Genomic DNA, 54,774 nt, shown 5'->3' with positions numbered 1-54,774 from the left:
GCGACGCTGTCGACCGAGAAAAACCGCAGAAAACCGCGTCGGAACCGGGGGAATCGACCGACTTACAGGAGGCCGGTCTTCTGGAGCTTCATCAGGTCCTCGGTGTCGAGCGTCTCGCCCTCCTTGAACTTCTGATAGATCTCTTCGGCCTCTTCCTTCTCTTCCTCGCGCTTCTCGGCGCGCTCGTCCTGCCGCTCTTCCTCCTCCTTCTTGTCGAGCTCGCGCAGGCGCTTCTGGACGCGGACGAAGTCCTCGTGGTGGCGGTCGGCCGCCTCCTGGGCCTCGACGAACAGCTCGTGCATCTCGTCGGCCTCGTCGCGGATGTCGTCGGCCTCGCGGTAGGCCTCGATCATCTGGTTGTGGTGCTCCTGGGCCTTGTCCGCGAGCTCCGTCACCTTCTGGTGGTGCTGGGACGCCTCGGAGCGGACCTCCTCGGCCTCCTCGACGAGCTCGTCGAGCTCGCTCGTGTCGTCGACCTTCTCCTTCTTCTCGGCGAGCTTCTCGCGTTTGTCGTCGATCTTCTCGATCAGCTCGCGCTCGTCCTCCGCGTCGAGCACTTCGGTCTGCTGGCGGAACTCGAGGTCCTCGATCTCCTCTTCGAGCTCCTCGATGGACTTCCCGGAGCCGAGCTCGAGGTCCTGTTTGAGCTCCTCGACCTCGTCGAACAGCTCGTTGGCCTCGGCGTTGAGCTCGTTGCGCTTGTCCTTGTGTTCCTGGACCTGCTCGTTGAGCTCGTCGCGCTGCTCGCGGTGTTCCTGGGCCTCGTCGACCTTCTCGCGCGTCTTCGCGTTGAGGTCGTCGCGCTTGGAGGCGCGCTCGGACGCCATCTGGTTCAGCTCGTTGCGTCGGTCTCGCAGCTGGCCGGCGCGTTTGATGAGCTGACCCTTGGAGCCGTTCTCCAAGTCGTCCTCAGAAAGGTCCACGTTGTCCGCCTCGTCCATCGGTTCCACGTCGTACTGCTCGATGACTTCTTCTTTCGTTACCATTTGTTATCTCTCCATCACCGCTCCGGCGATAGCGGACGCTCGCTGTGGTGCGTCGGGCCGTCTGCAAGAACTCCCGTTCATTTCAGCGTGCGATTCCACCAGCGCCAGAGGCGTTCTGGTACCCGCAACTACCCCCGGGCGATACATAAATACTTCGGTGATTTTCGTGTACACCGGTGTCACGGAGCGTGTAACGGCCGATTTCCGTGGTTACGGTTCACACGGTCGTCGGCCGCGGCCCGCCTCTCTCGCCGTCCGTCGTCACGATCCGTCCTCCTCGTCGACCGCGTACGAGAGGACGACGCCGTCGTCGAGCCGCTCCGTCCCCGTGAGCGTCAGGTCGGGGAACTCCTCGGTGAACCCCGCGCCGTCCGCCAGCGTGGGCGCGTCGCGGCCGCCGATCACGAGCGAGCCGACGTAGACGTGGAGCTCGTCGACGACGCCGGCCTCGAAGCAGGAGAAGATCACCTCGCCGCCGCCCTCCACCATCAGGCGGTCGACGCCGCGGTCGGCGAGCCGATCGAGCCCCTCGGCGACGTCGACGCGCTCCTCGCCGGCCACGATCACCTCCGCCCCGGCGTCGGTGAGCGTCTCCCGCCGCTCCCGGTCGGTCGCGGCCGACACGAGCAGGTACGTCGTCGCCGCGTCGTCGAGGATCCGCGCGTCGGTCGGCGTGCGCCCGGTGGAGTCGACAACGACGCGGGCGGGGTCGCCCGACCGCCCGTTCCGCAGGCGCTCGACGCGGCGGTCCTCCTCGTCGAGCGTGAGGTGCGGGTCGTCCGCGAGGACCGTCCCGACGCCCACGAGCACCGCGTCAGCGGCCGCCCGGACGCGGTCGACCCGGTCGAAGTCCTCTGATCCGGAGATCCGGAGCTGCTCCCGGCGGCGGGTGGCGAGCTTCCCGTCGACGCTCTGGGCCGCGTTGACGACCACGTGCATACGCGAGGGTCGTCCGGACGCGGAATGGTCGTTTCGGTCGGGGAGGTCTGCGCGACCTTCGACCGCGGCGGTCGCCCCGACCCAAAGCGTATCCGGCGCGAGGCCGAACCGGACCCAATGAGAACCTCGACGATCGTGGTCCTGATCGGCGTCGCCCTGTTCCTCCTCCCGATCCCGGGCACGTTCATCCTCGGCGCGCTGGTCGTGCTCGCCGGGCTCGCCGCCCGCCTGTTCGGGCTCTGACCCGACACGGTTTCCCGGGAGCCGACCGTCCGACCGGCCGTGTCCGACCCAACCGCGCACCACGTCGGCGTCACCGTCGCCGACCTCGACCGCGCCGTCGAGTTCTACGCCGAGACGTTCGACCTCGACGTCGTCGCCGAGTTCTCGGTCGGCGGCGACGCCTTCGCCGAGGCGGTCGCCGTCGAGGGCGCCGCGGCGGAGTTCGCTCATCTCGACGCCGACGGCGTCCGCCTCGAACTCGTCGCGTACGATCCGGACGGCGGCCCGGCCGCCGAGCCCGAGCTGAACCGGCCCGGCGCGACCCACTTCGGGCTCACCGTCGACGACGTCGAAGCGTTCTACGCCGACCTCAGGGACGACGTCGAGACGCTGAGTCCGCCTCGGACGACCGAGAGCGGGACGACCGTCCTGTTCGTTCGCGACCCGGAGGGGAACCTGATCGAGGTGCTCGACGCCTGAGGACAGTTCCGGACCGCGCGGACCGTGCGCCGGCCTATCCCGTCATCGACTCGCGCAGCACGAGCAGCGACGTCGGGACGCTCACGGCGACGAGTCCGTAGACGCCGCCGAGGATCGGTTCGACGCCGAACTCGGGACCGAGCAGGTAGCCGGCGCCGAAGCCGATCGGATCGAACACCAGCGCGAGGACGACGATCTGTGCTTGGAACGACAGCGCCTCGAACCAGCGGGGAAGGAGGGCCATTGCGGTCCCGCGTTCAACGGTCAGTCAAATAAAACTTCGAGAAACCGCGCCGCGGTCTGCCGCGGTTCGGGCTACTTCACCTTCGTACCCGGTTCGGCGTCCTCGTAGGTGGTGAGGAGGTCGGCCTCCTCGCCGGCCGCGAGGACCATGCCGTTCGACTCGACGCCGAACAGCTCCGCCGTCTCCATGTTCGCGAGCACGATAACCTTCGTGTCGGGCAGGTCGTCGACGTCGTGGAGCTGCTTGAGCCCCGCGACGATCGTCCGGATCTCCGCGCCCAGATCGACCGTGAGCTTCACGAGGTCGTCGGCGCCCTCGATTCCCTCGGCCGCTTCGATCCGCCCCACGCGGATGTCCAGTTCCTGGAACTCGTCGAAGCTGATGCGGTCGTCGCTGAGGGGTTCGATATCGGTCACGTCGGTGTCGTCGGTGTCGGTTTCGTTGTCGTCGCTCTCTTCGTCCGTCTCGTCGCCCTCACTCCCGTCGCCGTCGTCGCTCTCCGACTCGGCGACGCGCGCTTCGAGCTTCTCGTTCAAGGACTCGACGCGCTCGTCTTCGACCTGCTCGAACAGCTCGGTCGGCTCGCTCAGGTCGCCGGCGGGCCCCTCGCGTGCGGCCTCGACCGTCGCGTCGTGGACGGTGCCGGGCTCGCCGAGCTGGTCCCAGAGGCGCTCGCTCTTCTCGGGGGCCAGCGGCTCGAAGAGGACCGCGATCGCCTTCGCGAGCGCGACGCAGTCGTAGATGACCTGCTCCGCTTCCGCGGGCTCCTCGTCGACGAGCTTCCACGGCTCGTTGCGCTGGATGTACTCGTTGCCGAACCGCGCGAGGTCGGTGACGGCGTCGCCGAGCGCGCGGACGGAGTAGTCGTTGACCGCGGCGGCGAACTCCTCGACCGCCTCGTCGATCCGCGCCGCCACCTCGTCGCTCGGGGCGTCGGCGTCGGGGCCGTCCTCGTAGTTGCGGTGGGCGAACAGCAGGGAGCGGTAGAGGAAGTTGCCGACGGTCCCCACCAGCTCGGTGTTGACGCGCTCGGCGAACTTCTCCCACGAGAAGTCCACGTCCTGCTGGAACCCGCCGTTGGTCGCGAGGTAGTAGCGCAGCGGGTCCGGGTGGAACCCCTCGTCGAGGTACTCGTCGGCCCAGACCGCGCGGTCGCGGCTCGTGGAGAACCCCTTGCCGTCGAGGGTGACGAAGCCGGACGCCAATACCGCGCGCGGCTCCGCGTGGTCGGTCGCCTCCAGCATCGCGGGCCAGAAGATCGTGTGGTGCTGGATGATGTCGCGGCCGATCACGTGGACGATCTCGCCGCCCTCCGGATGCTCGTCGCTGACGCCCTCCTTCCACGCCGTCTCCCAGTCGAACGCGTCGGCGCCGACGCGCTCGGAGTACTGCTTCGTCGAGGAGATGTACTCGATCGGGGCGTCGACCCAGACGTAGAGGACCAAATCCTCCGGGTTCTCTCCGGGGTAGTCGACCCCCCAGTCCATGTCGCGGGTGATACACCAGTCCTGAAGCCCCTGTTCGATCCACTCGCGGGGCTGGTTGCGGGCGTTCGAGGTGCCTTCGAGGCGGTCGAGGAAGTCGGAGAGGTAGTCGGCGAACTCGGAGACCGCGAAGAACTTGTGGGTGCGCTCGCGGTACTCCGCGGGGTTGCCGGTGATCGTCGACTCGGGGTCCTCCACTTCTCCGGGTTCGAGGTGGCGCTGGCACCCCTCGTCGCACTCGTCGCCGCGGGCGTGCGCGCCGCAGTACGGGCAGGTCCCCTCGACGTACCGGTCGGGGAGGTACTGGTCGTCGACGGGGTCGTACGCCACCATGATCTCCTTCTCGTAGAGGTGGCCCGCCTCGTCGAGGTCGCGGACGAGCTCCCGGGTGATCTCGGTGTTCGTCTCGTCGTGGGTGTGGCCGTAGTTGTCGAAGTCGACGTTGAACTTCGGGAACGTCTCGGCGTACTGCTCGTGCCAGTCGAGCGCGAACTCCTCGGGCGAGACGCCAGCCTGCTCGGCGTTGACCGCGACCGGCGTCCCGTGCATGTCGGAGCCGGAGACGAACGCGGTCTCCTGGCCGAGTCGTTCGAGTGCGCGGCTGTACACGTCGCCGCCGACGTAGGTGCGGAGGTGGCCGATGTGGAGGTCGCCGTTGGCGTACGGCAGTCCACAGGTCACCACCGCGGGCGCGTCGGTGGGGAAGTCGTCGTGGCTCATGTGATGTGTGTCGTGTGTCGGTCGATCGGGTCTAAAGCCCGCTGGTTCGGGGCCGACGCGGATCGCGCGGGTCGCGAGGGGGTTTGCGCGGTCCGCGAGGGGGTTTGCGCGGTCCGCGAGGCTGTCGACGGCCCGGGCGCTGCGGAGAGGCGACGGGATTCGCCGCCGCGGCGGCGTCGACCGCGTTACCGGTCGGCGACGACGCGACGGGTCCGCCCGTCGCTAGGAGGAGCGCATCCGCATCCCGGGCCGTCGGATCCGAGTCACACCCCTCGATTCGTGCGGTCCGGTCTAAAAAGCGTCGGCGGCGGTCGGTCCGCGGCGGGCCGCGGGCGGCCCGCACCGGCTCACAACAGTTCGCGGACGATCCGCGCGGCCTCGGCCGCGGTCGGCGCGAGGACGTAGACGATCGGTTCGACGCCGACCGCGCCGGTCTGGTAGGCCACGAGCGTCTCCGAACCGGCCGGGCGGTCGGCCGCCGCGACCGCGTCGGCGACGGCCTCGCGGGTCGGTCGCTCCGCGTCGAACTCGACGGTCGGGTGATCGGCCGCGAGCGCCTCGACGGTCCCCGGGTCGTACCGGAGATTGACCGCGCCGCGGACGTCCGCGCCCGCCTCGCGCGCCGCGAGCAGCACCGTCGCGACGTGTTCGCTCACGCCGAACTCCGGCTCGCCGGGCACCATCGCCCGGCCCTTCACGTCGACGAGCCGGCCGGGGACCGCCGCGACGTCGTCGACGGTGGCCGCGTCGGCGAGACACTCGGCGACGTTCGCGCCGACGTTCGGGATGAGCCCGGCGAACCCGGAGGCGTTCGTCAGGGTCCGGAGCCCGCGCCGGACCGAGGTGAGGACGCGCTCGCGCTCGCGGAGGCCGCTGTCCGGGTCGTGGACCGAGAACTCCACGTCGGCGTCGGCGAGCGCGGGCATGGCCGCCTCGTGGAGGTCCGCGAGGAGGTCTCCCTCCTCCAGCTGGCGGATCAGCACCTCGATCTCGACGAGCGCCGCCACGGGCGTGAGGTCGCCGCTCGCGAGCCCCTCGCCCACGCGCTCGACGAGGTCGCGCACGCGCTCGTCGCCGACGATCCGCTCGTGTCTCGCCACGTCGCCGGCGGCGTACTTCGAGACCGCGGACTGCGAGATGCCGAGCGCGTCGGCGACCTCCGACTGCGTGAACCCGCGGTCGCGGAGGTCCTCGGCGAGCATCGAGCGGACGGTCGGCAGGAACTCGTCGACGACGACCTCCTCGATGAACCTCATCGCTCTCCGCCCTCCGAGCCCGCCGCCCGGTCGCCATCCTCGCCCGCGAACTCGGGGTCGTCGCCGATCCGCGACGCCTGCGGCCCGTCCTGTCCCTGGTACTTCGAGCCGCGTTCGGCGCCGTACGGGCGCTCTGCGGGCCGCTTCAGCTCCGTGAAGGTGAGCTGCGAGACGCGCATGCCCGGCGACAGCGCCACGGGGGCGGTGCCGAGGTTCGACAATTCGAGGGTGATCTGGCCCTCGTAGCCGGGGTCGCACAGACCGGCTGTTGCATGGACCACGATCGCGAGCCGCCCGAGCGAGGAGCGCCCCTCGACGTGCGCGACGAGGTCGTCGGGGATCGCGACGCGCTCGGCGGTCGTCCCGAGCACGAAGTCGCCGGGGTGGAGGATGAACTCGTCGCCCTCGTCGACGGTCGTCTCGGTGACGTACTCGCCCACCTCGCCCGCGTCGGTGGGGTGGATACAGGGGATGTTGGTGCGCTGGAACTCCAGGAACCGCTCGCCGAGCCGCAGGTCCACGCTCGCGGGCTGGACCTGCTGGTCGACGTCGTCGAGCGGCTCGATCGCGAGGTCGCCCTCGGCGAGCCGGTCGAGGATGTCGGCGTCGGACAGGATCATACCGAGACGGGGAGCGCCGGCGGCTTAAAAACTCCCGAATCCGCGGTCGCGGCGAGCGCGGCGGGACGTTCCGGTGCGCGTCAGACCGCCGCGAGCAGCAGCGCGACGGCGGCGAAGACCGTCGCCACGCCCGCCGCGGCCCCGCGGTCGAGGTCGTGTTCGGCCTCCAGTCCGCCGACGACCACCACCCACTGGACCGCGATCCCGACCGCGGACGCGACGAGCAGCGGTCCCGTCGCGCCCGTGAGGGCGGCGACGATCTCGTTCGAGAGCGCCTCGAACGTCTCCCCCGAGATCGCCGCGTTCGAGAGCGCGTACCAGATCGCGGCGAGCCCGGCGGCGAGCCGGAGCAGCTCGACGCCGATCGCCCACCCCGCGATCACGAAGGAGTCGCCGACGGAGCCGGAGCCGCCCGCGACGCGCGCGCCGACGTGGAGCGCGACCGCGAACAGCGCCCACCAGAGCGGGACCCCCAGCAGCCCGTAGTGGAGGTAGCCGGTCGCGGCGTCGCGTAGTTCCTCCCCCGCGTCGACCTCGACGCGCTCCGGCTCGTCGCACTCCTCGGCGAAGACCGAATCCGAGTCGTCGCCGAACGCCTCGCAGGTCGACTCCGGGGGGCGGTCCGGGTTGTCGACGGTGATCTGCTGGTCGACGGTCGCGTCGAACACGGCCCCGAGCGCGAGGATCCCGACGCTGGTGCCGATCGTGACGACCACGACGAGCGCGACCGCGACCCCGCCGGCGCGGGGGGAGTCGAAGGCGTCGCGGACGCGGTCGATGAGGCTACCGGGCAGGCTCGCGAGAGCGGAGAGCGGGGAGGGCATCGCCGGGGAATCGGCGGCGACGGACAAGTGCTTTTCCGGTCGCGGTTCGGGCGGGGGAGCGGCGTTTCAGCCGAGCCGCGTCACTCCCGGTCGAACTCCGGCTCCCGTTCCGCGTCGGTCTCCGGCTCCGCGCCGTCTCCTTCCGCCTCGCTCGCGGCGGTCTCATCCGCGTCGGCGTCGCTCGCGGCCGCCTTCCGCGCGCGGTCGGCCGCCAGCTCGCGGTCGATGTCGTCCTCGACGTACCCGGTCGACTCCACGGTGACGACGTTGCCGCCGCCGGGGTCGACCACCATCACCTCCTCGCCCTCGTCGATCTCGCCGTCCATCGAGCGCGCGGAGTAGTGGGGGTTGAACCCGCCGCCGGAGAGCTTCACCTCGCCGCCCGTGGGGGTCACCCGCTCCGTGACCGTCCCCGTCTTCCCCTTCAGCGAGTCGCTGTCGCTGGTCTGCTGCTGCCCTTTTCCGCCGTAGAGGTCGAACTCGTGGTAGCCGTAGAACGCGGCGGCGCCGAAGGCGAGCGTCAGGAGCGCCATGAGCAGCGTGAGGAGGGCGCCGGCGACGCCGAGCGAACTCAACACGAGCCCGCCGAGCCCCGCGCCGATGAGCGCGATGCCGACGACGATGAAGTTCGCTCCCGGGGCGAGCGCCTCCGCCATCGAGAGCAGCAGCCCCGCGGTCAAAAGCAGGAGCGGGAGGGTGTCCGGCGAGAGGAGCCCGGACTGTGCGAGCGCGTTCATGTTCGGTCCTACGGCCGCGGCCTGATAAGTGGTGCGCGCGCCCGCGGCGTCGGTCGGGTCGGCCGCCGTCGGTGCGGGTTCGCGCCCGAGCGGCGACGGTCGCGTTCAGAACCCGACCAGCAGGACGCCGACCGTGAGCGCGACGCCGAGGACGACGAAGACCGCGTGTTCGAGGGTGACGTCGCCCGGCTCTATCGGCTCGTCCGCCGGCGTGGCGGTGTCCTCGGTGACCCCGTCCGGGCCGACGTCGTCGACCGCGAAGCGCCACTCGCGCCCGTCGTCCGCGCTCTCGTCGCCGGCGTCGTTGGCCCGGCTCCGCTCGCCGAACTCCGCCGACTCCGAGGCGTCGGGGGGGTGCCCGGTGCCGGCCCACTGGCCCGGTTTGTTGGTCCTCGTTGGGACGAAGCAGCTCCGTAATAAAATGATGGGGGGGGCCGGCGGGCGGGTGGGGAAGGGCGGTCTGGTCGGGTGAGACGGTCGGGTCGGGTGAGACGGTCGGGTCGGGTGAGACGGTCGGGTCGGGTGGGATGGTCGGAGCGGTCGGTGCGTTCGGGTCGGGCGACCTACCGATCTCGGGCCGCCCGGAGCACGTCGCCGTCGTAGACGACGCCGCGCTCGCCGTCGACGGTCACCGTGGTGCCGTCCGCGACGGACTCGGGCAGGCCGGCGCCCGAGACCATCGGGACGCCGAGCTCGCGGGCGACGACGGCGGGGTAGCCGGTCATCCCCTCGCGGGCGTCGATGATGCCGGCGATCCGGTCGAGGTCGCCGGAGAACTCGCCGTCGAAGTCGGCGCCGAGCGCGACGACGCAGCCGTCCGGCAGCGCGTCGAGGTCGCCGTCTTCGGTCCGGTGAACGGGGGCGGCGACGCGGCCGGCGACGACCGCCTTCCCGGTCACGACCGTCTCGGCGGCGACGTGGACCTTCAGGGTGTTCGTCGTGTTCGTCCCCTCGAACTCGGTGAGCATGCCGGAGAGGACCACGAGGGTGTCGCCGGACCTGGCGCCGCCGCGGTCGAGCGCGGCGTCGACCGCGTTGTCGAGGATCCCCTCCATGTCGTCGGCGTACTCGGTCAGGACGGGGCGGACGCCCCACGAGAGCGCGAGCTGGCGGCGGGCACGGTCGTTCGGCGTCGTCGCGACGACCGGGACGCCCGGCCGGAACATGGCCGTCTTGCGCGCGGTGAAGCCGGACTCGGAGACGGCGACGACGGTCGACGCGCCGATGTCGCGCGCGAGGTAGCGCGCCGAGCGCGCCAGCGCCTCCGTGCGCGAGCCCTCCTCCGCGGTCGGGACGCGCTGCTCGCGCGTCTCCGCGTACTCGTCGCTGGCCTCGATCTGCCGGACGATCCGGTCCATCGTCTCCACGACGTTGACGGGATCCTCGCCGACGGCGGTCTCGCCCGACAGCATCACGGCGTCGGTGCCGTCGAGGACGGCGTTGGCCACGTCGGACGCCTCCGCGCGGGTCGGTCGCCGCGAGGAGACCATCGAGTCGAGCATCTCCGTCGCGGTGATGACGGGGACGCCCTCGTTGACGCAGGTCCGGATGATGCGCTTCTGGATCACGGGCACGTCCTCTAAGGGACACTCGACGCCGAGGTCGCCGCGGGCGACCATCACGCCGTCGGCGGCGTCGACGATCCCCTCCAGGTTCTCGACCGCCCCGGCGCGCTCGATCTTCGCGACGATCGGGATGTCGGCGCCGCCGCGGGCCTCCAGCTCGTCGGCGATCTTGTACACGTCGTCGGCGTCGCGCACGAAGGAGGCGGCGACGAAGTCCGCGTTCGTCCGGGCCGCGAGGTCGAGCTCCGCCTCGTCCTCGGGCGTGATCAGGTCGACGTCGATGGCGACGCCGGGGAGGTTCACGCCCTTCCGCGAGCCGAGCTTCCCGCCGGAGACGACCGTCGCGACCACGGACTCGCCGTCGACGCGCTCGACGCGGCACTCGATCCGGCCGTCGTCCAGCAGGATCGTGTCGCCCGGTTCGGCGGCCCCGATCGAGTGGGTGAGGCCGACGCGATCGGGGGTCGCGTCGTCGCCTTCGAGGAAGGTGACCTCGGAGTCGGTCGCGAGCGAGATCGGTTCGTCGATCTCGGCGGTGCGGACCTCCGGGCCCTTCAGGTCGACCATCACCGCGAGCGGGTCGTCGATCTCCTCGTCGACCTCGCGAGCGCGCTCGATCACCGTCTCCCGGTGGTCGGTCGTTCCGTGGCTGGCGTTGAGTCGGACGACGGACATCCCCGCGTCGGCGAGGCCGCGGATCGTGTCCCGGTCGTCCGAGGCGGGACCGATCGTACAGACGATCTTGGCGTTTCGCATACCGCCGGGTTCGACGTAGCGGCGGAAAAAGGCACCCGGTTGAGTCGCTCCCGAGTGAACGTTCGTGAGGAACGGTCGCACAGCCGATTCCGGACTCGGACTGCGGCGACCATTTATAAATAAACACGCGGTTGGCGCGTGCCTGCGAGCGGCCGGCAGGCCGCGAGCAGCACGCGCGAGGGAGTCGGGCGCTCCGAGGGCGACCGGAGGGAGCCCGAAGGATGCGCCCGACGAGGCTGGGGAGGCATGAGGTGCGGTCGCTGTGCGGTCGGGGTGGGACTCAAAGGGGCAGCCGCGCGGACGCCGTAGGCGACGTAAGCACCGCAGGGAGCGAGTGAAACGAGCGACCGAGGAGCGCAGCGAGCGTACGGCGTCCGCGCGGCTGGGGCTTTGGAAGTGTTCACCGTCGATCCGTTGGCAGCCATTTATAAATGAGATAATGAGACGTTGGAGGGGACCGTCCTCGAAGCGTCAGCGGCGGGGTATCAGTCGTCTGCGGGGGCGGGCGCGCTGCCGGTCGACAGCGACACCTCGGGCGCGTCGACGCCGAGTTCGTCGAGCGCGGTCTGGGCCGCGCGCTTCCCCGACACCAACATCGCGCCGAACGTCGGCCCCATGCGCGGGAGGCCGTGGGCGGTGGCGACCGCCATCCCGGAGGCGATCAGGCCGTCGTGGACGACGCCGGTGTGCTCGACGACGGCGTCCTCGCTCTCGCCGACCCACATCGAGTCGTGGCCGGGCGAGTCGTGGCCGGGGGCGCCGTACTCGCCGTCGCCCGTCTGGTCCATGCCGGTGTTGTGCTCCTTGGCGTGCTCGATGCCGGGCGCGGAGAGGACGCCGCGCTCGTCGAGCTTGCTGATCGCGACCGCGTCGTGGCCGGTCGCGTCGATGACGAGGTCGGACTCGACCGCGATCGGGTCGACGCAGGTGATCTCGCGCGGGAGCGCGTGGACCGGCGTCCAGTTCATCACGATGCCGCCGACCTCGTGGTCGTCGCGGACGACGAGGTCGGTGAACTCCGTCATGTTCTGGACGCGCGCGCCGGCGTCGCACGCGGCCTTGATCAGCCCGGAGCAGGCCTCGGGCCCGGCCGCGGTGTAGAGGCCGTCCACGTCCGCGACCGGCTCGTAGTCGACGTCGAGGTCGTCGAGGATCTCCTGTGCGGGATCTCTGACGGTCACCGTGTTCATCAGGAAGCCGCCGAGCCAGAACCCGCCGCCGAGGTAGTTGTTCTTCTCGACGATCATCACCTTCACGCCGCGCTCGGCCAGCTCCTTCGCGGCCATCAGCCCGGAGGGGCCGCCGCCGAGGACGATGACCTCGGAGTCCGTGAAGTCGAGGAATCCGTCCGTCCACTCGTTTCCGATCGCTCTCGTCACGTCCGTCTCGCTCACGTCCGCGAAGCCGTTGAATCCCTTCATACAACTTGGTAGTATTACTTGGTAGTGAAAGAGGTTGCGGTCGGTACGTCGCTGTGTGTATGATTCCTACCGACAACATCGACACGAACACCTCTAAAGCCCCAGTCGCTCGGTTGTCCGAACTCGACTACGGATCAACAGCGAACACTGGCAAAGCCCCAGCCAGGAGGCAGGCGCACGCTCGTTGCGCTCCTCGCTCAGTCGCTGTCGCTCCTTCGCTGCGGTGCTTACTTCGCCTGCGCCTGCCTCCTGACTGCCCCTTTGAGTCCCACCCCGCACCGCCCCGCACAGCAGCCTCACGCCTCCCCAGCCTCGTCAGTCGCCGTCGCTTCGCTCCGGCGACTGACTCCCTCGCGCGGTGCTGGCTTCGCGGCCTCCGCTTCGCTCCGGCCGCTCGCAGGCACGCGCCACCGCCTTCGGCTCGTACTCCGTCGTCGCCGCCCGCCCCCAACTCGCAGCCTTTTTACCTACGCTGCCGGTAGGAGTGGCTACTATGGCTGAGGACAAGGCTCGAAGCACCGGCAGCGCGGGCCGATTCGGCGCCCGCTACGGCCGGGTCTCCCGCAAGCGGGTCCAGGACATCGAAGCGGAGATGCGCAACGCGACCGTCGACGGCGACGACGTCACGCGCAAAGGCACCGGCATCTGGGTCAACGAGGAGACCGGCGAGACGTTCACGGGCGGCGCGTACCGCCCCGAGACGCCCGGCGGTCGCACCGTCCGCCGCTCCATCCGCGCCGCGCTCGCCGACGAGGAATAGGACGATGAGCTACAAGTGCTCCCGCTGTAAGCGCGACGTCACCCTCGACGAGTACGGCGGCGTGCGCTGCCCGTACTGCGGCCACCGCGTCCTCCTGAAGGAGCGCGGCGGCGACATCAAGGAAGTCGACGTCGAGTAAGCGACCCCCCTCCATTTCGGACCGTGACGGCGACGCGCGCACACGAGACGGTCCTCTCTTTCAGTTACCCCACCGAGCGGCGCGCCCGCGTCGTGGCCGACGCGCTCGGTCCCGAGGTCGGCGAGATCGACGACGCCCGATCGAGCGCGACGGTCGACCGCGAGGGCGAGTCGGTCCGCGTCCGCGTGCTCGCCGACGACCTCGTGGCGCTGCGCGCCGGCGTCAACAGCTGGTCGCGGCTGGTCGCGGTCGCCGAGGACGTCGGCGCGGGGCGCGATTGAGGCTCACCGAATACGCCGATACCGCGACTCTTCGGGCCGCTGCGAGCCCATCTCTCCCTCGTCGGAGAAGTAAGGGGTTTTTCTGTCCGGGCCGCCTCGGTCCGCCCATGCAAGGGAACATGCCGCCCGAGGCACAGGAGAAGATCGAGGAACTGCAGGAGCTTCAGGAGACCGCACAGCAGGTCGCCGAGCAGAAGGAGCAGGCGCAGTCCGCGCTCAACGAGTCGAAGACCGCCCTCGACGCCCTCGAAGACGTCGACGAGGACGCGGGGATGTACCGCGAGATCGGCGAGGTCCTCGTCGAGACGGACTACGAGTCCGCCTACGACGACCTCGAGGAGAAGGTCGACTCGCTCGAGGTCCGCGTCGAGCAGCTCGAGAAGCAGGAGGAGCGCGTCGAAGAGCAGTTCGACGACCTCCAGAGCGAGCTCCAGCAGATGCTCCAGGGCGGCGCGGGCGGCGGCGGCGGCCCGATGGGACCGGGCGGTCCGGGCGCCGGCGGCGCGTAAGGCCGTGCCCGACGACGCCGACGCCGACTCGGAGCCGAGCGACGACGAAGTCGTTCGCACCGCCGCCGAGGCGGCCGAGGGGATCGTGTTCAAACACTACGACCAGTCGACGGTCACGGATCTGGACGTCACCGTCACGTTCGAGGAGGGCGTCCTCGACGTGGACGTCTACCTCAACGCGCCCGAGGACGCGGAGCCCGACCGCGAGGCGGTCGCGCAGGAGGCCGTCGAGACCGCGGGTGAGGCCGTCGACGAGCTGTTCGCGGAGTAGGCGGCGCGCCTGACTGTCAGGCGGCACGTCCGTACGTCCGTCAGGTGGGCGGCACACCCGTTTTCCGGAGTCGATGTCGGACGCGAGGAGCTACTCCTGCCGCTGGGCGCGGCTGCTACCCCTCGTAGTAAACTATTAATAATGCTATTGAGTACCGTTACCACATGTCATCTCGTACCGGCGGTACCACGGCGTTCGACCGGCTCCGGGCGCGCTTCGACGGCCGACCGCACGTCTGCGAGGAGTGCGGGTTCGTCAACGAGGAGAGCGAGTGGACGGCCGCGACGACGGGCGCGACCGTCGAGTACCGCCACGAGTGCCCGGGCTGTGGCGAGGCGACGGTCCGGCGGTACCGGCTCTGAGACGGGGACGCGAGACCGACACCGATGTACGACGCAATCTTATGTCCGACCGACGGGAGCGCCGGGAGCGCCGCCGCGATCGAGCAGGCCTGCGGGCTCGCCGCGCTGACGGGCGCCCGGATCCACGGGCTGTTCGTCGTCGACGAGGGCGTCGCCGGCGCCGACGAGTGGGATATGGTCGTCGAACGCGAGGAGGAGCGCGGCGAGCGCGCGCTTGACGCGGTCGCGGAGGCGGCCGCGGAGCGGGGCGTCGAAGCCGAACTCCACCTCCGTCGCGGTCGCCCGCACGAGGAGATCCTCGACGCCGCGGCCGACTACGGGGCCGACCTGATCGCGATGGGGACCCACGGCCGCACCGGGATCGGGCGCTTCATCACGGCGGGGTCGGTCGCCGAGCGGGTCGTCCGATATAGCGAACTCCCGGTTTTGACGGCGCACATCAGCGAATAGTTCTCGGCTGCCTGCCGACGTTCCTACGCCGACTCGCAGATCGCGACGAAGTTCTCGAAGACCTCCTCGCCGCGCTCGGTGTGGGCGACCTCGGGGTGCCACTGGACGCCGTACAGCCCCGCGTCCGGGTCGGCCATCGCCTCGATGCCGCAGACGTCGGAGGTGGCGGTGCGGGCGAACCTGTCGGGCAGCTCGGTCACCTCGTCGGCGTGCGAGGCCCAGACGCGCGTCTCGGGCGCGAGCGACCCGACGAGCGGGTCCTCGTCGTCGGTGATCTCGACGTCGACGTCGGCGTAGCCGCCGTAATCGCCCGCGCCGACCGACCCGTCGAGCTCCGCGGCGATCAGCTGCATTCCCAGACAGATCCCGAGGACGGGGACGTCCAGTTCGAGGTAGTCCGGGGCGTTGCCGACGCGGTCCATGTCCGGGCCGCCCGAGAGGACGACTCCGTCCGCGTCGACCTCGTCGGTCGGCGTGTCCGCGGAGACGATTTCGGTGTCGACGCCAAGGTCGCGGAGCGCCCGCCGTTCGAGGTGGGTGAACTGGCCGTGGAGGTCGATGACGACGATCCGGGTCATGCCTTCGGTTGCGGGCTGTCGCACAAAAACGGCTCGGAACGGAACACAGTAATGTGGTGGTTTCGACCGCTGAACTCACTCAGTAGTACACAACCGTGGATCGATCAGAGGTCGAGTGGGCCGCGCTTCGTGAACTCGCGGAGCAGCACGGTCGCGTACGAGCCGCTCGGGAGCGCGAACGCGAAGCGCGGGTCGCCGTCCGCGAACGTCACGTCGAGGTCCGTGCGCAGGAGGATCGCCCGCCGGGTCCCCTTGGAGTCGAACTCGCCGGGGAGCGCGAAGTCGCCCGGCTCGATCCCGGCGTCGGCGAGGATCTCCCGCTCGATCTCCCCCGGCTCGCCGTCGCCGAGCTCCGTCTCGGTGCCGACGAGCGGCGCGGTGACGAACGCCCGCCCGCGCTCGCAGTGGCGGGCGACGAGGGAGACCCGGTCCTCGTCGACCCGCTGGAGCCGGTCGGTGTCCGGCGCGTACAGCGCCTCGGGCGCGTCGCCGTCGGCGAAACAGACCACGTCGCCGGCGACGGGGCGGTCGAACGGGAGCCCGCGGCGCAGTCGCTCGCTCGCGATCCGGTTGAACAGGGACGACTGCGCGGCGTTGACGAACAGCCGCTGGAGGTTCGAGGGCACCGCCTCCAGCGCGTGCCACCAGTCCTCGTCGTCGGGCGGCGCGTCGGGGGCGACGCCGCGGTCGGCGAGCCGGTGGACCATCGAGCGCTCGAACCGGAGCTTGCCGGGGATCGCGTCGAGACAGGCGGCCCAGTCGCCGTCGCCCGTGCCGTCGGCGGCGGGACCGTCGCCGGCGTCGCCGGACTCGCTCCCCCCGCTCACGCCGAACGCCGCGTCGACGCGGTCGCGCGCGGCCCGGGTGTCGTCCGGCTCCGTCTCGGCCGGGTTGCCGGCGTACAGCCGGACCGCTTCACGGGGGTCGCGCCGGGCGATCGCGAGCCCCACGAGGTGCGTCACCGGCCGCCGGCTGCCGAAGCGCTGCTGGCCGAAGTAGTTCGGGACGCCGACGGTCGCCTCGATCGGGAACTCGTGGGCGTCCGCGTCGCCGCTGTTATCCCCGTCGTCAGCGCCCTCGTCGCCCGCGAACGCCCGGAGGTCGGCGACCGCCTCGGCGACGCGCTCGGGCGCCTCGTCGACCACGTCGGCGACGCGGATCTCGAAGGCGTTGCCCGCCAGGTCGCCGAACGAGAGGCTCCGACCCGCCCGGCCGAGCGCCTCGATCTCGGCGCCGCGGATCTCGGGGAGGTCGTCGGCGTCGACGCCGCGGGCCGTGAACAGCTGCGTGGTGACGGCGCGCTTGTCCTTCGTCCCGGCCCACGAGACGCGCTCGCGGCTGATTCCGAGCGCGTCCGAGAGCCGGCGCGCGAAGTCGTTGGTGTCCCAGTCGCGGAGCGTCGCCCGGACGACCAGATCCGGGTAGCTCCCGGGGTCGGCGTCGAGCGGCACCGCGTCGAACGCCTCCAGCTCGCGGACGCGGAAGTCCTCGGGCGACTCGCGGAGCCGCCCGCCGATCCCGTCGGCGCCGCTGACGTAGTGGTCCATTCCCACCGCGCGCTCGGTCGGGTGCGCCTCGCGGAGCGTGCGTTCGGAAGTCATTCAGTACAGCGAGAGGTCGCCGGTGACGCGGTCGACGCTGTCGTCGCGGGCGGGACCGACCGCGAGCGCCGTGACGGTGCCCGGCTCCAGCTGGGTGTGGCCGGCGTCGCGGACGACGGCGTAGGGCAGCCCCTCCGTGTCGGCCTTGTCGGCCAGCTCGAACAGCTGGCTCTCGGAGTCGCCCCTGAGGACGACCTTCTTCTGGCCCTCCCCCTGCCACTTCTTCCGCGCGCGCCGCCCCGCGTCTTGGTACGCCGACAGCGACGCGTGCGCGACCTGCGCGGCGAGCTTCCCCTCGCCCATGCCGATGTCCGCCCGGGCGACGATGGCCTGCTTCATGTCTCGTCTCACCGCCGCCGGGGGTTTAGCGCTTCGCTCTCGGGTGCCGTGGCGGCGGCTCGTCGTCGGTTAAAATACAGAGAGGCGGAGAACGGACCGCGGCCGGTCAGTCGTCGGCGGGCGCCGCGCCGCCGCGGGAGCCCGAGCCGAGCCCGGACGCCACGTCGGCGACCGTCCGCTCGTTGTTGACGACCCAGCGCAGCAGGAGGAACGCGAAGAGGTACTTCGCGACGATGTCCATCCCGCTGTACGCCCACGAGGTGACCGCGACGTCGAGCACGGCGAGCCCCTCGGCGCCGAGCGCCCAGAAGATCGGGTAGCCGAGCCACAGGACCACGGTGAGCACCTTCAGCGTGTTGAAGATGTCCGCGGTGCCGGCGACCTCGGCGTCCTCGGCCCACTCGGCGAGCAGGATGTAGAGGACGACGACGAAGAACGCGCAGCTGATGACGTACCAGACCCAGCGCAGCAGGTACGAGGACGTGGTCAGCGCGGCCGCGAGCCCCGTGACGCACATCCCGATGTCGGCGACGACCGCGGTGAACAGCTTCGTGGTGTTCGACCCGGCCAGCAGCCCGAGCGCGATCAGGATCATCGGCGTCGACAGGGCCCACGTGAGGTACCGCCCCCACGGGGTGAGCACCTCTTGGCCGGCCAGCGCGTGGCCGGCCGGCATCTCGAGGAAGCTCACCGTGAGCCCGGAGACGAGCCCCGTGTAGCTGGAGATCGACACCAGCGGTACCATCAGCGTGGCGACGAAGATCAGCTGGGCGCGGGGGTCCTCGACGTTCCGCCCCATATAGACGAACAGGAGTATCGAGAGGCCGGCGAGCGCGATGTTGATCCAGAGCGACGAGGCGAGGAGGGTGTCGCTCTGAATCGCCTCGAAGATCTGGGTCTGGGTCATTTCGAGCGGGACTGTTCCGCTTGCGAGCAGGTCGGCCGCAGCTGTTTCGATCATGCGACGCCAAAAAGTACGCCGCGTATTTATTAAATGTACTAACCTTACTGGTAAGGTTTTCTTGATGAATTCCGTTATCGGGCGGTATTTCTCAAAACATTCCGATTACCGGATCGAGGAGTGGACGGACGTTACGGCGACGCGTCGGTCACCGACCGACCAGCGGAAGCCGGTCGAACGGCCCGCCGCTGACGTCCGCCGCGACGGCGTCGGCGACGTGCTCCCCGCCGAGCAGGCACATCGGGACGCCGATTCCGGGATTGCTACTCCCGCCGACGTAGTAGAGCCGGTCGGTGCCGCGAACGCGCGGCCCGGGACGGAGCGGACCGGTCTGTCGCACCGTGTGCGCTAGCCCGAGCGCGCTCCCGCCGGGCTGGTCGAACCGCTCCGCGAACTCGGAGACGCACGCGGACTCCTCGGCGACGATCCGGTCGCGGAGGTCGACGCCGGTCCGCGACGCCACCGCGTCGAGGACGCGCTCCCTGAGCGCCGCCCGGCGCTCCGGCGTGTCGTCGAGCCCCGGCGCGAGCGGCACGAGCGTCACGACCGCCTCGTGGCCCTCGGGCGCGACCGAGGGGTCGGTCCGGGACGGGACGTTCACGTACACGACCGGCTCGACCTCCCCCGTCGGCCACGCCGGATCGTCGAAGATCGCCGCGAAGTGCGGGTCCCAGTCCGTCGGCAGCGCGAGCGTGTGGTGTTCCAGCTCCGGCAGCTCCCCCTCGACGCCGAGGTACAGCAGGTGCGCCGAGGGGCCGTACGTCCGCCGCTCCCAGTAGTCGCCGAGCCGCGGCACGGTGCCGTCCGGGAGCAGCTCGCGCTCGACGTGCGCGGGCGGCGCGTTACAGACGACTCGGTCGTGGACGTAGCGGTCGCCGCCGAGCTCGACCTCGACGCCCCCCTGGACCGGCTCCAGCCCCGTCACCTCGACGCCGGTGTGGACGTCGGCGCCGGCCTCGCGGGCGACCGTCTCGACCGCCTCGATCACCTCGTACATCCCGCCCATCGGGTAGTAGACGCCGAGCCCGTAGTCGACGTGGCTCATCAGCTGGTACAGCGCCGGCGTGTTGTGCGGCGACCCGCCGAGGAAGACGAGCGTGTACTCCAGCAGCTGTCTGAGCTTCGGGTGGTCGACGTACGACCGCACCCGCTCGTCGAGACTGGACAGGAGATCCAGCTCCCGCCCCCCGGCGAGCACGTCGAGCGAGAGGTAGTCGCGGAACCGCGACCGCCCGGGGAGGACGAACCGCTCCATCCCGGCGTCGTACGCTCGCTCGGCGTCGTCGAGGTACTCGCGGAACGCCGCGCCCGCCCCCTGCTCGTACGACTCGAACAGGTCGGCGGCCGCGTCCGGATCGGCGGGAACGTCGGCGCTGTCGCCGTCGTCCCAGCACACGCGGTAGTGCGGGTCGAGCCGGGTCAGCTCGTAGAACTCGTCGGGCGACCGACCGAAGTCGTCGAAGAACCGCTCGAACAGGTCCGGCAGCAGGTACCACGACGGACCGGTGTCGAACCGGAACCCGTCGACCTCCAGCCGGCCGGCCACCCCGCCGACCCGCTCGGCGCGCTCGTACACCGTCACCTCCGCGCCGTCGGCCGCGAGGTAGGCCGCCGCGGAGAGCCCGCCGACGCCCGCCCCGACCACTCCGACCGACCGCCCGCGGAGCGACTCCTCGTCCATGTGCGTGCCACGGGCTCGCGCCGTGTGAGTCGTCGCCAACTCTCGACGGGGCTTTATGAAGGCGTCCGCCGGACCGCCGCGACGCGTACTCGTTCGGCTCGCTTTTTTTCCGGGTTCGACCGATAGATCGGAATATGGGACAGCGGTCGCGCTCGTCCGACTCCGGCGCCCCCGAACCCCGGGAGTCCGGACCGGCCGGCCCCTCCGGCTCCGACGGCGTCGCCTCCGCGGACGCGGCTCGAAGCGGATCGGACGCGGCTCGAAGCGAGTCGGACGCGCCGCGGTCGCCCGGCCGGTCCGACGAGGCCGGCGTCCGCGTCGAGGTCGTGGTCCGCGACCCGACGCCCGCGCCGGTGGCGGGGGCGCTGCCGCCCGGGGCGGTCGCGGAGGACGTCGACCGCGTCCGCGTCGACGACGCGGTCGTCTCGCAGTTCCGCGCCGACCGCGCCGTCGACGCCGAACTCGTCTTCGACGGGGGCGACGAGCTCGTCTACCGCTGCCGGAGCCGAGCGTCCGGGAAGTTCCCCTCCGACGCCGTCGAGTCTCTCGGCTACCCCGTCTCGTCGGTCACGGTCCGGACGGCGCCGGACCGCGTTCGGCTCGGGCTCTCCCTGCCCGCGGCCGACCCGCTCGGCGACGTGATCGACGCGCTGGAGGCGACGGGCGGCTCGGTCCGACTCGAACGGCTCACGAGCTCCGGCGGGGCCGACACCCGCTCGGACCCGGTCGTCGTCGACCGCGGACGGCTCACGGAGCGGCAGCGCGAGGTGGTCCGGACCGCCCACCGGCTCGGCTACTTCGAGCACCCGCGCGGCGCGAGCGCGACGGAGGTGGCCGACGCCATCGGCATCGCCCGCGCGACGTTCTCGGAACACCTCGCGGCGGCGCAGCGCCGCGTCTTCGAGGACCTCGTCGGCGGATGAACCCCGTTCCCACGCGGCGGGGTCGACCGCGATATTGAAACCGTTCAGGCCCCCAGATGGGGTATGTATCGCAGACGGTTCCTCCGGCGGACGGGCGCCGTCGGGAGCGCGGCGGTCGGGGTCGCCCTCGCCGGCTGCGCGGGCGTCGGCGGCGAACCGGACTACGACGTCGGTATGCTCGCGACCGCGTACCAGCCCCGCGAGATCACGGTCTCCGTCGGCGACACCGTCGTCTGGGAGAACACGAGCGCCCGCGCACACACGGTCACCGCGACGGCGGGGGGGCTTCCGGACGGGGCCGAGTTCTTCGCCTCGGGCGGCTTCGACGACTACGAGACCGCGGAGTCGGCGTGGCAGTCCGACTTCGGCGGGAGATTGGAGAGCGGCGACCGCTTCGAACACACCTTCACGGTCCCCGGTGCCCACGAGTACGTCTGTATCCCGCACCGAAAGGCCGGCATGTACGGGACGGTCGTCGTGGAGGAGTGATCGGTGTGACCCGTCTCGACGGTGCCCGACGAACCGCGGCCCGCCCCGCCGACTCCGGCCGACGAAACCCGTTTCCGCCCGCGCCTCGAACTGGAGGTGACTGGCTCGCATGACCCTCTCGGCGCTCCTCGGGACCGACGTCCTGCTGTTCGCAGCCATCGGGCTGCTCGGCGGCGCCCACTGCATCGGGATGTGCGGCCCGCTCGTCACGGTGTACGCGAGCCGGATGGACGCGGACGCGGGGCGGACCGACGGCGGCGAGGCCGGCGCCGCGCGCGCCTCGAACGCGCCGACCGGTCGCGAGGGGCACCTGACAACCTACGAGGTCCGCCAGCACGCGCTGTTCAACCTCGGTCGGGCGGCGAGCTACGCGACGATCGGGACCCTCCTCGGCGCGCTCGGCGGCGCGGTCCTCGTCACGACCGCGACCCTGACGGGCGCCGCGGAGGCCGTCCGCGGCGGAGTCGGCCTCCTCGTCGGCGCGGCCGTCATCGCCGTCGGGGTCCGGTACCTCCTCGGCGGCGCGACCGGCGGCGTCCACCTCCCCGGGCTCGAACGCGTCACGGGGTGGCTCACGGGGCACGTCGACCGGCTCGCGAACGGCCCCGGGATCGTCGCGCTCGGCGCGGTCCACGGGTTACTCCCCTGTCCGATCCTCTACCCGGCGTACCTGTACGCGTTCGCGAGCGGCTCGGCGGTCGCGGGCGGGGTCGCGCTCGGCGCGCTCGGGCTCGGGACGATCCCCGCCGTCTTCGCGTACGGCACCCTGATCGAGAGCGTCGACCCGGTCCACCGCCGCCGGATCCACCGGCTGTTGGGGGTCGCGTTCGTCGCGCTCGGCTACGTGCTGTTCGCGCACGGGCTGATGTCCGTCGGGATCCACGTGCCGCACCCGCGGCTCCCGTTCTGGAACCCGCTCGACGCCGGGATGATGGGGGGAATGTGAGATGAGCGAGGCGCCCCCGTCTCCGGGCGCAGGCGGGAACGGCGACCCCGCCGCCTGTACCCTCTGCGAACTCCCGACCGAGGGCGTCGACGTCACCGACGAGGAGGGGAACCGGTTCTGCTGTACCGGCTGCCGGGACGTGTACGGCGCGCTCGGCGACGTCGACGTGGACGCCGACGCGGTCCGCGAGCGGCGACGGGATCGGGGCGGCGCCGCGGAGGACGACGGCGGAGCGGGCGCCGACGCCGACGGCGACCGCGACGTCCCCGACGGCCACGAGGCGACGTACCTGGAGGTCGACGGAATGCACTGCGCGACCTGCGAGGCGTTCATCGAGACGGTGGCGACCGACGCCGACGGCGTCAGCGGCGCGAGCGCGAGCTACGTCACCGACACGGTGCGGATCGACCGCGACCCCGACGCGGTCACCGTCGACGACCTCACGGAGACGGTGAGCGGGCTGGGGTACAGCGCGTACGCCCGCGACGACGCCTTCTCGCGCCGACAGGCGGACAACATGGCGACGGCGCGGCTCGCGGCGGGCGTGCTCGTCGGGATGGCCGTCATGCTGCAGTACATCGTCCTCATCTACCCGACGTACTTCGCGTTCCCGTTCTACAACCAGCGGACCCTCGACTACCTCAACGAGGCGATGGCCTCGACATCGGGGACCTACTTCTTCATCGTCATCGCCGTCCTCACGACCATCGTCCTCTTCTTCACCGGGAAGCCGATCCTCCGCGGCGCCTACGTCAGCGCGAAGACGCGCTCGCCGAACATGGACCTCCTCGTCGCGGTCGCGGCGGTGAGCGCCTACCTCTACAGCACGCTCGCGGTGATCTTCGTGGAGTCGCCCTCGATATACTACGACGTGACCGTCGCGATCGTCGTCATCGTCACGGTGGGGAACCACTACGAGGACTCCGTGAAGGACCGGGCGACGGAGCTGCTCTCCGAGGTCACCGCGGTCCAGGTCGACGACGCCCGGCGGCTGACCGGTGACGGCGAGACGGAGTCCGTCGCCGTCGACGCGCTCGAACCGGACGACCGGCTCCTCGTGCGCGCCGGGGAGCGGGTCCCGGTCGACGGCGAGGCGGTCGACGGCGACGCCGCGGTCGACGAGTCGGTCGTCACCGGCGAGTCGCTGCCGGTCCGGAAGGTCGCCGGCGACGCGGTCGTCGGCGGCTCCGTCGTGACGGACGGCTCGCTCACGGTCGCGGTCGGCCCGGACGCGACCTCCAGCCTCGACCGCGTCGCGGAGCTGGTGTACGACCTCCAGAGCGGCAACCACGGCGTCCAGAAGCTCGCCGACCGGCTCGCCACGGTGTTCGTCCCGGCGGTCCTCGTCATCGCGGCCGTCGCGGCCGGCGCGTCGCTCGCGCTCGGCGGCGCCCCGACCGACGCGATGCTCGTCGGGCTGACGGTGCTGATCGTCTCGTGCCCGTGCGCGCTCGGGCTGGCGACCCCGCTCGCGGTCGCCGCCGGGATCCGCGACGCCCTCGAACGCAACATCGTCGTCTTCGACGACACCGTCTTCGAGCGGATCCGCGACGCCGACACGGCCGTCTTCGACAAGACCGGGACGCTGACGACCGGCGAGATGCGGCTGATCGATCGCGCGGTCGACGACGACCTGCTCCGGCTCGCGGCCGCCCTCGAATCCCGCTCCGCCCACCCGGTCGGACAGGCGATCGCGGCGGCACGGGGGGCGACCGACCCGCTGGCCGTCGCCGCCGACGAGGGAGCCGACGACGGCGCGACCCCGGCGGTCGCGGACGGCGGGGCGGAAGCCGTCGACGCCGGGACCGGCGAGGGAGGCGACGCTCACGCCGTCGAGTCGTTCGAGAGCCACGCCCGCGGCGTCTCCGGCGTCGTCGACGGCGTCGAGGTCGTCGTCGGCCACCCGGACCTCTTCGACGAGCGCGGCTGGGCCGTCCCCGACGCGGTCCGCGAGGCGGTCGCCGACGCGCGCGACGTGGGCCGCGTCCCGGTCGCGGTCGGCCGTGACGGCGCCGCCGAGGGGTTCGTGGTGGTGGGCGACGAGCTGCGCGACGGCTGGGAGGAGACGGTGACCGCGCTCGACGAGTCGGGCGTCGAGGTGATCGTCCTCACCGGCGACGACGAGCGCGCGGCGACCGTGTTCGCCGACCACGACGCGGTGTCGTCGGTGTTCGCCGGCGTGCCGCCGGAGGGGAAGGCCGAGGCGGTCGGGCGGCTGAAGGAGCGCGGCGTCACCGTGATGGTCGGCGACGGAACCAACGACGCGCCGGCGCTGGCCGCGGCCGACCTCGGGATCGCGCTCGGCGGCGGCACCGCGATGGCGGCGGACGCCGCCGACGTGGCCATCGTCGACGACGACCTCGGCTCCGTGGCGACCGTCTTCGAGCTCGCCCGAGCGGCCGGGCGGCGCGTGAAGGGGAACATCGGCTGGGCGTTCTGCTACAACGCGGTCGCCATCCCGCTCGCGGCGACCGGCCTGCTCAACCCGCTGTTCGCCGCCGTCGCGATGGGCGCGTCGAGCCTGCTCGTGGTGACGAACTCCTCGCGGGCGCTGCTCTCCGAGGACTGAGCGGCCGGCGCTGCCACGAGGGTTCGGCGGCCGGCGCAGCCGACCCGGAGACTTGGCCGCCGTCCCCCGCAGCCGCGACCCGAAGGCACTTTTCAGTCCCGGCCGTGGCGCCGCCCATGTCCCTCCACGAAGCCGAGCGGCGCCGCGACCGGAGCCCCTCTTCGTCCGACGACGACGGAAGCGACGACGAGACCGACCGCCGGCTCGGCGTCACCCTGATCGTCGCGCTCGCGCTGATCAGCGGCCTCACGGACCTGGTCGGCGGACTGGTGCTGGTCGCGAGTCCGTTGTTCCTGATCGGGGTCCCGGTCGCCGCGATCGGGGCGGTGAAGTGCTGGGCCGCGCTCGGGCTCCGCCGAGGCAGCGGCCGGGCGCTCGGGCTCACCTTCCTGTTCTTCGGCGTCGGCGCCATGGTGTCGACGGGCGAACTGCTCTTCGCGCTCCGGGGCGGCGGCGGGCTCGTCGTCCCCGCGGCCGCGCTCGCGCTCGACCTCGCGGTCGTCGGCTACCTGCTGGTGCTCGTCGACGAGTTCGACTGACCGCCCCGCGCGCTCGCGACGGTCGCTCTCGCGGTCCGGCCGCCGCTCGCACGGTTCGGTCGCCGCCGCTCCTCTGGCTCGGCCGCCCCCGTGACCCGGCCGCGCCCGCCCCTACCGCAAGCGATTTTCGGCTCACGCGAGTAGACGGGAGTGATGACCGACCAACAGCAGCAGCCCGCGGTACCGACCCGCAACGGAATGCCCGTCCTCGGGCTCGGAACGTGGGAGAACGACGACCCGGCGCAGTGTACCGAGTCGGTCGCGAACGCGCTTGACGCCGGCTACCGACACGTCGACACCGCCCAGATCTACGGCAACGAGGCGGCCGTCGGCGAGGGGATCGCGGAGAGCGACGTCGACCGCGACGAGATCTTCCTCGCGTCGAAGGTGTGGATCGACGAGCTCGCGCCCGCCGACGTGGCCGCGTCGACCCGCGAGAGCCTCGACAAGCTCGGCGTCGACGCGGTCGACCTCATGTACGTCCACTGGCCGGCCGGCGAGTACGAGCCCGAGGAGACGCTGCCGGCGTTCGCCGAGCTGCGCGACGACGGCCTGATCGACCGCATCGGCGTCTCCAACTTCGAGCCGCATCACCTCGACGCCGCGACCGACGCGCTCGGCGAGGCGCCGTTCGCGAATCAGGTCGAGATGCACCCGCTGCTCCGCCAGGAGGAGCTGCGCGAGTACGCCGACGCCAACGACGTGGAACTCGTCGCCTACTCGCCGCTCGCCCGCGGGGAGATCCTCGACGACCCCGCGATCGTCGACATCGCGGAGAAGCACGGCGTCAGCGCCGCGCAGGTGAGCCTCGCGTGGCTCCGCGAGAAGGGCGTCACCGCCATTCCGAAGGCGACCGGGATCGACCACATCCGCGACAACCTCGCGAGCGTCGACCTCCGGCTCGACGACGAGGACGTCGCGGCGATCGACTCCCTCGGCCGCACCGACCGCCAGCTCAACCCCGACTTCGGGCCGGACTGGTAAGCGAGCGACGCCTCTTTTAAATAAACGATGCGGTGGCGCGTGCCTGCGAGCGGCCGCCCTCGGCGGCCGCGAAGCAGCACGCGCGAGGGAGTCGGCCGACCGGAGCGAAGCGGAGGGAGGCCGACGAGGCTGGGGAGGTGTGAGGTGCGGTTGCTGTGCGGGCGTGGTGGGACTCAAAGGGGCAGCCGTGAGACCGCAGTAGGCGACGTAAGCACTGGAAGGAGCGAACGGAGTGAGCGACTGAAGCGCGCAACGAGCGTACTGCGGTCTCACGGCTGGGGCTTTGGCGGTGGTCGCCGCCGAGCCACTGTTGCCTATTTATAAATGATCGGCTGTGGTCTTGGAGACGTTCCCCTGCCGAGCCACTGTTATCTATTTATAAACGGCTGAGTAGGGGTTTGAAGATATCCGCCGCCGCACTGCGCTCTCTCAGTTATAAATAAAGAACTGTGACCGTTCAGTCAGATTCGAGCCTCCGACCGAACTCCTCGTCTCAGACGTGTTCGGCGAGGAAGTCGACGATCTCGCGGTACGCCTCGATCCGGTTGTCGAGCTTCGCGAACCCGTGCCCCTCGTCGTCGAAGATCAGCTTCCGGACGGGGACGCCCTGTTCGCGCGCCTCCTCGACGATCTGTTCGGCCTCGCCGACGGGCACCCGCGGGTCGTTCTCGCCGTGGAGGACGAAGAGGGGGGCCTCGATCCGTTCGATGTTGTTGATCGGCGAGACGGACTCCAAGAACTCGCGGTCCTCGTCGAGCGAGCCGTACTCGGCCTCGCGCAGCGAGCGCCGCCAGTCGCCGGTGTTCTCCAAGAACGTGACGAAGTTCGCGATGCCGACGATGTCGACGCCGGCGGCCCACAGCTCCGGGTACTCGGTCAGCGACGCGAGCACCATGAAGCCGCCGTAGGAGCCGCCCATCGCGACGACGCGGTCGGGGTCGACCTCGGGGTGGTCGTGGAGCCAGCCGACCCCCTCCCGGATGTCCTTCACCGAGTCCATCCGGTTCTCTACGTCGTCGAGCCCGGAGTACGCCTTCCCGTAGCCCGAGGAGCCGCGGACGTTCGGCTCGAAGACGGCGTACCCGTTGTTCAGGAGGTACTGGGTGACCGAGGCGAAGGAGGGCCGCCGCTGCGACTCGGGGCCGCCGTGGATGTCGACGACGACCGGGTAGCCCGACTCCGGCGGCTCGGTCTCGGGCACGGAGAAGAACGCGGGGATCTCTCGACCAGCGCGAGACGACGTCTCGCTGGCCGACGAACGTCGTTCGTCGACGTCGAAGGTGGGATAGTGAACCAGCTCGCGCTCGACGAACGTGTCCGGGGGGATGCCCGCCGTCGAGGCGCGCGTCCAGCGCTCGGCCTCGCCCGTGGTCGCGTCGACCACGTAGACGTTCGCGTTGTGCGTGCTGCCCGTCGCCGTCACCGCGAACCGGTCGCCGTCGGGGCCGAAGCTCACGCCGCCCGCGACGCCGTCCGGGAGGTCCGGTTCCGGGAACTCGTCGATCCGGTCGGGCGCGACGAGTTCGCCGGCGGTGAGCTCGGTGTAGCCGTCGACGTTCCGGGAGTAGACGAGCCGGCGGGACTCGTCGTCTATCGCGACGCCGTCGACGTTCCACTCGCCGCCGTCGGCGACGACGTCGAACTCGTCGGTCGCTAGGTCGAGCCGCTCTAACCGGAGGGTGTCCGTGTCGCGGTCGGTGACGAGGTATATCCCCTCGCCGTCGGGGCCCCACTCCGGGCCGGAGTAGCGCACGTCGCCCTCGTGGGGCGTGTGGTGGGTGAGGTCGCCGGTCGACAGATCGAGGGTGTACACGTCGTGGTCGAACGAGGAGCGCGCCTCGTGGACGATCAGCCGGTCGTCGCTCGGCGACCAGCCGGCCACCGAGAGCCAGCCGTCCCCCTCGTACACGAGTTCGGCGTCGTCGCCGGTCTCGTCGCGGCCCTGGACGTACACGTCGAAGACGGCCTCGTCGCGGCGGTTCGACGCGAACGCGAACCGGTCGCCCGTCGAGTCCCAGCCGCCCCATCGGTGTTTCGCCTCGGGCATGTCGGTCAGGTTCGTGATCGCGCCCGACTCGTAGTCGAGACGGTACAGCTGCGCGCGCTCGTTGCCCCCCTCGTCCATGCCGAAGACGGCCTCGGAGCGCTCCGGCGAGGAGTCGACGAAGGAGACGGACTCCTCGAAGAAGGTGTGCTGTTCGGGCCACGACTCCGGTTCGCGGACCGACCACACTTGGCCCGTCCCGGTCGTGTCGAGGAGGAAGGACAGCCGGCCGTCGGGACCGAGGTCGGCGCCGCCCGCGTTCCGGACGTTGAGGTAGCGTTCGATGTCGTACTGTCGCATGCCACTCGGTTCCGCGCGCCCCGTGAAACCGTTTCGGGTGACGGAACCCCGCCCCGGGACGTGTTGGCGCGCGGCCGGGACGTGTTGGCGCGCGGCCGGGACGTGTTGGCGCGCGGCCGGGGCGGGTTGCCGCGCGGCCGGGCGGACTGCCGCGTCGACGCTTCCGCTCGCCGCTCCGTCCTCGCTCCTCCGCGGGATGCCGTGTCTTTTTACCGGCGCCCGCCGTCCGGTCGGCGTATGCGCGTCGCGTTCGTCTCGCTCTTCGCCCCCGGACACGGGGAGACTCCGGCGCGAACGCGAACCCTGCGGACCGCCCGCGCGCTCGCCGACCGCGGTCACGACGTGACCTGGCTCTGCGCGCAGTGGTGGGGCGGCGACCACGATTCGTTCTCCGAGGACGGCGTCGAGTACCGGTCGGTCACCGTCGATCCCGCGCCGGTCGCGTTCGCCGCGAAGCTCCCGGTCGCGCTCCGGCGCGTCGGTCCCGACGTCGTTCACGCGGTCAACACCCCGCCGACGCCCGCGCTCGCCGCCACGGTCGCGGGGTCGCTCTCGCGGGCCCCGGTCGTCGTCGACTGGTGGCGCGACCACCCGGCCGACGCCCGCCGCTGGTACCGGCCCCTCGCGCGGCGCGCGGACGCGGTGACTGCCCCCTCCCGGACCACGAAGACGCGCGTCCGCGAACACGGCGCCGACGGCGACGACGTGCGCGTGCTCCCCGAGAGCATCGACTTCGACGCCGTCGAGGCCGCGGGCGTCGACGACCGCTTCGACGCGGTGTACTCGCGGCGGCTCGACCGCCACGCCAACGTCGAGACGTTCCTCCTCGGGCTCGCCGAGCTTCGCGGCCGCGACTGGACCGCCGCGGTGATCGGCGACGGGCCGGAGCGCGGCCGGATCGAGGAGATCGCCCGCGACCTCCGGATCGACGACCGGGTCGAGTTCCTCGGCGACCTGCCGGTCGAGGAGCGGATCCCGGTATTTAAAGGAACGCACGTCGCGGTCGCGACCGCGACGTGGGAGACGTTCGCGACCGACCTGCTGTGGGCGGTCGCGTGCGGCTGCGTCGCCCTCGTCGAGTACCAGGCCGACTCCAGCGCCCACGAGCTCGTCGAGGGGCGCGAGCGCGGGCGGCTCGTCACCAGCCCGGCGGAGCTCGCCGACGAGTTCGTCGCGGTCGGCGACCTCGAACGCCGCGCGGTCGACCGCGAGTTCGCCTCGTTCGACCACGACGCGGTGATCGACCGCTACGTCGCGCTGTACGAGGAGCTCGTCGACGGGGAGTGAGAGCGGACACCGCGAAAGAAATCGGTCGCCGTCCGCTACGCCTGGTCCTGTCCGGTGATCGTGCCGCCGTACTTCATGAAGACGAACGCCAGCCCCAGCGTGCTCACCATCGCGATGAACGTCGCGATCCCGAGCGCGCGGGCGGCGTCCGGGACGAACACCGCGTTCGAGCCGCCGCCACCGCCGGTCTCGACGGTGGCGACGTCCCCGCCGACGGCGAGGCCGCCGTGCATGCCGACCGCGGTGTGGGGGACGCAGTGGTAGTGGGTGATGCCGGCGTCCTCGCCGGACGTCTCGTACTCGTAGGTGGCCCCCTCCTCGCCGACGGGGTTACCGCTGTCGAGGCTCGCTGGGCCGTTGACCGTCTGGACGTTGTGCGAGCCCCCGGCGCCCGTCCACTCCCAGGTGATCGTCGTCCCCTCGTCGACCCACACGAGGGTCGGGTCGAACGCGAGCCCCTGGTCGCCGGCGCCGACCGAGATAGTCACCGAGTCCTGACCGCGGGCGTCGGTGTACGAGCCCACGTTCCCGACGGCGGCGCTCGGCCAGTCGGGTTCCACTTCCTGTGCAGCCGCCGTCCCCGCCGTCGCCGTCGCCGCGCCGGCGGCGGCCGCCGCACCGCCGGCCGTCCGCATGAACGCGCGCCGAGAGACGTCGTCCGAACTCATACGAGGCGGTTCGTGGCGACCCGTAGTGAATATGTTGATCCGAACGCGGGATCACTGTTGAACGACGACCGCCACCGAAGCCCCGGCCGCTCGGCTGTACGTAATTGCTTATAAACTAACGATCGACGCGACCGCCTCCGAAGCCCCAGCCGCGAGGCGGCCGCACGCTCGCTGCGCTCCTCGTCACTCGCTCCGCTCGTTCCTGCGGTGCTTGCGTCGCCTGCGGCCGCCTCGCGACTGCCCCTTCGAGTCCCTCCCCGCACAGCACCGCCCCGCGCCTCACCCCTCCCCAGCCTCGTCGCTCACTGCGTTCGCGACTCCCTCGCGCGTGCTCCTCGCGGCCTCCGCTTCGCTCCGGCCGCTCGGTGGCACGCGCCACCGCTCGGCGTGTTCGTTTATAAGGGTGACTCGCCACCGCGGTCGAGTATTTAAAAGGATCTACCGCCGGATCCGGTCGAGGTCGTCGAGGAACGCCCGCAGCGCCGCCCGCGTCACGTGCGGCATACACACCACGCGGAGCTCTCCCGCGCCGGTCCGCGACACCTTCCAGCCAGCCTCGCGAAGGGCGGCGAACTCGGACTCGGGCACGTCGGCCGCGACGAGCGGGAGCTCGGGCTCGACGGCGTCGTACCCGCGGTCCGCGAGTTCGGCGGCGAGCCAGTCGGCGTTGTCGGCCGCGCGCTCCGCGGCCTCGCGGTAGCCGTCGGGCCACAGCGCGTCCATCGCCGCGGCGGCGCCGGCGACGCCCGCGCCGCTCCGGGTCCCGGTCAGCGTCGCCTGCGACCGGGACTCCAGGTACGGGGTGTCGACCGCGAGCGCGTCGAGCGCGGCGTCCTCGCGGGCCAGCAGACCGCCGGCGGGGACCGGTGCCTGCCCGAACTTGTGGGGGTCGATCGTCAGCGTGTCGACCGGCGCGTCGGCGAACGACCACGCGTGGTCGGTGAAGGGGAGGACGAACCCGCCCCACGCGGCGTCGACGTGGAGCCGCGCGCCGGCCTCCTCGGCGATCGCCGCCAGCTCGGGGATCGGGTCGACCCGCCCGTACTCCGTGCTGCCGGCGACGCCGACGACGAGCGCGGTCGCGTCGTCGACCGCGGCCGCGACGGCCTCGGGGTCGGCCCGGTGGTCGTCGCCGAGGGGGACCGTCCGCAGTTCGACGCCGAGAACCTCCGCGGCCTTGTGAAACGAGAAGTGCGCGCTCGCCGGCGCGACGACGTTGACCTCGTCTCCGCGCTTCGTACTCCCTTCGCTGCGCCGGTTCCGCGCCGACCGCACCGCCTGAACGTTCGCCTCGGTGCCGCCGGAGGTGACGTACCCGGCGGCGTCGGCCGGGGTCGGGTGGGCGGCGAGCGTCGCGAGCCCCTCGACCGCGCGCGCCTCCAGCTCCGCGACCGCCTCGTACGTGGCGGGGTCGCCGGGGTTCGTGGCGAGGAACCGCTCGGCGGCCGCGCGGGCGTCCGGGTGCGGCTCGGTGCACATCGAGGAGAGCACCCGGTCGAACGACTGCGGCTCCGGTTCCGGCTGTCGCATCTGCCCCCCAGTTGCCGCGGACGGCTCTTACCGGTTCCGTTCTCGGGTGCGTCGGGAAACCGACCGCGAGCGGCCTCAGCGGACCGAGTCGAGCAGCAGGCGCTGTTCGGTCCGTTTGACCTCGTGTTGGACGTCGCGGACCGCGTCGATGTTCGCGGAGATGGAGGAGACGCCCTTCTCGACGAGGAACTCGACCATCTCGGGCTTCGAGCCGGCCTGCCCGCAGATGCTGGTGTCGACGCCGAGCTCGCGGCACGTCTCGATCGTGTCGCCGATGAGCCGCAGCACGGCCGGGTGGAGCTCGTCGAACCGGTCGGCGACGTGCTCGTTGTTGCGGTCGACCGCGAGCGTGTACTGCGTGAGGTCGTTGGTGCCGAAGGAGGCGAAGTCGATGCCGGCCTCCGCCAGCTCCTCGATCTGGAGCGCGCTGGCGGGCGTCTCGATCATCACGCCCCAGCGGCGCGCCTCGGGGTCGATCCCGGCCTCGCGCATGTGGCCCGCGATCCCCTCGACGTCCGCGGCGTCGTTGACGAGGGGGAACATCACCTCCAGGTTGTCGTACCCCATGTCGTAGAGGCGCGCGAACGCGGCCAGCTCCTGCCGGAACGGCTCGGGCTTGTCGAGGCTCCGGCGGATCCCGCGCCAGCCGAGCATCGGGTTGTGTTCGGCGGGTTCGCCCTCGCCGCCCTCCAGCTCGCGGAACTCGTCGGTCGGCGCGTCGATGGTCCGAACCCGGACCGGTCGGGGGTAGAACTCGTCGGCGACGCGGCGGACGCCCTCGATCAGCTCGTCCTGATACGCGCGGGCGCCGTGGTCGTTGATGTACTTCTCGGGGGTCTTCCCGAGCGAGAGCACCATGTGCTCGATCCGGAGCAGCCCCACGCCGTCGGCGCCCGTCGCCGCGGCGCGCTCGGCAGCCTCCGGGATCGAGACGTTCACCTTCACCTCCGTCGCCGTCATCGGCTTGACGGGTGTCTCGGGGCGCGCGGCCTCAACCGGCTCGAACTCCTCGCCGGACTCGGCCGACTCCGACTCGCCCGCGCGGATCGTCCCCTTGTCGCCGTCGAGGGTCACCTGCTGGCCATCTTCGAGGACGCGGGTCCCGTTGCCGGTGCCGACGACCGCGGGGACGCCGAGCTCGCGGGAGATGATCGCCGCGTGGCTCGTCATTCCCCCCTCGTCGGTGACGATGCCGGCGGCGCGTTTCATCGCGGGCACCATGTCCGGCATCGTCATCTCCGTCACCATCACGTCGCCCTCCTGGACCTGGTCGAGGTGGTCGAGCTTGTGGACGAGCCGGACGGCCCCGGAGACGACGCCCGGGCTGGCGCCGAGCCCGTCGACGAGGACGTCCGCGTCGTCCCCGCCGACCGTCCCGCCGTTCGGGCCGCTTCCCGGCGCGCCCCCGGCGCCGTCGGCGGTCGTCGCGCCCGCACTCTCTCCGCCCGCGGCGCCCCCGCCCGCGGCGTCGCCGCTCGCGCCCGCCTCGTCGCCGGCGTCCTCCCGGATCGTCGTGATCGGGCGCGACTGGAGCATATATATCTCGCCGTCGTAGATCGCCCACTCGACGTCTTGGGGCGAGCCGTAGTGCTCCTCGACCCGCTCGCCGAGCTCGACGAGATCGCCGATCTCGGCGTCCGAGAGCACCCGCTCGTGTCGGCGGTCCTCGCCGACGTCGAGCTGGACCGTCTCGCCGGTCTCCTCGTCTTTCACCATCTCGACCTTCTTGTCCGCGACGGTGACCTCGTCGACCTCGCCGCGCTCGCGGTCGTAAACGTAGTTGTCGGGGGAGACGGTGCCGGAGACGACCGCCTCGCCGAGCCCCCACGCGGCCTCGATGGTGACCTGCGGCTCGCCCGTCGAGGGGTGGCTGGTGAACATCACGCCGGACTTGTCGGCGTCGACCATCCGCTGGACGACGACCGCGATGTCGACCTCGGCGTGCGGGAACCCCCGCTGCTGTCGGTAGTAGATCGCGCGCTGGGTGAAAAGCGAGGCCCAGCACTCCTTCACGCGCCGGAGGAGGTCGTCCTCGCGGACGTTGAGGAACGTCTCCTGCTGGCCGGCAAAGGAGGAGTCGGGGAGGTCCTCGGCCGTGGCCGAGGAGCGCACCGCGACGAACGCCTCCTCGCCGTCCTCGGCCATCGCGCGGTACTGCTCTACGATCTCCTCGCGCACCTCTTCGGGGAACGGCGTGTCGAGGATGAGTTCCTCCGCGCGCGCCTCGGCCTCGCGGAGCGCCGCGGAGTCCTCGGGGTCGACGTCGACCGCGTCGAACAGCTCGTCGTCGATCCCGGCCTCCTCGATGAAGGTGCGGTACGTCCCCGCGGTGACGGCGAACCCCGGCGGCACCGGGAGCCCAGCACCGATGAGTTCGCCGAGCGACGCGGCCTTTCCGCCGACGGTCCCGACGTCGTCGGCATCGACATCCTCCAGCAAGAGTACTGCCATTCGTGTACCCGGAGGATCCGCGAGGCGACGTATGAAGGTTCCGGCGGCCGCAACGCTGAATAAAAGATTACTCGCCGCCGAGTTGTCTCCGTTCGTCGCGGTCGCCGTTCCCGGTCCCTTCACCAGCGAGGGGGAGGCCTGCGTCGGTTGTCGCCGGATCGGGCCGATGGCAGGCGAGGGCTCTCCACAGCTCGAACGCGATGCGCGGCGCTGCCGATACCCGGCGCCTCCGGTACGACCACGAGTGGGATCGGTGCCGCGACGAACGGGTCTCGGCCGCGAACGAAAACGAGGGCCGAAGGTCGGGGACAGCGAACCGAAACGCGGTTCGTACAACGCAGTAATCGAGGGATCCGCCTATACTTACCTCCCGTTTCGGGATTAGGTCCCGTAACTTGTTACCGGATCTGTAACACTTCGGCTTGGTCGACTCAGACCACGACCCGCTTGGCCCGCACCGCGACTCGGTCGACCGCCCTCCCCGATCAGTCGTCGCTCAGTCGCCGCCGCTCGTCGCGCAGGAGCCGCTCCCAGAGGCGGAACAGGACGCTGTCGAGGTCGTACGCCTCGTCGACGCGGCTGACCCAGCGGTCGTCGGCGAACAGGTGACGCTGGAACCGCCGCACGTCGGGCGAGAGGCGGTCGCGGTCGCCGCCGTAGTACGACAGCGACTCCTCGCGGGTCCGCGCGACGAGGTCGGCGGGGACGTCGATCCCGTCCGCGGCTGCGACGTGCTCGAACCACTCCAGGTGGAGCAGCGAGTCGGCGAGGAGGAACCGCTCGCGGAAGCCGTCGACCCGCGACAGCGCCGGCGCGCCGTCGATTCGGACGTCGGTCGGGCGCGAGAACCGCGGCGCGGTCACCGTCACGCCCGCCTCGTCGGCGACCGCGCCGGCGACCCGTCGCAGCCGCCAGTCGCCGTACCGGACCGGCGCGATCAGCGCGAGCTCGTACCAGGTCGGCAGCCACTCGCAGTACGGTTCCGAGAACGCGCCGTCCGCGAGCAGCGTCGCCGCCACGGAGCGCGCCTCGGCGGGCGTCAGCTCGTCGGGGGCCGTCCGGAGCCGGCGGACGATCCGGTCGTCGTCGAGTCCGTCGACGCCGGGAAAGCCCATCCCCGCCGCGACGCCGGTCGTGTACGCGCGGCCGGCGGCGTACCAGGCCGCGAAGTCGGCGGGCGCGGTCAGCCGCAGGAGTCGGAGGACGGTGATACGGGACGGAGGGTCCGAGTCGAAATAACCGTTCGGTCGGTCAGCCGTCGACGGAGCCGCCGGCGTCGCGCTCGACGGAGCCGCCGGCGTCGCTCTCGACGGAGCCGCCGGCGTCGCTCTCGCTCACCGCCTCCGGATCGTCGAGCGCGTCGTCGAGCCCCCACTCGGCCGCGCGGTCGCGGGCCTCCGAGCGGGCCTGCTCCCGGATCGCGTCGATCCGCTCCTCGTCCGCGAGGAAGGCGGCGACGGCGTCGTCCTCGCCGTCGATGTCTCGCAGCCGCTCGTCGGGCGCCGCCTCGCGGGTCCGCTCGGCGAGGGCGGCGTCGTCGGCCAGCTCGGTCGCGGCCGCGTCGGGCGCGACGCGCAGCGCCTCCTCCTCGTGGGCCGCGGCCAGTCCGCTCGCGTCGACGGCGTACAGCTCGACGCGGTAGGGGCCGGGGACCGCCAGCTCCGCGAGCGCGTCCGGGCCGCCGCTGTCCGTCACGGTGTTGTACGCCAGCACGGGCACGCCGTCGTCGAAGGTGATGACGCCGCGGGCCTCGCCGGACAGGAGCAGCGTCTCCTGCGGGACCAGCGTCGCGTAGCCGGTGAGGTCGCGGTCGAGCGCGCGCGACAGCGTCGTCCCCACGTCGGAGACCACCCGCGAGCGCAGCAGCGTCCCCCGCGGGATGGTGAGCGCGGCCGACTCCGAGCCGTCGCCGCCGGGGCTGTCGCCGTCCGAGCCGTCGCTCTTCGGGTTCCCGCTCATGGCGTGTCGGGGACGACCGCGCTGCGGAACCGGTCCGCCACCGCGTCGCCGTCGCCGTCGCGCACGTCGAGCCGGTCGGCGGCCCGCCGGTAGCGCGCGGCGGCCTCGCTCTCCGGGGCGTGCGCGAGGAGGGGCTCTCCCGCTCTGCGCGCCGCCCGGACGTCGTCGCTCTCGGGGACGTTCGCGAGGACGGGGCCGCCGAAGTGGCGCTCCGCCTGCGCGGCGACGTCGTCGGCCTCGTCCCGGACCTTGTTGAACAGGACGCCGGCGGTCTCCGTGCCGTACGAGCGGGCGTACTCCTGGACCTTCAGGCCGTCCGAGAGCGCGGGGATGGTCGGCTCGACGACGACCACGACGCGGTCGGCCAGCACGACCGGGAGCACGGCCGACTTCGAGCCCAGCGCGGCCGGCGAGTCGAGCAGGAGCACGTCGGTGTCGCGTGCGAGCTCGGCCACCACGTCGCGGAGGCGCTCCGGCTCCGCGGCCTCGAAGCCGGCGAGCGAGGTGCCGCAGGGGACGACCGAGAGCCCGAACCGCTCGTAGACGGCCTCGCTCACGTCCGTCGCGGTGCCCTCGACGAGCAGGTCGTGGAGGGTGACCGCCGCGTCGTCGAGCCCCGCGTGAAAGAGGAGGTTCGCCATCCCGGTGTCGGCGTCCACGACCGTCACGTCGTGGTCGGCCGCGAGCGCCATCCCGAGCGCGAGCGTGCTCGTCGTCTTCCCCGTGCCGCCCTTCCCGCTGGCGACCGCGAACGCCTCGACCATACGCCCGCTCGCCGGGCGCTCCGAATAAAAGCTACCCATCGCGGTCGCGACGGATTCCGCATCTGTTGCGGTTGCGGTGGCGCGTGCCTCCGAGTGGCCGCCGAAGGCGGCCGCGAGGAGCACGCGCGAGGGAGTCGGTGGGCCGGAGCGAAGCGGAGGACCACCGACGAGGCTGGGGAGGCGTGAGGCGCAGTGCTGTGCGGTGCGGTGCGGGGCGGGACTCAAAGGGGCAGCCGGGAGGACGAAGACGGGCGAAGCAAGGACCGCAGGAGCGAACGTAGTGAGCGACGAGGACCGCAGCGAGCCCATCGAGTCCTCCCGGCTGGGGCTTTGGAGGCGTCCGTCGTCGATCCGCTGTCGGATATTTATAAGCGAACGGCTAGGGACTCGGAGGTATTCGCCGCAGCGTCACTGTTTATTTATAAATAAACCGCCGGCGAGTACCAGCACGCAGCGTTGATCTCGCCGCCGGCGATTCCCTCGTGCTCCCCGTCCACCGAGTGCTTTTGATCACGCGGAACAAGACTCCGGTATGGCCGAAACGATCTCCGCCGACGAGTTCCGGGACAGGATCGACGCGCGGCGGCGCGGCGAGCGGGAGTTCACCGTCGTCGACACCCGCCCCGAAGAGAGCTTCGCGGGCTGGCGCGTGGCGGACGCCGTCCACTACTTCTACAAGCCCTTCCACGAGTTCGACGTCGACGACTTCGAGCGCGAGACCGGCCTCTCTCCGGACGACACCGTCGTCACGATCTGCGCGAAGGGGAAGGCCTCCGACGACTTCGCCGCCGAACTCGACGCGGCCGGGTACGATGACGTGGTCGTCGTCGAAGACGGCATGCGCGGCTGGTCGGCCGTCTATGACCGAACCCCTGTGCCGCTCCCCGCAACGCCCGACTCAGCCCCGCCGCTCGATATCGTCCAGGTCCAGCGCCGGGCGAAGGGGTGTCTGGGGTACCTCGTAGTCGGCGGACGCGAGGCGGGCGCGGCGGACAACGCGGATCACGTCCTCGCTAACTCCTCCGACTCCGACCGCGTCGCCGTCGCTAATTCCGACGGCTCACCCCGTATCGCCGTCGCTATCGATGTCTCCAGACACGGCGACGAGTGGGTCGCGGCGGCCGCCGAGCGCGACGCGTCGATCGCGGCCGTCCTCGACACGCACGTCCACGCCGACCACCTCTCGGGCGGCCGCGCGCTCGCGGACGAGCTCGGCGTGCCGTACTACCTCCCGGCCGCGGCCGCCGAGCGCGACGTGGCACACGCCTTCGAGCCGATCGGGCGCAACGAGACGCTCGATGTCGGCGGGGTCGACCTGAAAGCGCTCGCGACGCCCGGCCACACCGACGACGGCGCGAGCTACCTCGTCGGCGACGCGGCGGTCCTCACCGGCGACACGCTGTTCACCGACAGCGTCGGGCGGACGGAACTCCAGTTCTCGGCGGGCGGCGACGACGAGGAGGGCGGCGACGACGAGGAAAACGGAGACGCCGCCGAGGGCGCCGCGGGCGCGGCCCGCCGGCTGTACGACTCGCTCCACGGGACCCTGCTCGCCGAGCCGGACGGCGTCGTCGTCTGTCCCGGCCACTTCGCGGTCGCGAACGACGGGACGACCGGCGACGTCGTCCCGGGCGAGCCCGTCTTCACGACGGTCGGGGACGCGCGCCGGGGGATCGGGATCCTCGACCTCGACCGGGAGGACTTCGTCGAGCGGATCACGCGGACGCTCCCGGAGAAGCCGCCGAACTACGAGTCGGTGATCGCGGCCAACCGCGGCGTCGAGTCGCCTCCGGACGAGACCGCGGCGATCGAACTCGAACTCGGCCCGAACCGCTGCGCGGCGGAGCCGGACGTCGGGTCCGCCGCGGACGACTGAGCGACCTCTCTCACCGAGCTCCGCCGCTCACTCGTCGTGGATGAAGACGAGCCGCTTCGACTCCGTGTTGACTAAACAGAGGTCGATCCCGTCGCGGGTCGCGCCGATCTGCTGCCAGCCGTGGTCGCTGACGAACAGCGTCTGGAAGACGCCGCGGTCGCAGTCGGGATTCGGACAGCCGACGCCCGCAGCGTTCTTGTAGACGGTCGTCCCGCCGCCCGAACTCTGTCGCACTAACCCGTCGGTCAGCGACCGGAACTCCTCGGCGGACATCGGACTCTCCGCGTCGTCGTCTCCCATGCCTCCGGGTTCGGAGGCGACCGTCTAAAAACCGCCTGCCTGTGGCAACTACTGGCACGGCGCCCGAGGAAGCGACCGCCGGGAGCGCCCCCTCACTCCGCGTCGTGCTTCGCCCGGTCCGCGTGCGCGTCCGCGAGCCGCGTCGGCTCGGGGAGCTTGTAGCCCGCACAGAGCGCCGCGACGAACTCGACCGCGCTCTCCGCCGACACGCGGTGGCCGGGGCTGACGTACAGCGGATTCACCCGCTTGCTGTTCGGGTACTGCCGCGACTGGAACGCGTGGCCGATGACGGTTCCCGGCTCGGCGGTCGTCACCGCGTCGTCCGCCCGGATCGGCGTCCGCCAGCCCTCGGGCCGCTCGCCCGTCGACTCGTCGGGCTCGCCACAGAGGAGGCGCTTCGCGACGCCGACGCTCGGCACGTCGCGGAGGACGCCGACGTGGGTCGCGAGCCCCGCCTCCCGGAAGTGGATCCGGCCGGAGCCGTCGCAGACGAGCAGGTCGGGGTCGGCGTCGAGCGCGTCGAGCGCGGCCAGTATCGGCTCGCCCTCTCGGAACGCGAGCAACCCCGGGATGTACGGGACCGACAGCGTCGTCGTCGCGCTCGCGTACTCGACCACGGTCCCGCCCCGGAGCGCGACGGCGGCGGAGACGGCGGCGTCGGGCCGGTCCTCGCCGCGGTCGGTGAGGAACGCCTGGTCGACGCCGACGACCGTGGGAGCGTCGGCGCCGCGCTCCGCGGCCGTCGGCTCCTCGCCGGTCCCCAGCCGCTCCTGCGCGTCGTCGCGCGCCGGCGGCAGGCCGTCCGCGAGCGAGGCCGCCTCGTCGACCGCGATCGCGGACGGGTCGAGCGCGTGGTCGTCGTCGAACGTCGCGGCCGCCGCGATCTCGCGCTGGAGCGCCTCCATCTCGTCGCGCGACAGCGACGGATCGGGTCGGAGGTCGGGCCGCGCGAGGTCCATCAGCGCCGCCCGCCGGGGCCGCCCGGCCCACCCGGACCGCGCGGGCCGCGCGCGCCGCCCATCGAGACGCCGCCCATGCCGCCCGCGGAGCGCGCGAGCCCCTCGTTGCGCTTGCCGAACGCGAGCCCGATCGCGAAGCCGATCAGGTGCGCGAGGTGCGCGATGCCGCCGACGCCGCCGGTGCCCGTCGTGACCACCAGCGCCGCGGAGACGATCGCGATCCCCCACGTCAGGTACTTGATTTTCATCGGGATCACGAAGAAGAGGAGGACCTGCATGTTCGGCCGCCAGACGGTGAGCACGCCGAGGATCGCGAAGCCGGCGCCGCTGGCGCCGAGAACGCCCGTCGGCGGGGCGTTCGTCGCGATCGCGAAGAGGACGTGGCCGAGCCCCGCGGCGATCCCCGCGCCGAAAAAGAACCCGACGAACTTCTTCGACCCGACGGCGCGCTCGACGAGCGGGCCGAAGAACAGGATCACGATGCTGTTGCCGATTATGTGGAACAGCTGTCCGGGGGCGTGCGAGAACACCGAGGTCACCCACGTCCAGACGTTCGCGATCGCCTCCGACCGGAGCACGAACAGCGTGTTGTGGAGCGCCTCCCCACCGACGAACAGCGCGATCCACTGCGCGACGAACGTCACCCACATCGCCAGCAGGATGGCGTACGTCGCGTTGTTGCGGAAGTACCCCAAGACGCCGCCGGTGCCGGTCTCGCGGTCGATCCGACCCTTGACCCGATCGAGGACGCCCGCGCCGTCCCCGGCGTCGCCGGCGGGCCCTCCCTCGACGCTCTCGTCGAAGCCGCTGTCGAAGACGCCGCCGGGGTCGTCCCACTCGGCGAGGCCCGGACAGTCGTGGTTCTCGGGCAGTCGGTGTTCGGCACAGAACGTCTGGCCGCACCGCTTACACTGGTACGGGAGGTTCTCGTACTCCCCACACACGTCGCACGTCGCCATTGGCGTGTGTTACGGGGGCGGTCGTAAAGCGGTTTGGCTCTATACGTGGTTTCTTCTGCGACGGACGGCGGCTCTAGTAATGGTTTATAAATGGCACTTGATGGCATCACGGTGGTGGATTCCTCCAAAGCCCCAGCCGCTCGCTTATAAATAGCCGACTGCGGATCGCCGGCGGACACCGCCAAAGCCCCAGCCGCGAGGACTCGCGCGGCTCGCTGCGCTCCTCGGTCGCTCACTTCGTTCGCTCCCTGCGGTGCTTGCGTCGCCGTGCTTCGCCCTCGCGGCTGCCCCTTTGAGTCCCACCCGACCGCACAGCGACCGCACCTCACACCTCCCCAGCCTCGTCAGTCGCCTCCGCCTCGCTCCGGCGACTGACTCCCTCGCGCGTGCTGCTCGCGGCCTGTCGGCCGCTCGCAGGCACGCGCCACCGCACCGTCTTTACTTATAAATAGTCGCCGAATCCGCGGCCAATCGCTTATAAATAGCCAGTCACTCGTCAGCTTCGCCCTCTCTCAGCCCGTCGACCAGCTCTCTGAGCGTCGCGAGCGGATACTGGCCCGGTGCGGTCGCGTTCGCGGGGTCGACGGGCGCGTAGCCGATCTTCGAGCCGTAGAGGGGCGTGACCGCGCGGGTGTGCCGCCCCGGCTCGCCCATACACACCGTCGCGACGCGGTGGCCGGCGGCGGTCGCCTCGTGGGTCGCCTCGATCATCGCGAGCGCGTCGGCCGGCGCGGTCGCGGTCGTCGCCAGCTTCCCCACGTCGCCCTCGCTCGCGGCGTCGGCGAGCAGGTCGACGAGCGCGGCGGGCTCGGGCGTCGACTCGAAGTCGTGGACCGAGGCGATCACGTCGACCCCCGCCTCGCGGGCCGCGTCGCGCAGCGCGGTCGCGTGCGACTCCTCAGCCGGGTCCGGGCGCGTCCCGCGCAGCGCGGCGAGCTCGACGTCGACCGCGGCGACGGCGTCGCGCCCGATCGCGTCCGAGAGCGCGTCGTAGCGGCCCAGCCCGTCGGCCTCGCCGCCCTCCCACGACGCCCGGTTCGTGACGACGAGCGGGAGCTCGCCGTCGTACGCGTCGAGCTGGGAGAGCGGGGAGTTTGCGAGGTCCATCCGGAACTCCACGGCGTCGGCGTCCTCGCGGGCGCGCGGCTCCTCCGTGAGGTCGGCCGTGCTCGCGGCGAGGACGAACTCCTCGAACATACGCGAGGCTTCCGCGGGCGGGAACTTATGTGTGTGCGTCCGGGCGGACCGAACTCCGTGCGAGAAATACCGGTCGGCCTACGCGACGAGGCCGTCCTCGGCCTCTAACAGCTCGTGGTACCGGTTCCGGATGGTGACCTCGGAGATGTCGGCGACCTCCGAGACCGCGGCCTGCGTCGTCTTCTCGTTGGTGAGCAGCGCGGCGGCGTAGACGGCGGCCGCGGCGAGGCCCACCGGCGACTTGCCCGAGTGGACGCCCTTCTCCTTGGCGTTGCGCAGGAGGCTCTTCGCGCGCATCTCGGACTCCTCGGAGAGCTCCAGGTCGGAGGCGAACCGGGGGACGTACTGCTCGGGGTCGGCCGGCTTCACTTCCAGCTTCAGCTCGCGGACGACGTAGCGGTACGTCCGCGCGATCTCGGCCTTCTCGACTCGCGAGACGTCGGCGATCTCGTCGAGGCTGCGCGGGACGCCGGCCATCCGGGCGGCGGCGTACACGCAGGAGGTGGAGACGCCCTCGATGGAGCGGCCGGGGAGGAGGTCCTCGTCGAGCGCGCGGCGGTAGATGACGCTCGCGGTCTCGCGGACGTTGTCCGGGAGCCCCTGTGCGCTCGCCATCCGGTCGATCTCGCCGAGCGCCTGCTTCAGGTTGCGCTCCTTCGAGTCGCGGGTGCGGAACCGCTCGTTCCACTTGCGGAGCCGCTGCATCTTCTGGCGCTGGCGCGCGCCGAGCGAGCGGCCGTACGCGTCCTTGTCGCGCCAGTCGATGTTCGTCGAGAGCCCCTTGTCGTGCATCGTGTTCGTGGTCGGGGCGCCGACGCGGCTCTTCTCGTCCTTCTCGCGGGAGTCGAACGCGCGCCACTCCGGCCCGCGGTCGACCGAGTCCGCCTCGACGACGAGCCCGCAGTCGCTGCAGACCGTCTCGCCGTGCTCCTCGTCGTTGATGACGTGGCCCCCGCACTCCGGGCAGCTGAGCGTCTCGTCGGTGCTCTCCGATTCCTCCTCGTTCGTCTCCGTTCGGGAGCGACTCCCCCGTGTGTGTAGTCGTTCACTCATAGCTCGGTTGCCCCCGGAAACTGAAACTGCCCGAGAGCGATCTTGGTTTACCGTCGGCGGAACACAACTTAAAACGACCGGAACGTGTCGCTCGAATCCCGACGAAAGGACACGATCTATCACGCGTTTTCGGCGATCTCCAGATCGCCGCCGCCGCGACCGAAACCGTTGACACGCTCGCGGCCGGATCGAACGCCATGTCTTCGCCCCGCGTCGTCTCGCTCGCGCCGAGCGCGACCGCGACGGTCGCCGCGCTCGGCGGGGCCGACCGCCTCGTCGGCGTCACCGCCCACTGCGACCTCGCCGAGGACCCCGACGCCGGGTCCGCGCACGGCGAGGAGTCCCCGACCGTCGTCGGCGGCTGGCTGAACCCCGACCTCGACCGGGTCGTCGACCTCGACCCCGACGTCGTCCTCACGAGCGACGGGCTCCAGTCGGGCCTCGCCGACGACTGCCGCGACCGCGGCCTCGACGTCGCGCACCGCGAGCCGTCGACGCTGGACGACGCGGTCGAGGGGTTCGCCGCACGCGGGACCGACGTCGGCCGCCCGGACGCGGGCGAGCGGCTCGCGGCCGACGCGCGCGACCGCCTCGACCGGATCGCCGACGCCGTCGCCGACCGCCCCCGTCCGACCGTCTACTGCGAGGAGTGGTCCGACCCGCCGATGGCGGCCGGCAACTGGGTCCCGGACGCAGTCCGCGCCGCGGGCGGGCGCTATCCCTTCGTCGACCCGGGCGATCGCTCCCGCGAGGTCGACCCCGCCGCCGTCGAGCGCGCCGACCCCGACCACGTCGTCGTCCACGTCTGCGGGCACGGCGACCGCGTCGACCCCGCGACCGTCGCCGAGCGCGACTGGGTCGACGCCCCCGTCCACGTCCTCGACGACTCCCTCCTCAACCAGCCGAGCCCCGCGCTCCTCGACGGGGTCGAGCGGCTGGCTCGCTCGCTCCATCCCGACGCGTTTTCGGCCGCGGGCGACGACGACCGCGTATGACGACCCTGCGAGTCGGCGTCGGTAGCGGCAACCCGGTGAAGCGGCGCGCGGTCGAACTGGCGCTCGGAGCGGCGGCGGACGACGACCTCCCGAGCGACCCGACCGGCGTCGCGATCGAGTCGGTCCCGGTCGATTCCGGCGTGAGCGAGCAGCCGACGGGCCACGCGGAGACGGTCGCGGGCGCCGAGAACCGAGCGGCTGCGGTCCTCGAAGCGGAACCGAAAGGCGGCGCCGACGCGCCGGGCGACGGGGCGACGTACGACATCGGCGTCGGCATCGAGGGCGGCGTCGCGGCGTTCGACGGGGCCGACGACCTGTTCCTGATCATGTGGGCGGCGGTGACCGACGGCGACCGCGTCGGCCGCGCCGCCGGCCCGAGCCTCGCGCTTCCGGCCGACGTCGCCGCCCGCATCGACGACGGGGAGGAGCTCGGCCCGGTGATGGACGACCTCCTCGACACCGACGGCGTCGCGAAGCGCGGCGGCGCGGCCGGCGCGCTCACGAACGGCCGCGTCGACCGCGCCGAGGCGCTCGCGGCCGGTGTGAGCGGGGCGCTCGGGCCGTTCGTCACCGGGCTGTACTGACCCCGGCGCGGCGGCAGCGCCGCGCCGGTGCCGCCGCGCCGGCGTCGCGGTTCGAAGGCCGTACCCAAACGCGGTCGTGGGGCGGTACTCACGCCCCTGAAGACACACAAAATCGCACGACAGCGACGTGTTAACCCGGTCTACCAACCGCCTTATGCGGCGCGCCGACGTGGTACCCGTATGAGCACGGCTCACCCGGACGCGGTCGCCGCCGAATCGACCGGCCTCTCCGCGAAACAGGAGCGCATCCTGCGGTACCTCCGCGAGAACGCGGCCGACCGAACGTACTTCAAGTCGCGGCTGATCGCCGACGACCTCGGTCTCTCGGCGAAGGAGGTCGGCGCGAACATGAGCGCCGTCGCCGACGCCGCCACCGAGGTCGACGTCGAGAAGTGGGGGTACTCGTCGGGGACGACGTGGATGGTCACGAACTGAGCGGACGCCGATCCCCCGCCCGCGACGGGGCGCGTCCTACGGGTCGTACGCGACCAGCGACGCCGCCTCGTCGGCGAACGCGACGGCCTCGGCGTCGAAGGAGTCGGCGTAGCGGACGACGAGCGTGAGCAGCCGCTCCGGCTCGGTCAGCGCGTAGCCGTCGGTCCGGTCGAGGAGGCCGGCGCGTTCCAAGTCGGCGGCCGCGGCGCTTATCGTCGGCCGTGAGACGCCGAGCGCGCTCGCGAGGTCGGCGCCGGTCGCGTCGGGGTCGCGCAGCAGCGCGAGGATCATCCCGCGCGGCGTCTCCCGGCGGAGGTAGCCGAGCGCCCGCTTGTCGGTCGCGTCGAACCGGCCGGCGGGGAAGAAGCGCCGGTAGTCGGCGTCCTTCACCGACTCGATCGCCCCCGCCTCCTCCAGCTTCCGGAGGTGGTACTGCGCCTCGCCGGTGCCGAGCCGGAGGTCGTCGCGGAGCTTCGAGAAGTGCGCGCCGGGGGTCGTCGGCACGTAGCCACGGATCGCCTCCCGCGTCTCGTTCTCGTCGGCGTCGGCGTCGTCGGCGCTCGCGGTCCCGACGAACGGCGCGGCGGCTCCGACCGCGGCGAACCGCCGGAGCGTCTCGCGCTTCTGGCCGTCGAACCCCTCTGTCACGGCCGTATTAGTCGGCGCCTCGACAAAAGCACTTCGCTCGCGGCCGAATCGCGTCGGAGAATGCGGCTACGGCCGCGCTTCGCGCCGAACTACTCCTCTTTCTCGACTTCCGCCGGCGCCTCTTCCTCGTCCATCTCTTGGATGACTTCGTCGGCGGACCTGATGCTCGCGCCGGCATCGCCCGTCTTCACGGCCTCCGCCTCCTTCTCCAGCTCCTCGACGTTCATCTCCGCGGACTCCTCGATCTGGCCGAGGATCTCGTCGATGTCGTCGAGCCCGAGCATCTTCCGGGTGTCGTCGTCGAACTCCTTCCCGTCGAGCCCCTCCATCTCCTGGACGTCGGAGCCGGAGAGGGCCTTGCCGTAGCGCCCCACCAGACTCGTGAGCTCCTGCGGGAGGACGAACGTGGTGGACTCGCCCTTGCCGATCTCTTCTAAGGTCTCCATGCCGCGCTCGATGATGGCGCGCTCGCCCATCGACTCGGCGGAGCGCGCGCGGAGGACGGTCGAGATGGCGTCCCCTTGCGCTTCGAGGATCTGGGACTGCTTTTCACCCTGCGCGCGGATGATGTTGGACTGCTTGTCACCCTCGGCCTGCTCGACGGCGGAGCGGCGTTCCCCCTGCGCTTCGAGGATCATCGCGCGGCGGCGGCGCTCGGCGGAGGTCTGCTGCTCCATCGCCTGCTGGACGTCCTTCGAGGGGTTGACCTCGCGGACCTCGACGCTCTCGACGCGGATCCCCCACTCGTCGGTGGGCTCGTCGAGTTCCTTGCGGATCTTCGCGTTGATCTCCTGGCGCTTGTTCAGCGTGTCGTCGAGCTCCATGTCGCCGAGGACGGCGCGGAGCGTGGTCTGCGCGAGGTTCGAGACGGCCTTCTTGTAGTCGTCGACCTCTAAGAACGCCTTCTTCGCGTCCATCACCTTGATGTAGACGACGGCGTCGGCGGTCACCGGGGAGTTGTCCCGCGTGATCGCCTCCTGGCGGGGGACGTCCAGCGTCTGGGTCCGCATGTCGAACGGGTACGTGCGGGAGACGAACGGCGGGATGAGGTTGATGCCCGGTTCGAGCAGCTTGCGGTACTCGCCGAAGACGGTGAGCGTCTTCTTCTCGTAGGCGTCGACGATCTCGAACGACTGCCAGAGCGTGACGACCACGAGCAAGAGCGCGAGCAGGCCGACGCTCACGAGCCCGAGCCCGAGCCCGGCTTGGAGGGTGATCGGATCCATGCCTCCCGTTTAGGCCATCGCACGCTTAATAGTTCGCCCACCGCCACCGAATCGGTACGCCGTCTCCCGGTCGGCTCGCCGTCTCGTGGCCGACGTGTCCCGCATCGCCGCCGGCGACGGACCTGCGAGCGTCCTCATCCGTCCGCGTCGAACTCCGCCGCGACGTTCTCCAGCGCCGCCCGGAGCTGCCGCTCGTTGAACCGGCGGATCGCGGGCGCGCCGACCCTCGTGAGCGCGTTCTCCGGCAGGTCGTACGTCGCGGCGTACGTCAGCTCCGTCCCCCCGTCGACGGGGGCGAGCCGGAGGTCGATCGTCCCGGTGAGGCGGCCGCGGAGCTCGAAGACGTGGCGCTCGGGCGGCTCGTGGACGGTCTGGACGATCTCGCCGTCGATCCCGACCCCGGCCATCCGGTAGGTGTACGAGAGCCGTTTCCCGCCGTTCCCCAGGGGTTCGACGTCTCGAACGTCCGTGAGCCCGGGCGTGATCGCCGCGTGGTTCGCGGGGTCGTCGAGGAACGCGAACACGGTCTCCGGGCCGGCCGCGACGACGACCGAGTCGCTCGCGGCGAAGGGGTCGTCGCCCGCGTCCGGGAGGTCGTCGCTCACGCGCCACCCCCCGGGTTTCCGGCGCGCTCCCGGCTCATTCGCACGATCGGGGGTCGACGTACGCCTCGACGAGCTTCCGCTCGGCCGCGCGGAGATGCTGGTGGAACGTCTGTCGGGTGATCCCCATCTGCTCCGCGATCTCCGAGCCGTCGACCGGTCGCGGCCACTCGAAGTAGCCGTTCAGCTCGGCGGTCTTCAGGGCGGCGCGCTGGCGCTCGGTGAGCCGCTCGTCGACCGCGGCCGCGAACTCGGCGACGGTGCGGTCGCGGCTCTCGCGCTCGACGCGCGACCGGAGCTCGACGCCCTCGTACTCGCCGCGGAACACGTCGAGGATCGAGCGGACGTCGTGCTCGGGCGGCGCCTCGATCGTCAGGGTCGACCCCTCCGGCGTGGCGATCGCCTCGGCGACGACGCTGCCGTGGTCGGCCAGCTTCGTGAGCGGCGGCGACTCGGTGACGGTGACGGCGAAGCTGACGCCGTCGTTCGTCTCCGAGACCGTCCGCATCGACTCGACCAACGGGAGGGCGGCGAGCTCGTCGAGATCCGGGTCATCCCCGTCGGCGCGGAAGTACAGCTCGCAGGCGTCGTCGTCGAGCCGCGTCGTCCCGAGGTGTTCCACCTCCCCGCCGACCGCGTCGGCGATCCGCGCGAGCGGCCCCGTCGAGTCTCGGATCTCGACCACGAGCTCCACGACGCGGTCGGTCGTGAGCATCTCCGCCGTCTCGAGCGAGTGGAGCCCGTTCGCGATCATCTTCCCGACGGACTCGCACACCCGCCGCTCGCGGCGGTCGAGGACGTCCGCCCCGCTGCCGTAGATCCCCAACAGCCCGTACCGTCGCTCCCCGTACGTGAGCGGGACGACGAGGAGCCGCCGCCCGCCGACGGCCGCCGGTTCGAGCGGCCCGTCGGCAGCGCCCTCTATCGAGCCGCCGCGGAGCTCCTCGGTCTCGATCGCCTCCCGGACCTCGGTCGGCGTCTCGTCGACGTCGAACGACGCGCCGGCCTCGACCGACACGCCGCTCGCGGCGCGGATCTCGAGGCGACCGGTCGCCGACGACACCTCCCCGATCCAGCCGCCGGCGTACCCCGGCTCGCCGGCGACGACCTCGCACACGCGCTCCGGGATGACGCTCGGATCCCGGTTCTCGACGAGGATGCGACTGATGTCGCTGAGGAGCCCGTTCACCCGCCCGAGGACCCTGTCGAGCGAGCGCCGCTCGGTCGCGAGCTTCTCGGCGCGCTCCTCGGCGAGCCGCTCCGCCTCCTTCCGGTCGCTGATGTCGTTCTGGAAGCCGACGTAGTGGGTCAGGTCGCCGTCCTCGTCGTACACCGGCGCGACCGTCAGCTCGTTCCAGAAGGGGGTTCCGTCGCGCCGGTAGTTCCGGATCTCGACGGTCGCCTCCTCCTCGTTCCCGATCGCCTCGGCGATCTCCTCGACGGTCTCCGGATCCGTCCCGGGCCCCTGGAGGAACCGCGGGTTTCGGCCGAGGGCCTCCTCGACCGGGTAGCCGGTGTGTTCCTCCCAGGCGTCGTTGACGTACACGAGGGGGTAGTCCGGGAGGTCCGGATCGCTGATGCTGATCCCGATCGGCGCGTCCTCGACGGCCCGCCGCACCTCCGACGCGGTCGGCTCGTGGTCGGAGATGTCCTGTCGCGGCTCCGAGGTCGGGACCCCCGAACAGACCGTCGAGACGTCGGAGACGAGCTGATCGATCGACGCCGACCCGTTCTTCTGGAGGAACCTGTCGACGCCGCTCTCGAAGGCGGCCTCCGGCACCCCCTCCTCGTCCGTCTCCGTGAACATCACGACGGGCACGCCGGCGTCGGACTCTTCGATCGCGGTCGCGAGGGCCACTCCGTCGTCGCCGGCCAGCGCGTACTCGCTGACGACGCAGTCGTACTCGCCGGTCGTCGCCTTCGCGACCGCGGACGCCGCGGTGTCCGTGCGGGTCACGTCGAACCCCGCGGCGCCGAGCGCCGTCTCGATCCGATCGCTCCCCTCCTCCGGGTGGACGAGGAGCGCCCGAGCGTTCGCCATGCGCGACCGTTCGCGCCGATAGGGGTTAATGGTTGCCTGTCTTCCGAGAGTCCGAAGCGCCGGCGCCCGACCGGCCGACGGCGGGAACCGTCGAGGTGCGGCTGTCCAGTTAGGCCCGGGTACTTTGGGGTCGCTGGGCGTGAGATCGGCGTATGGTATCGACCGTCGTCGCCGACGAGCCGTCCCGCGAGCGGGCCCGCGGAACATGAGCGTGCGCGTCACCGTCAGAGAGCCGCCCACGTCGGTCCCCGGGGACCGGATCGGGCTCCCCGAAGCCGTCCTCGCCGACCTCGGGATCGGCCTCGGCGACACGGTGACCGTCGAGGGCGAGCGGCGCGTCGCCGCCCCGGTCGTCGCCGTCGACGACGGGGCGCGGGCCGTCTTCCTCCCCGAGCGGCTCCGGCGGACGGCCGGGGTCGACACGGGCGAGGCCGCGACCGTGGCGCCGTCGTCCCTCCCGGTCGCCGCCTCGGTCACGCTGCGGCTCCGCCAGTCGGTCGACCTGGAGCGGAGCGAGGACGCCATCCGTCGCCGGCTCGACCGGCGCGTCGTGGCCGTCGGCGACGAGGTCGAGGTCACGCGCCTCGGCGGCGCGCTCACGCTCCGGTTCGACGTGCGCGACGTGGCTCCCTCGTCGCCGGCGGTCGTCGACGACGAGACCGAGATCACCGTCGCCGACGGGAGCGAACCGGACGTCGTCGCCGAGCGGCCCGGCGGGGCCGGCGCCGGCGACGGCTTCGTCCCGACGGCGACGTTCGAGCGCCTCCGCGACGCGGTCGCGACCCGGTTCGACGCGGCCGAGACGTTCGAGTCCGCCGGGTCCCCGACGCTGGGGCTGCTCCTCCACGGCCCGCGCGGGTCGGGGAAGACGACGCTCGTCGAGGCCGTCGCGAGCGCGACCGACGCGACGCTCGTCCGCGCCTCCGCGGCCCGGCTCCGGGGCGAGCGGGCGAGCGACCGGTCGGACCGGCTCGACCGCGTCGTCGAGGCCGTGCCGGCCGGCGAGCCGACCGTGGTCCTCCTCGACGACCTCGAAGCGCTCGGGGCCGAGGACGGCGGCTCCGCGCTGGCGGACCGCTTCCGATCGACCGTCGACGAGCTCCGCGCCGGGGACCGGACGGTCGTGATCGGCGCGACCGCGGACCCGGACGCCGTGCCGTCGGCGCTGCGCCGCGGCGGCCGGTTCGACCGCGAACTGGAGGTCGAGCCGCTGACGACCGCGGAGCGCGCGGCCGCGCTCGAAGGGCTGTCCGAGGGCGCACCGCTCGCGATGGACGTGGACTTCGAGGCGGTCGCCGCGCGGCTCGACGGCTACGTGTTCGCCGACCTCGCCGTCCTCGCGGACGCGGCGCTGGAGCGTGCGGTCCGCCGCGACGGCCGGACCGCGATCCGGATGGCCGACTTCGACGCCGCGCTCGACGAGGTCGAGCCCACCGGCCTCCGCGAGGTCACCGTCGAGTTCCCCGCGGTCGGCTGGGACGAGGTCGGCGGGCTCGACGCCGCCAAGCGCGAGCTGGTGCGCGCGGTGTACTGGCCGCTGGAGTACGCCGACCGCTTCGCCGAGCTGGGGATCGAGCCGCCGTCCGGCGTGCTGCTGTACGGGCCGCCGGGGACCGGGAAGACGCTGCTCGCGCGCGCCGCGGCGAGCCGCAGCGACGCGAACTTCATCCCGGTGAACGGGCCCGAGCTGCTCGACAAGTACGTCGGCGAGTCGGAGAAGGCCGTCCGCGACCTGTTCGCCACGGCGCGCGAGAACGCGCCGGCGGTGATCTTCTTCGACGAGGTCGACGCCGTCTCGCCGCGGCGCAGCGGCGACGACACGGACGCCGGCGAGCGCGTGGTGTCGCAGCTGCTGACCGAGCTCGACGGGTTAGAGCCGCTCACCGACGTCGCCGTCATCGCGGCGACGAACCGGCCGGACGCCATCGACGAGGCGCTGCTCCGGCCGGGACGGATCGAGAAGGCGGTCGAGACGCCGCTCCCCGACCGCGAGGCGCGCCGAGAGATCCTGGAGATTCACGCCCGGGAGACGCCGGTCGCGTCCGGGGTCAACCTCGACGCCCTCGCCGACCGCACCGCCGGGTACAGCGGCGGCGACCTCGCGGCGCTGGTCCGCGAGGCCGGGCTGCTCGCGATCGAGGACGCGATCGTCGGCGACGGCCCGTCCGCCGAGCCGACGGTCGGGCGCGACCACTTCGAACGCGCGCTCGCCGAGACGTCGCCCTCGACCCGCGACGGGCGCGGCGACGCCGAGCGGCCGGAAAGCGATCCGTCGGCGGAGTGAAGGCGGAGTGAGGGCGGAGTGAGGGCGGCATTCCGGGCTTCGGGACGGGCCGCCGTCGCTACTCCGGCTCCTCGTGGAGGTTTAAAACGAAGTAGACGACGCCGCCCATGGCGATCAGCTCCAGCGCCGCCATCGTCCAGAATCGGGCGTTGAGCCCGCCGCCCGGCTCCTGTAGCGTCGGGATCAGGAATATTCCGACGAGTGCGATCGCGGCGCACGCGCCCAGCCCGACGACGGACCGCGTATTCAGTACTGCCGGCTGTTCGGGTGTCGTGTCGGCCATGTGGAAAAATGAACGGTGGAAACGGTTGAACCGTGCTGTTCGGTTGCGTCGGGGTAGCCGGCCGATCAGTCGGCGGCGGAGGCCTCGGCGCCCGCGGAGGGCTCCGGGGCCTCGGTGTCGCCGAGGATGGCGCGGCTGCGGAGCAGGATGAAGCCGAAGCCGACCTTGGCCGTCACGTCGAGAACCATGAACAGCAGGGTCTCGATGCCGAGGCCGACGACGCCGGCTCCCTCGGTGCCGATGATCCACAGGATCGGGTACGCCGTCCAGAGGACGAGTACCAACCCGGTCAGCGTGTTGAAGGTGCTCGCGACCTCGGAGCCGCGCTCCTTCGCCGCGGCGCGCAGGCTCGTGGCGAGGAAGTACAGCACGACGATCATGCAGATCGTGCTGAACAGCCACCAGGAGTACCGCGCGAGCGGCGTGTGCGAGAGCGCACCGATGAGACCGGTGACGATCATCAGCGCGTCGACGCCGACGAGCGTCCCGATGGTGACGCGGTCGACCTTCGCCAGCAGCGCGAGGTCGAGCAGCAGCAGCGGCGTGGTGAACAGCCAGTCCGCGTACCGCGCGTAGTAGATGTCGAGCATTTCGCCGCCGACCTGGACCTCCGTCAGGCCGATGCCGAAGAACATCGACAGGTACGCTGCCGATGCGATCCCCGGCACGAGGATCGTGATCGCGTAGTACTCACGGGCCTCCTTGTCAGTCACGCCCCAACCGCGGGCGATGAAATAGAAGGTCCCGATGAGCATCAGTAGCGTGCCGATACCCAACCAGAGCGTCTCGGGGCGTCCGTCCCCGAGTAGGTCGTATCCCGCCTGTAGTGCTATCGGGTCCATACCCACATCATGATACAGTATATACTCTATTGAGACCGATGCCAACCCAGTCAGGTATCGGCGTCCGCCGGCGGTCGACCGTCGGGGTTCCTCGGCGGTCGCTGCCCGCGCCCTGTCGCCCGTCGGGGGATACGTTGTCGGCCCGAAAGTAATCAACCTGGGGCCCTAGTGATGCTGTATGGCCGACGACGACACCGAAGCGGAGGCGGAATCGACCACCGAGACCACCGCGGAGGAAGAGACCGAGGCGGCGACCGACGACGTCGCCATCGACGTCGAGGCGATCGACGAGTACGAGCGGCGCATCGAGGAGCTGTCGACCGCGGTCGAGGAGCGCGACGAGACGATCGAAGAGCTCCGGTCGGTCGTCGAGGAGCAGTCCGAACAGATCGACAAGCTCGAAAACCAGTTCCTCGACCTGTCCGCGCGGGTCGCGGACGGCCGGAACCTCGGCGTCTGTCCCGAGTGCAACGGCCCCACCGAGAAGAAGGAGCGGCTGTTCCGGTCGGACACGATCGAGTGCACGCGTTGTGGCGAAGTGATCCACACGTACTGAGCCCGCTCCGAGCCCCTCGCTCTCCTCGCAGCGCGTCGCCGAACAGACAGGCGGCTCCGTTGGAATCCTCATAGGCGACTCGTTCTGAACTGGCGTTGGCCAGTACAGACGTAGCGACGAGCGATTTCGGGAGTGGGTATCGCAGATCGCCCGCCGTGATGTCGTATTTAAATGACCGAGAGCGATGCCGACGATCGCTTATAAATCCGGCCGCGGTCGGCGCGCCTGCGAGCGGCCGCCACCGGCGGCCGCGAGCCAGCCCGCGAGGGAGTCAGTCGCCGGAGCGAAGCGGAGG

Annotated in this window: 56 protein-coding genes; 22 read left to right on the top strand and 34 right to left on the bottom strand. The window is 71.4% G+C overall.

Annotated features, from left to right (window positions below):
* Positions 1-62: 62 nt before the first annotated feature.
* Both AC4NMM_RS06755 and AC4NMM_RS06750 read right to left on the bottom strand, forming a co-directional pair.
* Positions 63-986, bottom strand: coding sequence for a coiled-coil protein (locus AC4NMM_RS06755; RefSeq protein ID WP_004596565.1), 924 nt, complete (start codon positions 984-986; stop codon positions 63-65).
* Between the two features lie 261 nt (positions 987-1,247).
* Entirely contained in the window at positions 1,248-1,925 is a 678-nt protein-coding gene (locus tag AC4NMM_RS06750) for a 2,5-diamino-6-(ribosylamino)-4(3H)-pyrimidinone 5'-phosphate reductase (RefSeq protein WP_096393719.1), read from the bottom strand.
* Between the two features lie 117 nt (positions 1,926-2,042).
* Here AC4NMM_RS06750 and AC4NMM_RS06745 point away from each other — a divergent pair, with 117 nt between their 5' ends.
* Entirely contained in the window at positions 2,043-2,168 is a 126-nt protein-coding gene (locus tag AC4NMM_RS06745) for a transporter (protein ID WP_197702923.1), read from the top strand.
* 39 nt (positions 2,169-2,207) lie between these two features.
* Positions 2,208-2,627 carry a VOC family protein gene (locus AC4NMM_RS06740; protein WP_491923887.1) on the top strand — a complete coding sequence of 140 codons (420 nt, stop codon included), beginning with the start codon at positions 2,208-2,210 and terminating at the stop codon, positions 2,625-2,627.
* A 34-nt stretch (positions 2,628-2,661) separates the two neighbouring features.
* Here AC4NMM_RS06740 and AC4NMM_RS06735 read toward each other — a convergent pair whose 3' ends face one another.
* The 9 genes from AC4NMM_RS06735 to AC4NMM_RS06695 form a co-directional block, all read right to left on the bottom strand.
* On the bottom strand, positions 2,662-2,871 hold the full coding sequence (locus AC4NMM_RS06735) for a DUF8141 family membrane protein (protein ID WP_491923886.1): 210 nt from the start codon (positions 2,869-2,871) through the stop codon (positions 2,662-2,664).
* Positions 2,872-2,942: 71 nt separating this feature from the next.
* On the bottom strand, positions 2,943-5,075 hold the full coding sequence (gene metG, locus AC4NMM_RS06730) for a methionine--tRNA ligase (RefSeq protein WP_491923885.1): 2,133 nt from the start codon (positions 5,073-5,075) through the stop codon (positions 2,943-2,945).
* A 347-nt stretch (positions 5,076-5,422) separates the two neighbouring features.
* Positions 5,423-6,331, bottom strand: a complete 909-nt coding sequence (locus AC4NMM_RS06725) for a thiamine-phosphate synthase family protein (protein WP_096393714.1) — start codon at positions 6,329-6,331, stop codon at positions 5,423-5,425.
* Positions 6,328-6,951 (bottom strand): dCTP deaminase, encoded by a 624-nt coding sequence (gene dcd, locus AC4NMM_RS06720; protein WP_491923884.1) that lies wholly within the window; start codon positions 6,949-6,951, stop codon positions 6,328-6,330. The genes AC4NMM_RS06725 and dcd overlap by 4 nt, the downstream gene beginning before the upstream one ends.
* 80 nt (positions 6,952-7,031) lie before the next feature.
* Complete coding sequence (locus AC4NMM_RS06715; protein WP_491923883.1) at positions 7,032-7,775, bottom strand: YIP1 family protein; 744 nt, start codon at positions 7,773-7,775, stop codon at positions 7,032-7,034.
* A gap of 80 nt (positions 7,776-7,855) precedes the next feature.
* The gene (locus AC4NMM_RS06710; RefSeq protein WP_096393711.1) at positions 7,856-8,512 is read right to left on the bottom strand and encodes an NfeD C-terminal domain-containing protein; all 657 of its coding nucleotides are present in this window, start codon (positions 8,510-8,512) and stop codon (positions 7,856-7,858) included.
* A 105-nt stretch (positions 8,513-8,617) separates the two neighbouring features.
* A complete protein-coding gene (locus AC4NMM_RS06705) occupies positions 8,618-8,935 on the bottom strand; it encodes a DUF7312 domain-containing protein (protein ID WP_491923912.1) in 318 nt (105 codons plus the stop codon).
* A gap of 140 nt (positions 8,936-9,075) precedes the next feature.
* Entirely contained in the window at positions 9,076-10,833 is a 1,758-nt protein-coding gene (pyk, locus tag AC4NMM_RS06700; protein WP_491923882.1) for a pyruvate kinase, read from the bottom strand.
* Positions 10,834-11,318: 485 nt separating this feature from the next.
* Positions 11,319-12,254 (bottom strand): thiazole biosynthesis protein, encoded by a 936-nt coding sequence (locus tag AC4NMM_RS06695; RefSeq protein WP_491923881.1) that lies wholly within the window; start codon positions 12,252-12,254, stop codon positions 11,319-11,321.
* A gap of 493 nt (positions 12,255-12,747) precedes the next feature.
* On the opposite strand from AC4NMM_RS06695, the gene AC4NMM_RS06690 reads away from it, so the two are divergent.
* From AC4NMM_RS06690 to AC4NMM_RS06660, 7 genes are all read left to right on the top strand, one after another.
* Entirely contained in the window at positions 12,748-13,014 is a 267-nt protein-coding gene (locus AC4NMM_RS06690; RefSeq protein ID WP_007994537.1) for an eL43 family ribosomal protein, read from the top strand.
* A gap of 4 nt (positions 13,015-13,018) precedes the next feature.
* Positions 13,019-13,153 (top strand): DNA-directed RNA polymerase subunit P, encoded by a 135-nt coding sequence (locus tag AC4NMM_RS06685; protein ID WP_007994536.1) that lies wholly within the window; start codon positions 13,019-13,021, stop codon positions 13,151-13,153.
* A 23-nt stretch (positions 13,154-13,176) separates the two neighbouring features.
* The gene (locus AC4NMM_RS06680; protein ID WP_096393707.1) at positions 13,177-13,434 is read left to right on the top strand and encodes a KEOPS complex subunit Pcc1; all 258 of its coding nucleotides are present in this window, start codon (positions 13,177-13,179) and stop codon (positions 13,432-13,434) included.
* Positions 13,435-13,553: 119 nt separating this feature from the next.
* Positions 13,554-13,943, top strand: coding sequence for a prefoldin subunit beta (locus tag AC4NMM_RS06675; RefSeq protein ID WP_026046168.1), 390 nt, complete (start codon positions 13,554-13,556; stop codon positions 13,941-13,943).
* 4 nt (positions 13,944-13,947) lie between these two features.
* The gene (locus AC4NMM_RS06670; protein WP_096393706.1) at positions 13,948-14,214 is read left to right on the top strand and encodes a DUF3194 domain-containing protein; all 267 of its coding nucleotides are present in this window, start codon (positions 13,948-13,950) and stop codon (positions 14,212-14,214) included.
* A 164-nt stretch (positions 14,215-14,378) separates the two neighbouring features.
* Entirely contained in the window at positions 14,379-14,576 is a 198-nt protein-coding gene (locus AC4NMM_RS06665) for an HVO_0649 family zinc finger protein (protein ID WP_491923880.1), read from the top strand.
* A gap of 24 nt (positions 14,577-14,600) precedes the next feature.
* Positions 14,601-15,026 (top strand): universal stress protein, encoded by a 426-nt coding sequence (locus AC4NMM_RS06660; protein WP_491923879.1) that lies wholly within the window; start codon positions 14,601-14,603, stop codon positions 15,024-15,026.
* Between the two features lie 23 nt (positions 15,027-15,049).
* On the opposite strand, the gene AC4NMM_RS06655 is transcribed toward AC4NMM_RS06660, so the two are convergent.
* From AC4NMM_RS06655 to AC4NMM_RS06635, 5 genes are all read right to left on the bottom strand, one after another.
* Positions 15,050-15,604, bottom strand: a complete 555-nt coding sequence (locus AC4NMM_RS06655) for a GMP synthase subunit A (RefSeq protein ID WP_491923878.1) — start codon at positions 15,602-15,604, stop codon at positions 15,050-15,052.
* Between the two features lie 104 nt (positions 15,605-15,708).
* Positions 15,709-17,205 carry a tRNA pseudouridine(13) synthase TruD gene (gene truD, locus AC4NMM_RS06650; protein ID WP_491923877.1) on the bottom strand — a complete coding sequence of 499 codons (1,497 nt, stop codon included), beginning with the start codon at positions 17,203-17,205 and terminating at the stop codon, positions 15,709-15,711.
* Positions 17,206-17,544 (bottom strand): peptidyl-tRNA hydrolase Pth2, encoded by a 339-nt coding sequence (gene pth2, locus AC4NMM_RS06645; RefSeq protein ID WP_096393701.1) that lies wholly within the window; start codon positions 17,542-17,544, stop codon positions 17,206-17,208.
* Positions 17,545-17,650: 106 nt separating this feature from the next.
* Entirely contained in the window at positions 17,651-18,451 is an 801-nt protein-coding gene (locus AC4NMM_RS06640) for a bacteriorhodopsin (protein WP_096396138.1), read from the bottom strand.
* 202 nt (positions 18,452-18,653) lie between these two features.
* Positions 18,654-20,186, bottom strand: coding sequence for a phytoene desaturase family protein (locus AC4NMM_RS06635; protein WP_096393700.1), 1,533 nt, complete (start codon positions 20,184-20,186; stop codon positions 18,654-18,656).
* A gap of 134 nt (positions 20,187-20,320) precedes the next feature.
* On the opposite strand from AC4NMM_RS06635, the gene AC4NMM_RS06630 reads away from it, so the two are divergent.
* The 6 genes from AC4NMM_RS06630 (at position 20,321) to AC4NMM_RS06605 (ending at position 26,636) form a co-directional block, all read left to right on the top strand.
* Entirely contained in the window at positions 20,321-21,109 is a 789-nt protein-coding gene (locus AC4NMM_RS06630; protein ID WP_096393699.1) for a helix-turn-helix domain-containing protein, read from the top strand.
* 63 nt (positions 21,110-21,172) lie between these two features.
* Entirely contained in the window at positions 21,173-21,598 is a 426-nt protein-coding gene (locus AC4NMM_RS06625) for a cupredoxin domain-containing protein (RefSeq protein WP_491923876.1), read from the top strand.
* Between the two features lie 109 nt (positions 21,599-21,707).
* Positions 21,708-22,544 carry a sulfite exporter TauE/SafE family protein gene (locus AC4NMM_RS06620; RefSeq protein ID WP_491923875.1) on the top strand — a complete coding sequence of 279 codons (837 nt, stop codon included), beginning with the start codon at positions 21,708-21,710 and terminating at the stop codon, positions 22,542-22,544.
* Position 22,545: 1 nt separating this feature from the next.
* Positions 22,546-25,113: a heavy metal translocating P-type ATPase gene (locus AC4NMM_RS06615; RefSeq protein ID WP_491923874.1), complete on the top strand. Its 2,568-nt coding sequence runs from the start codon at positions 22,546-22,548 to the stop codon at positions 25,111-25,113.
* Between the two features lie 116 nt (positions 25,114-25,229).
* Positions 25,230-25,652: a hypothetical protein gene (locus tag AC4NMM_RS06610; protein WP_491923873.1), complete on the top strand. Its 423-nt coding sequence runs from the start codon at positions 25,230-25,232 to the stop codon at positions 25,650-25,652.
* Positions 25,653-25,850: 198 nt separating this feature from the next.
* Positions 25,851-26,636: an aldo/keto reductase gene (locus tag AC4NMM_RS06605; RefSeq protein WP_491923911.1), complete on the top strand. Its 786-nt coding sequence runs from the start codon at positions 25,851-25,853 to the stop codon at positions 26,634-26,636.
* Positions 26,637-27,129: 493 nt separating this feature from the next.
* Here AC4NMM_RS06605 and AC4NMM_RS06600 read toward each other — a convergent pair whose 3' ends face one another.
* A complete protein-coding gene (locus AC4NMM_RS06600) occupies positions 27,130-28,980 on the bottom strand; it encodes a S9 family peptidase (RefSeq protein ID WP_096393694.1) in 1,851 nt (616 codons plus the stop codon).
* 237 nt (positions 28,981-29,217) lie between these two features.
* Between AC4NMM_RS06600 and AC4NMM_RS06595 the strand changes: the two genes are divergently transcribed.
* Complete coding sequence (locus tag AC4NMM_RS06595; RefSeq protein WP_096393693.1) at positions 29,218-30,267, top strand: glycosyltransferase; 1,050 nt, start codon at positions 29,218-29,220, stop codon at positions 30,265-30,267.
* A 35-nt stretch (positions 30,268-30,302) separates the two neighbouring features.
* On the opposite strand, the gene AC4NMM_RS06590 is transcribed toward AC4NMM_RS06595, so the two are convergent.
* From AC4NMM_RS06590 to AC4NMM_RS06565, 6 genes are all read right to left on the bottom strand, one after another.
* Positions 30,303-30,935: a halocyanin domain-containing protein gene (locus AC4NMM_RS06590; protein ID WP_491923872.1), complete on the bottom strand. Its 633-nt coding sequence runs from the start codon at positions 30,933-30,935 to the stop codon at positions 30,303-30,305.
* 438 nt (positions 30,936-31,373) lie between these two features.
* Positions 31,374-32,465: a tyrosine decarboxylase MfnA gene (gene mfnA / locus AC4NMM_RS06585; RefSeq protein WP_096393691.1), complete on the bottom strand. Its 1,092-nt coding sequence runs from the start codon at positions 32,463-32,465 to the stop codon at positions 31,374-31,376.
* A gap of 75 nt (positions 32,466-32,540) precedes the next feature.
* Positions 32,541-34,916 carry a phosphoenolpyruvate synthase gene (gene ppsA / locus AC4NMM_RS06580; RefSeq protein WP_491923871.1) on the bottom strand — a complete coding sequence of 792 codons (2,376 nt, stop codon included), beginning with the start codon at positions 34,914-34,916 and terminating at the stop codon, positions 32,541-32,543.
* 485 nt (positions 34,917-35,401) lie between these two features.
* A complete protein-coding gene (locus AC4NMM_RS06575; RefSeq protein WP_491923910.1) occupies positions 35,402-36,127 on the bottom strand; it encodes a DUF8116 family protein in 726 nt (241 codons plus the stop codon).
* Positions 36,128-36,167: 40 nt separating this feature from the next.
* A complete protein-coding gene (locus AC4NMM_RS06570) occupies positions 36,168-36,875 on the bottom strand; it encodes a DUF8054 family protein (protein WP_491923870.1) in 708 nt (235 codons plus the stop codon).
* The gene (locus AC4NMM_RS06565; protein ID WP_096393688.1) at positions 36,872-37,639 is read right to left on the bottom strand and encodes a nucleotide-binding protein; all 768 of its coding nucleotides are present in this window, start codon (positions 37,637-37,639) and stop codon (positions 36,872-36,874) included. Before AC4NMM_RS06565 ends, AC4NMM_RS06570 begins: the two co-directional genes overlap by 4 nt.
* 532 nt (positions 37,640-38,171) lie before the next feature.
* On the opposite strand from AC4NMM_RS06565, the gene AC4NMM_RS06560 reads away from it, so the two are divergent.
* Positions 38,172-39,515 (top strand): MBL fold metallo-hydrolase, encoded by a 1,344-nt coding sequence (locus AC4NMM_RS06560; RefSeq protein ID WP_491923869.1) that lies wholly within the window; start codon positions 38,172-38,174, stop codon positions 39,513-39,515.
* Between the two features lie 27 nt (positions 39,516-39,542).
* Here the strand turns inward: AC4NMM_RS06560 and AC4NMM_RS06555 are convergent, their stop codons facing one another.
* The 5 genes from AC4NMM_RS06555 to AC4NMM_RS06535 all read right to left on the bottom strand — a co-directional run bounded on the left by AC4NMM_RS06555 (position 39,543) and on the right by AC4NMM_RS06535 (position 43,983).
* Entirely contained in the window at positions 39,543-39,815 is a 273-nt protein-coding gene (locus AC4NMM_RS06555) for a DUF7385 family protein (RefSeq protein WP_004596496.1), read from the bottom strand.
* A 92-nt stretch (positions 39,816-39,907) separates the two neighbouring features.
* Positions 39,908-40,774: an endonuclease V gene (locus tag AC4NMM_RS06550; RefSeq protein WP_491923868.1), complete on the bottom strand. Its 867-nt coding sequence runs from the start codon at positions 40,772-40,774 to the stop codon at positions 39,908-39,910.
* The gene (locus tag AC4NMM_RS06545) at positions 40,774-41,733 is read right to left on the bottom strand and encodes a rhomboid family intramembrane serine protease (RefSeq protein ID WP_096393684.1); all 960 of its coding nucleotides are present in this window, start codon (positions 41,731-41,733) and stop codon (positions 40,774-40,776) included. Before AC4NMM_RS06545 ends, AC4NMM_RS06550 begins: the two co-directional genes overlap by 1 nt.
* 489 nt (positions 41,734-42,222) lie before the next feature.
* A complete protein-coding gene (locus AC4NMM_RS06540; protein WP_491923867.1) occupies positions 42,223-42,930 on the bottom strand; it encodes a type I 3-dehydroquinate dehydratase in 708 nt (235 codons plus the stop codon).
* A 78-nt stretch (positions 42,931-43,008) separates the two neighbouring features.
* Complete coding sequence (locus tag AC4NMM_RS06535; RefSeq protein ID WP_004596489.1) at positions 43,009-43,983, bottom strand: transcription initiation factor IIB; 975 nt, start codon at positions 43,981-43,983, stop codon at positions 43,009-43,011.
* A gap of 197 nt (positions 43,984-44,180) precedes the next feature.
* Between AC4NMM_RS06535 and AC4NMM_RS06530 the strand changes: the two genes are divergently transcribed.
* The 3 genes from AC4NMM_RS06530 to AC4NMM_RS06520 all read left to right on the top strand — a co-directional run bounded on the left by AC4NMM_RS06530 (position 44,181) and on the right by AC4NMM_RS06520 (position 45,997).
* The gene (locus AC4NMM_RS06530) at positions 44,181-44,978 is read left to right on the top strand and encodes a cobalamin-binding protein (RefSeq protein ID WP_096393681.1); all 798 of its coding nucleotides are present in this window, start codon (positions 44,181-44,183) and stop codon (positions 44,976-44,978) included.
* The gene (locus AC4NMM_RS06525; RefSeq protein WP_491923866.1) at positions 44,975-45,562 is read left to right on the top strand and encodes a DUF84 family protein; all 588 of its coding nucleotides are present in this window, start codon (positions 44,975-44,977) and stop codon (positions 45,560-45,562) included. The genes AC4NMM_RS06530 and AC4NMM_RS06525 overlap by 4 nt, the downstream gene beginning before the upstream one ends.
* A gap of 180 nt (positions 45,563-45,742) precedes the next feature.
* Positions 45,743-45,997 (top strand): DUF7123 family protein, encoded by a 255-nt coding sequence (locus AC4NMM_RS06520; RefSeq protein ID WP_096393679.1) that lies wholly within the window; start codon positions 45,743-45,745, stop codon positions 45,995-45,997.
* Positions 45,998-46,033: 36 nt separating this feature from the next.
* On the opposite strand, the gene AC4NMM_RS06515 is transcribed toward AC4NMM_RS06520, so the two are convergent.
* The 4 genes from AC4NMM_RS06515 to AC4NMM_RS06500 all read right to left on the bottom strand — a co-directional run bounded on the left by AC4NMM_RS06515 (position 46,034) and on the right by AC4NMM_RS06500 (position 50,514).
* Positions 46,034-46,645 carry a winged helix-turn-helix transcriptional regulator gene (locus AC4NMM_RS06515; protein WP_096393678.1) on the bottom strand — a complete coding sequence of 204 codons (612 nt, stop codon included), beginning with the start codon at positions 46,643-46,645 and terminating at the stop codon, positions 46,034-46,036.
* 89 nt (positions 46,646-46,734) lie between these two features.
* The gene (locus tag AC4NMM_RS06510; RefSeq protein WP_096393677.1) at positions 46,735-47,871 is read right to left on the bottom strand and encodes an SPFH domain-containing protein; all 1,137 of its coding nucleotides are present in this window, start codon (positions 47,869-47,871) and stop codon (positions 46,735-46,737) included.
* Positions 47,872-48,005: 134 nt separating this feature from the next.
* Positions 48,006-48,476, bottom strand: a complete 471-nt coding sequence (locus AC4NMM_RS06505) for an SRPBCC family protein (RefSeq protein WP_096393676.1) — start codon at positions 48,474-48,476, stop codon at positions 48,006-48,008.
* A 34-nt stretch (positions 48,477-48,510) separates the two neighbouring features.
* Complete coding sequence (locus AC4NMM_RS06500) at positions 48,511-50,514, bottom strand: bacterio-opsin activator domain-containing protein (RefSeq protein WP_096393675.1); 2,004 nt, start codon at positions 50,512-50,514, stop codon at positions 48,511-48,513.
* 205 nt (positions 50,515-50,719) lie between these two features.
* On the opposite strand from AC4NMM_RS06500, the gene AC4NMM_RS06495 reads away from it, so the two are divergent.
* The gene (locus AC4NMM_RS06495) at positions 50,720-52,798 is read left to right on the top strand and encodes an AAA family ATPase (RefSeq protein WP_491923865.1); all 2,079 of its coding nucleotides are present in this window, start codon (positions 50,720-50,722) and stop codon (positions 52,796-52,798) included.
* A 58-nt stretch (positions 52,799-52,856) separates the two neighbouring features.
* On the opposite strand, the gene AC4NMM_RS06490 is transcribed toward AC4NMM_RS06495, so the two are convergent.
* On the bottom strand, positions 52,857-53,081 hold the full coding sequence (locus tag AC4NMM_RS06490) for a hypothetical protein (protein WP_096393673.1): 225 nt from the start codon (positions 53,079-53,081) through the stop codon (positions 52,857-52,859).
* A gap of 65 nt (positions 53,082-53,146) precedes the next feature.
* The gene (locus tag AC4NMM_RS06485; RefSeq protein ID WP_096393672.1) at positions 53,147-53,923 is read right to left on the bottom strand and encodes a bacteriorhodopsin; all 777 of its coding nucleotides are present in this window, start codon (positions 53,921-53,923) and stop codon (positions 53,147-53,149) included.
* A 178-nt stretch (positions 53,924-54,101) separates the two neighbouring features.
* On the opposite strand from AC4NMM_RS06485, the gene AC4NMM_RS06480 reads away from it, so the two are divergent.
* Positions 54,102-54,479, top strand: a complete 378-nt coding sequence (locus tag AC4NMM_RS06480) for a SlyX family protein (protein WP_491923864.1) — start codon at positions 54,102-54,104, stop codon at positions 54,477-54,479.
* Positions 54,480-54,774: the final 295 nt, after the last annotated feature.

Source organism: Halorubrum sp. SD41 (assembly GCF_058630335.1).
The sequence above is the reverse complement of the archived record's forward strand: the minus strand, read 5'-3'. Positions and strand labels throughout refer to the sequence as shown.

Coding starts and splice junctions, on each gene's coding strand:
- AC4NMM_RS06635 (WP_096393700.1), bottom strand. CDS start 20,186: ATGGACGAGGAGTCGCTCCGCGGGCGGTCGGTCGGAGTGGTCGGGGCG.
- AC4NMM_RS06750 (WP_096393719.1), bottom strand. CDS start 1,925: ATGCACGTGGTCGTCAACGCGGCCCAGAGCGTCGACGGGAAGCTCGCC.
- AC4NMM_RS06490 (WP_096393673.1), bottom strand. CDS start 53,081: ATGGCCGACACGACACCCGAACAGCCGGCAGTACTGAATACGCGGTCC.
- AC4NMM_RS06685 (WP_007994536.1), top strand. CDS start 13,019: ATGAGCTACAAGTGCTCCCGCTGTAAGCGCGACGTCACCCTCGACGAG.
- AC4NMM_RS06675 (WP_026046168.1), top strand. CDS start 13,554: ATGCCGCCCGAGGCACAGGAGAAGATCGAGGAACTGCAGGAGCTTCAG.
- AC4NMM_RS06745 (WP_197702923.1), top strand. CDS start 2,043: ATGAGAACCTCGACGATCGTGGTCCTGATCGGCGTCGCCCTGTTCCTC.
- AC4NMM_RS06565 (WP_096393688.1), bottom strand. CDS start 37,639: ATGGTCGAGGCGTTCGCGGTCGCCAGCGGGAAGGGCGGCACGGGGAAG.
- AC4NMM_RS06735 (WP_491923886.1), bottom strand. CDS start 2,871: ATGGCCCTCCTTCCCCGCTGGTTCGAGGCGCTGTCGTTCCAAGCACAG.
- ppsA (WP_491923871.1), bottom strand. CDS start 34,916: ATGGCAGTACTCTTGCTGGAGGATGTCGATGCCGACGACGTCGGGACC.
- AC4NMM_RS06485 (WP_096393672.1), bottom strand. CDS start 53,923: ATGGACCCGATAGCACTACAGGCGGGATACGACCTACTCGGGGACGGA.
- AC4NMM_RS06540 (WP_491923867.1), bottom strand. CDS start 42,930: ATGTTCGAGGAGTTCGTCCTCGCCGCGAGCACGGCCGACCTCACGGAG.
- AC4NMM_RS06625 (WP_491923876.1), top strand. CDS start 21,173: ATGTATCGCAGACGGTTCCTCCGGCGGACGGGCGCCGTCGGGAGCGCG.
- AC4NMM_RS06525 (WP_491923866.1), top strand. CDS start 44,975: ATGACGACCCTGCGAGTCGGCGTCGGTAGCGGCAACCCGGTGAAGCGG.
- AC4NMM_RS06590 (WP_491923872.1), bottom strand. CDS start 30,935: ATGAGTTCGGACGACGTCTCTCGGCGCGCGTTCATGCGGACGGCCGGC.
- dcd (WP_491923884.1), bottom strand. CDS start 6,951: ATGATCCTGTCCGACGCCGACATCCTCGACCGGCTCGCCGAGGGCGAC.
- AC4NMM_RS06660 (WP_491923879.1), top strand. CDS start 14,601: ATGTACGACGCAATCTTATGTCCGACCGACGGGAGCGCCGGGAGCGCC.
- truD (WP_491923877.1), bottom strand. CDS start 17,205: ATGACTTCCGAACGCACGCTCCGCGAGGCGCACCCGACCGAGCGCGCG.
- AC4NMM_RS06570 (WP_491923870.1), bottom strand. CDS start 36,875: ATGAGCGGGAACCCGAAGAGCGACGGCTCGGACGGCGACAGCCCCGGC.
- AC4NMM_RS06620 (WP_491923875.1), top strand. CDS start 21,708: ATGACCCTCTCGGCGCTCCTCGGGACCGACGTCCTGCTGTTCGCAGCC.
- AC4NMM_RS06560 (WP_491923869.1), top strand. CDS start 38,172: ATGGCCGAAACGATCTCCGCCGACGAGTTCCGGGACAGGATCGACGCG.
- AC4NMM_RS06595 (WP_096393693.1), top strand. CDS start 29,218: ATGCGCGTCGCGTTCGTCTCGCTCTTCGCCCCCGGACACGGGGAGACT.
- AC4NMM_RS06630 (WP_096393699.1), top strand. CDS start 20,321: ATGGGACAGCGGTCGCGCTCGTCCGACTCCGGCGCCCCCGAACCCCGG.
- AC4NMM_RS06520 (WP_096393679.1), top strand. CDS start 45,743: ATGAGCACGGCTCACCCGGACGCGGTCGCCGCCGAATCGACCGGCCTC.
- AC4NMM_RS06655 (WP_491923878.1), bottom strand. CDS start 15,604: ATGACCCGGATCGTCGTCATCGACCTCCACGGCCAGTTCACCCACCTC.
- AC4NMM_RS06755 (WP_004596565.1), bottom strand. CDS start 986: ATGGTAACGAAAGAAGAAGTCATCGAGCAGTACGACGTGGAACCGATG.
- AC4NMM_RS06535 (WP_004596489.1), bottom strand. CDS start 43,983: ATGAGTGAACGACTACACACACGGGGGAGTCGCTCCCGAACGGAGACG.
- AC4NMM_RS06665 (WP_491923880.1), top strand. CDS start 14,379: ATGTCATCTCGTACCGGCGGTACCACGGCGTTCGACCGGCTCCGGGCG.
- AC4NMM_RS06605 (WP_491923911.1), top strand. CDS start 25,851: ATGCCCGTCCTCGGGCTCGGAACGTGGGAGAACGACGACCCGGCGCAG.
- AC4NMM_RS06610 (WP_491923873.1), top strand. CDS start 25,230: ATGTCCCTCCACGAAGCCGAGCGGCGCCGCGACCGGAGCCCCTCTTCG.
- AC4NMM_RS06695 (WP_491923881.1), bottom strand. CDS start 12,254: ATGAAGGGATTCAACGGCTTCGCGGACGTGAGCGAGACGGACGTGACG.
- AC4NMM_RS06600 (WP_096393694.1), bottom strand. CDS start 28,980: ATGCGACAGTACGACATCGAACGCTACCTCAACGTCCGGAACGCGGGC.
- AC4NMM_RS06640 (WP_096396138.1), bottom strand. CDS start 18,451: ATGACCCAGACCCAGATCTTCGAGGCGATTCAGAGCGACACCCTCCTC.
- AC4NMM_RS06690 (WP_007994537.1), top strand. CDS start 12,748: ATGGCTGAGGACAAGGCTCGAAGCACCGGCAGCGCGGGCCGATTCGGC.
- AC4NMM_RS06510 (WP_096393677.1), bottom strand. CDS start 47,871: ATGGATCCGATCACCCTCCAAGCCGGGCTCGGGCTCGGGCTCGTGAGC.
- AC4NMM_RS06480 (WP_491923864.1), top strand. CDS start 54,102: ATGGCCGACGACGACACCGAAGCGGAGGCGGAATCGACCACCGAGACC.
- metG (WP_491923885.1), bottom strand. CDS start 5,075: ATGAGCCACGACGACTTCCCCACCGACGCGCCCGCGGTGGTGACCTGT.
- AC4NMM_RS06530 (WP_096393681.1), top strand. CDS start 44,181: ATGTCTTCGCCCCGCGTCGTCTCGCTCGCGCCGAGCGCGACCGCGACG.
- AC4NMM_RS06715 (WP_491923883.1), bottom strand. CDS start 7,775: ATGCCCTCCCCGCTCTCCGCTCTCGCGAGCCTGCCCGGTAGCCTCATC.
- AC4NMM_RS06500 (WP_096393675.1), bottom strand. CDS start 50,514: ATGGCGAACGCTCGGGCGCTCCTCGTCCACCCGGAGGAGGGGAGCGAT.
- AC4NMM_RS06495 (WP_491923865.1), top strand. CDS start 50,720: ATGAGCGTGCGCGTCACCGTCAGAGAGCCGCCCACGTCGGTCCCCGGG.
- pyk (WP_491923882.1), bottom strand. CDS start 10,833: ATGCGAAACGCCAAGATCGTCTGTACGATCGGTCCCGCCTCGGACGAC.
- AC4NMM_RS06710 (WP_096393711.1), bottom strand. CDS start 8,512: ATGAACGCGCTCGCACAGTCCGGGCTCCTCTCGCCGGACACCCTCCCG.
- AC4NMM_RS06725 (WP_096393714.1), bottom strand. CDS start 6,331: ATGAGGTTCATCGAGGAGGTCGTCGTCGACGAGTTCCTGCCGACCGTC.
- AC4NMM_RS06555 (WP_004596496.1), bottom strand. CDS start 39,815: ATGGGAGACGACGACGCGGAGAGTCCGATGTCCGCCGAGGAGTTCCGG.
- AC4NMM_RS06550 (WP_491923868.1), bottom strand. CDS start 40,774: ATGGACCTCGCGCGGCCCGACCTCCGACCCGATCCGTCGCTGTCGCGC.
- AC4NMM_RS06545 (WP_096393684.1), bottom strand. CDS start 41,733: ATGGCGACGTGCGACGTGTGTGGGGAGTACGAGAACCTCCCGTACCAG.
- pth2 (WP_096393701.1), bottom strand. CDS start 17,544: ATGAAGCAGGCCATCGTCGCCCGGGCGGACATCGGCATGGGCGAGGGG.
- AC4NMM_RS06615 (WP_491923874.1), top strand. CDS start 22,546: ATGAGCGAGGCGCCCCCGTCTCCGGGCGCAGGCGGGAACGGCGACCCC.
- mfnA (WP_096393691.1), bottom strand. CDS start 32,465: ATGCGACAGCCGGAACCGGAGCCGCAGTCGTTCGACCGGGTGCTCTCC.